This is a genomic window from Curtobacterium sp. NPDC088465 (assembly GCF_044753165.1).
In the GTDB taxonomy this organism is placed as follows: Bacteria; Actinomycetota; Actinomycetes; order Actinomycetales; family Microbacteriaceae; genus Curtobacterium.
Genome location: NZ_JBIVMR010000006.1, coordinates 1 through 57,671, shown reverse-complemented (window position 1 = coordinate 57,671; position 57,671 = coordinate 1). Strand labels below are relative to the sequence as shown.

Here is a 57,671-nt window from a genome sequence, read left to right as displayed (position 1 = left end):
GATCGTCGCCCGGGCCGACTCGGACTCGATCTGGTCGCGGCGCTGCGCGTAGACGTTGTTCGAGATGCTGATCATGACCGCGGTGCCGATGACGGCGACCGCGAGGCCGGTCGTCGCGACGGTGATCGCGACGCTGCGCACCATGAGCGACCGGCGCCACAGCCAGGCGACCGCGTACCACCCGCGACGGAGCCAGCGGCGGAGCCGACGCCGCACACGGGCGGCGCGACCGGGGAACCCGCGGCCGGCCCGCGGTGCGCCCCCGCCCGCCGCGGTACCGGACGACGCCGACGGCACGGTGCTCAGGCTCCTCCGGCCCGGTAGCCGACACCGCGGACGGTGGTGACGATCTTCGGGTTGTCCGGGTCGTGCTCGATCTTCGCGCGGAGCCGCTGCACGTGGACGTTCACGAGCCGGGTGTCCGCCTTGTAGTGGTAGCCCCAGACCTGGTCGAGGAGCATCTCGCGGGTGAAGACCTGGTTCGGCTTCTCGGCGAGCGCGCGGAGCAGGTCGAACTCGAGCGGGGTGAGCGCGATCACCGTGTCGCCGCGACGGACCTCGTGCGCGGCGACGTCGACGGTCAGGTCGCCCGCGTGCAGCACCGACGCGTCCCCCGCCGTCGGCCGCAGCCGCGTCTTGATGCGCGCGACGAGCTCCTTCGGGTTGAACGGCTTGACGACGTAGTCGTCGGCACCGTTCTCGAGGCCGGCGACGACGTCGGCGGTGTCGCCCTTCGCCGTCAGCATGATGATCGGGGTGCCGCTGTCCGCGCGGATCCGCTTGCAGACCTCGATGCCGTCGATCCCCGGCAGCATGACGTCGAGCAGCACGAGGTCGGGCTTCGTGCTGTGGAACGTCTCGACGGCGTCGTTGCCGTCGGCGCTGAACTCCGGGTCGTACCCCTCGGAACGGAGGACGATGCCGATCATCTCGGCGAGGGCCTGGTCGTCGTCGACGACGAGGATGCGCGGTGTCATGTGCATGGACTCCGTGGGACGGGCGGCGGTGCCGAGAGCCGGCACCCACAGTCACGATAGCCGAGCACCCGTCGCACCGGGATCTTGCGACAGTATGGGTGCACGGTCGTGCGTTCCGCTGCGCGACACGAGCACGACGAGGGGGCGGCGATGGCCGACTGGCAGGTTCCGGGATCCGGTGGGGGCGAGGACCGGACGGGAGGCCCGTCCCACCCCGCAGGGCAGCCGTCGTCCGCCGGGTGGTCGGGGCAGCAGCCGTGGCCGGCCCAGCAGGGCTGGCAGCAGCACGCCGGCCCCGGGCGTCCCGGTCCCGGTCCGCAGCGACCGCCGGCGCAGCGCCCGGTCGTCCCGCTCCGTCCGCTCGGCCTGGGCGACGTGCTCGCGGGGGCGTTCACGGTGTTCCGGCGGAACGCGCGCGTCCTGCTCCTCTGGAGCCTGCTGCTCAGCGGTGTGCTCGGGCTCCTCGCGACGCTGGCGAGCACCTTCGGGCAGCAGTCGCTGCAGGCGCGCATGTCGTCGGCGGTCGAGGCCGGCGGGAGCGGCGCGGGGGACGTCGTCGCCGGGTCCGTGACCCTCTTCCTCGTGCTCTCGGTCGGGCTGCCCTTCCTGGCCTACCTGGGCCGGGCCTTCCTCGTCGCGCCGGTCGCGGCGGACACCGGGCAGCGCGTGCTCGGGCGCCGCGCGAGCTTCCGCGGCCTCTGGGCGCTCCTCGCCGGTCGGCGGTGGCCGGTCCTCGCGTGGATCCTGCTGCAGCTCGCCGCGGGCCTGGTCCTCGGCGCGGTGTTCGGCGGACTCGTGGTCGGCATCGCGGCCGGTCTGGTCGCGGGTCGCTCCGGCATCGGCGGCTTCATCGGCGCGTTCTTCCTGCTCGCCCTCGGCGCACTCGTCGTGGTCGCCTGGCTGGCGACGAGGTTCGCGTTCACCGTCCCCACGATCGCCCTCGAGGGCCGGGGCGTCTTCTCGGCAGCGGCGCAGTCGTGGCGACTCACCCGCGGGGCGTTCTGGCGCACCTTCGGCATCGTCCTGCTCGTCCAGGTCGCATTCGGGATCGCGGGGTCGATCGCGTCGATCCCGCTCACGTTCGGCACGGTCCTGGCCATCGGCGCCTTCGACCCGCTCGGGCAGACGGGCGCGGCCGCCGGTGTGGGCGTCGGGGCCGTCGTGGCCATCGTGCTCGGTGCGCTGCTGTCCATCTCCGTGCAGTGCGTCACCGACGTGCTCAGCGCCTCGGTCCTGACCTTCCTCGCCCTCGACCGCCGCATCCGCACCGAGGCGCTCGACCAGCGGATCGCCGCGCACCTGGACACCGGGGAGCCGTCGGACCCGTTCGCACCGGCGCCCGCCGTCGCCCGCCCGCCGTGGCCCGGTCAGCAGGGCCCCGGACAGCCCTGGCCCGGACAGCAGGGCCCCGGACAGCCCTGGCCGGGTCAGCCGTCGACGCAGCAGTGGCCCGGCCCACAGCAGCCGTCGCAGCAGTGGCCGGGGCAACCGTGGCCGGGCGGCTCGTGACGCTCGGTCCGGACGAGGCACGTCGACTGCTCGAACGCGAGCTCGAGCGAGCCGACTACGACGGTGCGCGCGCGACCTGGTGGGACCGGGCCTCGCGCCACGTGCTCGAGTGGCTCGGGTCCTTCCGCCCGGGCGGCGGGCTGGACTCCCCCGTCCTCGGGCAGTCCGTGCTCTGGATCGCGGTCGTCGTGCTCGTGGCGGTCGTCGTGCTCGTGGTCGTCGCCCGCGGTCTCCCCCGTCGCCGGGCCCGCACCGCGCGGTCCGACGACGGGAGCGTCTTCGACGCCGACGACGTCCGGTCCGCCCGCGAGCTCGGCGACGCCGCCCGCTCCGCCCTGCGCGCGGGCGACTGGTCCGCCGCGGTCCTCGACGGGTACCGCGCCGTCGCGCGCGGACTCGCCGAACGCGACCTCGTGCGCGAGGTCCCCGGCGCCACGGCACGGGCCGTCGCCGGCCGCGCGGCACCGTGGTTCCCCGACCACGCGGACCGGATCGACCGGGCAGCGCGCGCCTTCGACGACGTCCGGTACCTCGGCACCGAGGCCGACGAGGCCACGGCACGCTCGGTCATCGACACCGAGGCGACGGTCCGCGGTGCCCGACCCGCGGTCGCACCGGCGGTGTCGACGTGAGCGCCGCCGCGACCGCGACCCGCGTCGTCCGCGCCCCGGGCAGGCTCGGTCGCGTCGCCTTCTGGGTCGTCATCGTGCTCGTCGGCCTGCTGCTCGCCGGGCTCACCGCGGCGGTGCAGTCCTCCACCGACCCGTCCCGCGAGCCGCTCGACCCGACCTCGACGACGGCGAGCGGTGCGCGGGCGCTCGTCCGGGTGCTCGAACAGCAGGGCACCCGGGTCGACGTGGTCGACCGCGTGGACGGCCTCGACGGCGACGCACTCCGCGATGCGACGGTCCTGGTCGACGACTCCGCCGGCGCCCTCGACGCCGGGGTCGCCCGCCGACTCGGTCGCTCGGCCGAGCACGTCGTCCTGGTCACCACGGACCAGGCCGCACTCGACGCCCTGGGCCTCGACGTGGTCGCCGCCGGCCCCGTGCTCGGGGACGACACCGTCGCGACCACCGGGTGCGCCGTCCCGGCCGTCGCCGCCGCCGAGCGCATCACCACGAGCGGCCAGGGCTACCGCCCGCCGTCGGACGGCCCCGTCCCGTCCGGCACCGACCTCTGCGCCACGACCGGCAGCGGGGACGACCGCGTCGCCGGCATCGTCCGGACCGCCACGCCCGGCGGCGACGTCACCCTGGTCGGCACGACGGGGGCGCTGCGGAACGACACGATCACGACCGCGGGCAACGCCGCCTTCGCACTCGACCTGCTCGGTTCCGGTGACCGGCTCGTCTGGTACACGCCGACCCGGACGTCGGCCGACGCCGCGCCGACGATCGGCTCGCTCGCGCCGCCGTGGGTGCCCGGCGCCCTGCTGCTGCTCGGCCTCGTCGCGGTCGCGGCCGGCGTCTGGCGCGGTCGCCGGCTCGGGCCCCTCGTCGTGGAACGGATGCCCGTGGTCGTCCGCGCCTCCGAGACCACCGAGGGGCGCGCACGCCTCTACGCCAGGACCCGGGACCGCACGCACGCGCTGGACACCCTGCGGCTCGCAGCGCTCCGACGGGTCGGGCACCGCCTCGGGCTCCCCCGCGGTGCGCACGTCGACGAGGTCGTCCGTGCCGCGGCCCGCGCGACCGGTCGTCCCGACCCCGCCGTCGGTGCCGTCCTGGTGGGCGGCCGGACGACCGACGACCGTGCGCTCCGCGACGGCGCAGCGGCCCTCGACGAGCTCGAGCGTGCCGTCCGCGCGGCGACCGGCGCCCCCGTCCCGCAGACCTCCACCCCCCGAACGCCCCACCGCAACCGACGAGGAGCACGACCGTGACCGATCCGTCACCCGCCCAGGAACCGAACGGCACGACCCGGACCGACGCTGCGCCCACCACCAGGACGCCGCCCGCCACGGAACCGGACGCCACGGCACGCCCGACCGGCGGCACCGACGCGCTCCGGGACGCCTTCGGCCGGCTCCGCGCCGAGGTGGGCAAGGCCGTCGTCGGCCAGGAGGGCGCCGTGTCCGGGATGATCGTCGGCATCCTCGCGCAGGGCCACGTCCTGCTCGAGGGCGTCCCCGGCGTCGCGAAGACGCTGCTGGTGCGCAGCCTCGCAGCGGCCATGTCGCTCGACACGAAGCGCATCCAGTTCACCCCGGACCTGATGCCCGGGGACGTCACGGGCTCGCTCGTGTTCGACGCGTCGACCGGCACCTTCCCGTTCCGCGAGGGCCCGGTCTTCACGAACGTGCTGCTCGCCGACGAGGTGAACCGCACGCCGCCGAAGACGCAGTCCGCACTGCTCGAGGCGATGGAGGAACGCCAGGTCAGCGTGGACGGCGCCGCGCGGCCGCTGCCCGACCCGTTCTTCGTCGCCGCGACGATGAACCCCATCGAGTTCGAGGGGACCTACACGCTGCCGGAGGCGCAGCTCGACCGCTTCCTGATGAAGCTCACGCTCGACGTGCCGCCCCGGGACGTCGAGTGGCAGGTGCTCCGTCGGCACGCGGACGGCTTCGTCCCGCGGGACGTCCGGTCCGCCGGGGTCCGGCCGGTGCTCGGCGTCGACGAGGTCCTCGCGGCGCAGCGGGCCGTCCGCGCGGTGGGGGCGCGCGACGACGTCCTGGCGTACGTGGTCGACCTCGCCCGCGCCACCCGGCAGGCGCCGTCCGTCCGCATCGGCGTGAGCCCCCGCGGTGCGACGGCGCTCCTCGCCGCCGCGAAGGCGTGGGCGTGGCTCACCGGCTACGACGCGATCACGCCGGACCACGTGCAGGCGATGCTCCTGCCGGTCTGGCGGCACCGTCTGCGCGTGGCCGCGGACGCCGAGCTCGAGGGCGTCGGGGCGGACGGGGTGCTGCAGCAGGTCGTCGAGCAGGTCCGGGTGCCCTTCTAGTGGCCGTCTCCGGTCGCTTCGTCGCGCTCCTGGCGGTCGCGATCGTCCCCACGGTGCTGCTCGGCAGCGCCTGGGGCGGCGTGGCGTGGGCGGCCGTCGTGGTGCTCGCCGCCGGGCTCGACGTCCTGCTCGCCGCCGATCCGGGCTCGGTCCGCGTCGAGCGACGGATGCCGCAGCTGGTCCGACGCGGCAGCACCGCCGACGGCACGCTCGTCCTGGCGAACGACGGACGTCGGCCGCTGCGCGCGGTCGTCCGGGACATGTGGGAGCCCTCCGCCGGCCACGGGCCGCACCGGATCCGCTCGACGGTGCCCGCCGGGGAACGCCGGACCGCCCGGGTGCGCTTCACGCCCTTCCGTCGCGGCCGTCGCACCAGCGCCGGGGTCGCCGTCCGGTCCTTCGGCCCGCTCGGCCTCGCCGCCCGGCAGGCCGTCCTGGACGCGCCCGGTTCGCTGGTGGTCACGCCGCCCTTCCGGTCGCGTCGGCACCTGCCCTCCCGGCTCGCCCGGCTCCGCGAACTCGACGGTGAGACCACCCTGCAACTGCGGGGTCACGGGACGGAGTTCGACTCCCTGCGCGACTACGTGCGCGGCGACGACGTGCGGTCGATCGACTGGCGCGCGACCGCCCGGCGGCAGGACCTGGTCGTCCGGACGTGGCGACCGGAGCGTGACCGCCGCGTCGTCATCGTCGTCGATGCCGGTCGTGCCGGCGCCGGACGCGTCGACGACGAGCCGCGGCTCGACACGTTCATCGAGTCCGCGCTGCTGCTCGGCGCGCTCGCGACGGCTGCCGGCGACCGGGTCGAGCTGGTCGTGCTCGACGACACCGTCCGCGACCGGGTGCACGGTGCGACGCGGACCGACGTGGTGCGACGCTTCGGCGAACGGCTCGCACTCGCCGAGCCGGGCCTCGCGGCGACGGCCTGGTCGGCGGTCCCGGCAGCCGTCGACGCCGTGACGACCTCACGTTCGTTCGTCGTGCTCCTGTCGAGCCTGGACTCCGTCGGCGCCTCGGCCGACCTGCTCGCGGTGCTCCCCCGGCTCGCGCGACGGCACGCCGTCGTCGTCACGAGCATCGCGGACCCGGCCGTCGAGCGGATGGCGAGCGGGGTCGCCGAAGCCGGTCACGGGACGCCGGAGCAGCGGGACGGACGGGTGTCGCGCCTCCTGGCCGGGTCCGGTGCCGAGCGCGACGTCTACCGACGAGCGGCCGCGGAACGGACCCTGCTCGACGCGGACGGCGTCGGGGACGTCGCACGCCGGGCCGGCGCCGAGGTCGTGCGCGGTGGGCCCGGGGCCGTGCCACCGGCCGTCGCCGACGCGTACATCCGCGCGAAGGCGGCCGGCCGGCTCTGAGCCGCGGGCGGCGGGCGCACGACCCACGGCGCAGCCCTCGGCTCAGCCCGCGGTGAGCGCCGTCGCGCCGCGCTCGAACTCCTCGACGTCACCGCGCTCACCCGCGCGGAACGCACGGCCGCCGACCACCCACTGGTACCAGAGCACCGCGGCCAGTGCGACCGTGCCGATCCCGATCTTCACCGGCCACGGCCAGTCCTGGCGGGTCACCACGCCCTCGACCAGCCCGGAGAGGAGCAGGGTGAGCGCGAGACCGACCGCGACCGTGAGGAGGGCTCGACCGTCCTCCGCCAGGGCCTGCGCCCGCGTGCGCGCACCGGGGGCGATCCACGACCAGCAGATCATCAGGCCGGCGGCACCGGCGAGGAAGACCGAGTACAGCTCGAGCTGACCGTGCGGAGCGATCCAGAGGAAGAAGTCGCCGAGCCGCCCCTGCGAGTGCATGATCGCCGCGGAGACGCCGAGGCTCACCGCGTTCTGCACGATCGACACCGGGACGTAGAGCCCCGTGATGCCGAAGGCCACCATGCGTGCCGCGATGAAGGCGTTGTTCGACCACACCTGCGCGGTGAACGCCCCCAGGCCGTGGTCGGAGTAGTACGCCTGGAAGTCCTCCGTCGCGTACTGCCGCAGGGCCTCCGGCGTGCCGAACGTCGTGACCGCTCCCGGGGTCGACGCGATCCACACGGCCACGATCGCCGTGATCGCGACCGTTGCCGCCGCGACCCAGACCGTGACCCAGCGGATGCGGTACAGCGCCGCCGGGAGGTGCCGCGCGAAGAACGTCGTGACGGCGGTCAGGGGGTCGACCGGCGTGCCCGTGAAGCGCAGTCGTGCGCGGAACACGGTGCGGGACAGGCGGTCCCCCACCGCGGAGCCGGGCGCGACGCCGCGGACCCGCGCGAGGTCGGTCGCGACCTCCTGGTAGCCGCTGACCAGCCGGTCCGCGTCCGCGCCCGACCCGTGTCGGGCGCGGGCGAGCCGGTCGACCTCGTCCCAGCGGTCGCCGTGCACCGCGCTGTAGGCCTCCAGGTCCACGTGCCTCCCCCGATCGCGCACACCGGGCCCCCGAGGGGACCCGCTCACGACAGAATGATCCCATGGGGAAGACGCGCGTGCCACGCGACCTGTCCGACGCCCGCTTCGGCGGGACGCTCGACGAGACCGCCGACGAGCTCGTCGTCGGCGAGGCCGTCGCGCTCGACGTGCAGCCGGCCGGCATCGTGCTGCGACTCGCGGCGGCGCTGCTCGACGGGGTCTGCCTCGTGGCGCTGCTCGCCATGCTGCTGTTCGGGCTCGCGAGGGTGTGGCCGCCCGGCGCCGACACCGTGTGGCTGTTCCCCCTCGGCATCGGGGCCGCGGTGACGGTGCTCGTGCTCGTCCCGGCCGGGGTCGAGACCGTCACGCGGGGCAAGAGCGTCGGACGGTACGCCGCCGGGACCCGGGTGGTGCGGGTCGACGGAGGCGCGATCGGGTTCCGGCACGCCTTCACCCGCGCACTGGTCGGGCTGCTCGAGCTCTGGTCCACCCTGGGCTCCGTCGCGTTCGTCGTGGCGCTGTTCGGCTCGCGCCCCAGACGCCTCGGCGACCTGCTCGCCGGCACCTTCGTGCAGCACGAACGCGGCGCACGTCGGCGCGACGTGGAGGTCCTGCTGCCGGTCGAACTCGTGCCGTGGGCAGCGGTGGCGGACGTGTCGGCGCTGCCGCAGCGGCTCGAGGACCGCCTCGGGGCCTTCTTCCGGTCGGCGGCCGACCTGCGGCCGGAAGCGCGCGAGACCGCCGCGCGGATGCTCGCGGCGGCGGTCGCGGAGCACGCCTCCCCGGTGCCGGACGTCCACCCCGAGGTGTTCCTCGCGGGCGTCGTCGCGGTGCGGCGGGAGCGCGACGTGCGGGCGCTGCGGGCGCGGGCAGCACTGCTCGACGGTGCGGCGGCCGTCGCCGGGGCGCGGCCGCCGGGCTTCCCGCGCTGAGGCGCTGGCGCCGCCCCGCGCGGCGACGGGAGCCGCGCAGCAGCGCGGCGCCGGCGCGGTCAGTACCGGTAGTGGTCCGGCTTGTAGGGGCCCTCGACGGGCACACCGATGTAGGCGGCCTGCTCCGGCCGGAGCTCGGTGAGCCGGACCCCGAGGGCGTCGAGGTGCAGGCGCGCGACCTTCTCGTCCAGGTGCTTCGGCAGCACGGAGACCCCCGTCGGGTACTCCTCGCGCCTCGTGTGCAGTTCGATCTGCGCCAGGACCTGGTTCGTGAACGAGTTGCTCATCACGAACGAGGGGTGCCCCGTCGCGTTGCCGAGGTTCATCAGCCGTCCCTCGCTCAGCACCAGGACCGAGCGGCCGTTCGGCAGCCGCCACTCGTGCACCTGCGGCTTGATCTCGACCTTCTCGACCCCCGGCAGCGCCTCGAGCCCCGCCATGTCGATCTCGTTGTCGAAGTGTCCGACGTTCGCGACGACCGCCAGGTGCTTCAGCGCGAGCACCTCGTCGACCCCGACGACGCCGAGGTTGCCGGTGCAGGTCACCACGATGTCGACCTCGCCGGCGACGTCCGCCAGCCGGGCGACCTGGTAGCCGTCCATCGCCGCCTGCAGTGCGCAGATCGGGTCGACCTCGGACACGACGACCCGGGCGCCCTGGCCGCGGAGCGCCTCGGCGGCGCCCTTGCCGACGTCTCCGTAGCCCACGACGAAGGCGACCTTGCCGCCGATGAGCACGTCGGTGGCCCGGTTGAGCCCGTCGGGCAGCGAGTGCCGGATGCCGTACTTGTTGTCGAACTTGGACTTCGTCACCGAGTCGTTGACGTTGATCGCCGGGAAGCGCAGCTCGCCCTTCCGAGCGAGCTCGTACAACCGGTGCACGCCCGTGGTGGTCTCCTCGGTGACGCCCTGCACCTCGGCCGCGATGCGGGTCCAGCGGTCGGTGGAGCGCTCGAGCGACGCGGCGACGGTCGCGAGCACGATCCGCCACTCGGCGCTCGCGTCGGCCCCCGGCTCCGGAGCACGTCCGGCGGCCTCGGCGTCCGCACCGGTGTGCAGGAGCATCGTCGCGTCCCCGCCGTCGTCGAGGATGAGGTTCGGCCCCGTCCACGACTCCCCCGCGGCAGCGGCCTCGACGCTCCAGTCGAAGATGCGGTCGGTGCACCACCAGTACTCGTCGAGCGTCTCGCCCTTCCACGCGAACACCGGGACGCCCGCGGGTGACGCCGGGGTCCCCGTCGGCCCCACAGCGACCGCCGCGGCGGCCTCGTCCTGCGTGGAGAAGATGTTGCAGCTCGCCCAACGGACCTGCGCGCCGAGGGCCACGAGGGTCTCGATGAGGACCGCGGTCTGCACGGTCATGTGCAGGGACCCGGCGATCCGCGCACCGGCGAGCGGCTGCGACGGCCCGAACTCCTGACGCAGGGCCATCAGGCCCGGCATCTCGTTCTCGGCCAGGCGGATCTGGTGGCGACCCGCCTCGGCGAGGGCGAGGTCGGCGACGCGGAACGGGGCGGCGGTGCGGGTCTCGGTCGACATGGCGTCAGTCTGGCACGCCGGGAGGCGCGGACCGTCAGACGACGTCACGGACGTCGGGCGGGCCTCCAGGCCGCACCGGGAGACGCTGGACGGACCGGCTCACCTCCGGTGGGCGGGCCACCGGAACCGACGCACGCGGCGGCCGTCGGTCGGCGGCGTGGGCCACCGGGACCGCGGTGCGCGGCCTCAGTCGGCGGGCGCTGCGTCCCGCCGGATCGGTTCGCGCCGCACGACGTCCCAGCCGCGGGGCACGCGCAGGCGGGCCGCGTGGCGGGCGCAGAGGTCGTACCCGTGCGGCTCGACACGGGTGGAGAGGGGCCCGACGACGACCATGGAGTCGCCGTAGTCGTACGTCAGGGTCGCCGAGGCGCTCGCGCCACAGGCGACCTTGCTGCAGATCCGTACGTCCATACCGGCACCGACCCTACCGGGCGGACCACCGCGACGGCCTGCCGAGGGCCGTCGCCGGGGTCGGCCACGCCCTCGCCGCGTACGATGGCGGGATGCGTCGGAAGCACCCCACCGTCACCCCCGTCGACCGCGCCCGTGGTCGGTCACGGCACGGACGCGGTGGCCGGTCGAGTGTCACCGGACCGGAGCTCGCGCCCGTCATCACGCGCGCCGAGACGTTCGACCGCATCGTCGGCGACACCGCCCACTACCTGGTGGGGCTCTGGCCGGACGAGCTCGCCGGGGTGGTGTTCCAGGTGGCCGACATGCCGACCGACCAGACGCTGCCGGACCGCCTCCCCCGCTGGCGGGTCGACCGCGGCGACCGGCGCGTGACGCTGTTCCGGATCCCCGTCGAGCGGGTCACCCGGAGTCCGGAGAAGGACGACACGGACCGCCGCGTGATCATCGAGACCGCGGTGTTCCGTGCGGTCGGCGAGCTCATCGACAAGGACCCGTGGGACCTGGCGCCCGACCGGTACCGCCACTGGTGACCGACAGGGAACAGCACCCACGGCCGGACCCGGCACCCGACCGGTACCGCCACCGGTGACCGACACGGACCAGCACCCACGGCCGGACCCGGCACCCGACCGGTACCGCCACCGGTGACCGACACGGACCAGCACCCACGGCCGGACCCGGCACTCGACCGGTACCGCCACCGGTGACCGACACGGACGACGCGCCGGACGGGCACCGCCACCGCTGACCGACGGGCCCCGGCGTCAGGGGTAGACGCGCACCGGGGTCGAGACCTCCGTCGCCGGCCGAACCGGGAAGCCGGCGATGCCGTCGTCCGCGTCGTAGCTGACGCCCGCGACGAGCCCCTCGGCGCCGGTGAGCTCGAGCTGCGTCGACACGGGGACCTGCACGGTGGCCGTGCTGCCCGAGGCGACGTCCACCTCCTGCTCACGGTCCCCCGAGGTGATCGTCACCGTCGCGTCCGACCGCGTCGGGTTGACGAGGTTCATCCGCGACCCGCCGCCGGGCGCGACCGCGGTCACGACACGGTCGCCGAGGGGCTCCGCGGACGCGAACCAGCCGAGGTCGGTCCGACCGTCGTCGGTCGGCTTCGTGGTGCGGGCCCCCGCGACGAGCGGCTCCGTCGACGTCACCGTGAGCGAGTACCGCCCGTCCGGGAAGTCGTCGAGGGCGACGTCGGTGACGACCCCGGGCTCAGCGGTCGCGTTCACCGTCGAACCGCCGCCGTCCGCCGTCGTGATGCCGACGGTCACGCGTGCAGCGCGGTCGCCGGGGACGAACAGGCGGAGCACCGGGGTGGCGTCCTCGGTGTCGTCCCCGCGCTGCGCCTCCTCGGCGCCGCTCAGCACGACCGCGGGGATCACCTGCGTCCGCGCCGGTGCGGCGCCGCCGGAGACGACGTCGTAGCCGCCCGGGGTCAGCGTCCGCACGATGCTCTCCTGCATGTGCGCGACGATCTGCCCGCCGGACGAGGTCACGTGCACGACCGTCGACCCCTGGTCGGCGACGAAACCGGACAGCGGCACGACCTTCTGCGTGTTCGGTGCGACCACGATGCCGGTGGTCCCGGGCGCCTGCACGGTACCGGAGGCGTCGAACACGTCGAGGTCCACGGTGGCGTTGACGTCCGTCGGGTTCGACAGCGTGATGAGGCTGGTCCGGCCGGTCTCGGTGGAGCCGCCGACCAGCCAGGTCGACTGGCCGGGGTCGTCGCAGGACGCCGCGCCGAAGCCGACGAGGTCCCCCGACGACACGCTCTGCGAGGTGCTGCCGGCGACCTGCGGCGTGCTGTCACCGGCGGGCGCGGTGAGGAGCTGGGGGTCGCTGCCGCCGGTGGTCGACGAGCCGAGGGTCGACCGGTCGACGGTGCTGCCGGTGGTGCCGGTCGCGACCTCCGACGACCCGACGGTGCTGGCCGTCGTCGCGTCGTTCCCGGACTCGTCCGAGAGCCGCAGCGCGCTGCCGGCGCACACACGCTCGGCGTCGGCGGGCACCGGTGTGACGAGTCGACCGGCCGGGCGGAGCGCGGTGCTCTCGGTGCCGATCGCGTGCGCGGCCGTCACGGCGCCGGCGGCGACGACCACGGCGACCGCGGTCGCGGTGCCGCGGACGACCCACCGTCGGACGGACCGGTGCTCGGTGCTCATTCGTCGCGCTCCTCGTCGAAGGTGGTGGCTGGTTCCTCGGCCTCGATGACGTTCGAGGTGGCACGGCGGCGACGCGGTGCGGTCGGGACGGCGAGCAGGGCCGCTGCGCCGAAGACCACGCCGAGCACGATCAGGTACAGCACGTGCGTCGCCTGGGTCGCGGCCGAACCGGTGGACACCCGGTCGACGTCGCCCTCGTAGTGGAAGAGCCGGCCGGAGGTGGTCTCGCCGATGCTCGTGAACCGGGCGTCCTGGCCGATCGCTCCGGCCGCACGGTCGTGCACCTGCTGCGCCGCGTCGGCGTCCGGTGCGTCGTCGAGCAGCACGAACGAGATGCCGAGCTCGCGGAGCGCGGGTTCGGGGTCGTACCCGCTGCGGCTGGCGAGGTTCCCGGCGAGTGTGGCCAGCTGCGCGCCCGACCTGCTGAGGCGGAGCGCGGTGGAGTCGAGCGTCGTCTGGTCGTCGAGCGTCGAGCCCTGGCCGCGTTCGAGCGACACCGCGAGGGAGCCGTCGGTCTGCGGGTCGACCACGAGCGTGCCGACGTCCGGGTTGGCCTGGGCCTCGGCGTTCACGTAGGCGCTCAGGACCCGTCCGGTGGTCGGCTGCAGGAGCGTGTCACCGAGGGTGGACGCGGCGAAGGCGGGGGTGACCGCGACCCCGGCGAACACCGCCGCGACGAGTGCGGTGACCGGAGCGGTCCGCGGCAGCACGTCGATGCCGATCGACGCCGCGAGCACGATGCCGAGCGCCGTCACGGAAAGGGCGCTGCCGGGCCACACGATCGTCGTGGTCGAACCGACCCCGGTGACGGTGAGGTGGGTCGCACCGAAGGCCGTCGCGTAGCCGAGGAGCGCCAGGACGAGCGCTGCGCCGGCGACGGCCCAGCGGTGTCCGAGGAGCGCCCCGACCGCGAGCATGACGACCGGCAGCGCGAGGACGGCCATCGCGACGGGCAGGACCGCCGCCGCGAGCCCGAGGGGCGTCGTCGCGGGGAGCCACCCGCTCCAGTCCGGCAGCGGCTGCCCGACCGCGAGCTGGAGCGCCGAGGGGGCGCGCGTGGCGGAGGGGACGCCCGGGTCCGCGAACACGGCGAGCGGGTTGCCGCGGGCGACCTGCGCCAGGACGAGCGGCAGGAAGAGCACGGCGGCGGGGACCGGGATGAAGACCCGACGGTGCGCACGCCGCCAGCCGACGACGAGGGACACGACCCACCCGACCAGCAGGACCGGCAGCAGCGACGGCGCCGAGGCCGCGACGACCGCGAAGAGCAGCGACGCGCCGGACGCCCATGCCCACGAGCGGTGCGCCTCGAGCACCGCCAGCAGCAGCCACGGGAGCAGCACGTGCGCGATGAGGGCCCCGAGGTGTCCGGTCGTGACGGCGCCGACGAGCGTCGGGGTGATCGTGTACAGCGCGGCACCGACGACGGGCACCCAGGTGCGGGTGGTGACCTTGCGGACCACGAACCAGGCGCCGAGCGCGGCGAGCGGGAACGAGAGCAGGAGCACGACCACGACCGAGGTCGACGGCGACCAGGCGGTGATCGAGCCGAGCACGGCGAGCACGGCGGCGAACGGGTCGCTCGGGCCGGTGGAGCCGGTCCCGACCGAGTGCCAGCCGTAGCCGACGTTCTGCCACAGCCGCCCGACCGAGGTGCTGAGCGGCAGGAGTCCGCCGCCCGTGACCGCGGGGGTGCCGAGCAGCGGGTACAGCGTCACCACGCTGAGCGCGGCCGCCGCGAGCACGACCCACACGCCGCCGTCGCCGAGGAACGATGCCCGCGCGATCGGGGCGTCCTCGACCCGGGCGAGTTCGACGTCACGCGAGGTGGTCCGTCGCTCGTGCACCCGGCGCCAGCTGACACGGAGGGGCTCGATGGCAGCCCACCCGACCCGACGGGTCCGCGCGGCGTTCGCCCGCGCCCGTCGGACGCCGCCACCGAAGGCCACGGCGAGGGCGGCGGCGAGTTCGCCGGAGACCGCGGCGGGGTGCTTCGCGACGAGGTGGCCGACGGCCCGGACGAGCGCGGTCGGCACGAGCAGCAGCCAGTGCAACCAGAGCAGCCCGGCGGGGGCGTACGTCAGTCGGCGGTGCAGTTGCGCCTGGCGGTGCAGGCGCACGCGCCGCCCCTCGGAGACGCGCTTGCGGCCGAACTCCTCGATCGGTCCGGCACTCGTCACGCGGGCCTCGGGCACCACGGCGACGCGGTGTCCGGCGAGGCGCGCACGGATGCAGAGGTCGAGCGCGGCGTCGACGTCCGGCAGCGCCGGGTCGAAGCCGCGGAGTTCGCGCCAGACCGAGCGGCGCACGAGCATGCCGGCGGCGGACACGCCCATCACGTCGGTGTGCCGGTCGTGCTGGCCCTGGTCGAGCTCGTCCTGCACGAGGGCCAGCGATCGGCCGGCGCGCGTCGTGCTCTCCCCGAACGCACGGATCCGTGCGGGGTCGTCCGTGTCGACGAGCTTCGGCCCGGCGACCACGACGGACGGCGCGATCTCGACCGCGGAGAGCATCTCGGCGAGTGCGGTCGGTGCCGGCGCGTTGTCGTGTCCGAGCAGCCACAGCCACTCGTCGGGCGCTGCGTCGGTCCCGTCGTCGCCGTCGGCGGTCGGCGCTTCGCGCTCCCCCGCCGCGACGGCCTCGCCGAAGGGGCGACCGGCGGGCAGGCGCACGAGCCCGGCGGACCCGCCCAGCGCGAGCTCGGCCGTCGACCCGTCGGTGGAACCGACGTCGACGACGACCAGGTTGTCGGGGTGCCGGGTCTGGGCGACGAGGGCGTCCAGGGTCCGGTCGAGGTGCTCGCCGCCGTTCGCGGTCACGAGGACCGCGGTGACGCGGGGCTGGGCGGACCGGGGCTGCGCGGGACTGGGCTGCATGACGCGCGTCACTCTACGGTCTGGAGGCGCGGGACCGGTCTGCGAGAGCGGCGCGCCGTCAACCTGTGCGCACCATCAACGGACGGTGGGTGGCGGAGGCGGGAGGCGCCTCCAGGCCGACCGACGCCCGTCGCGCTGCGCGCGGTGGGTGCGTCAGGCGCGGCGGCGGAGCTTCCGGCGCTCGCGTTCGGAGAGGCCGCCCCAGATGCCGAAGCGCTCGTCGTTCTCGAGCGCGTACTCGAGGCACTGCGACCGGACCTCGCACGACCCGCAGATCTTCTTCGCCTCGCGGGTGGAGCCGCCCTTCTCGGGGAAGAACGCCTCGGGGTCGGTCTGGGCGCAGAGCGAGTCGACCTGCCACGACAGCGGGTTCTCCTCGTCGCCCTCGGCACGGCGGACACCGGGGACACCGAGCGACACCGGGTCGACGTGCCAGTCCTCCGGCACGCCGGCGTGGAAGTCGGAACCGTTCACCCTGATCACCCCTGACATGTCGACGACGGCCTGCAACGACCGAAGCCGCTGCCTGTAATTACAGCGGTGTGATTCCGTTCCGTCAAGTCGCGGATCATAGAAGGTGCTGACCGCTGCGGCGTGTCATGTCCCCCGTACGGGCGTGTCGCAGGCCGTCTGTCCGGCGATCGGGGGACACGCTGCGCACTCCGACCGCCGTGCCCGGGCCTCAGCCGACGCGGCGACGGGCCTCCCAGGCGCTGGACACCATCTCGTCGAGCGAGTGCCGCATCGCCCAGTCGAGGTCGCGCGCGGCGGCCTCGCCGGTCGCGACGATCCGGGCGGGGTCGCCCGGACGCCGGGGCGCGACCTCGGGCTCGAACGCGATCCCGGTGCCCGACGCCATGGCGTCCATGATCTGCCGGACGCTCACGCCGTCCCCGCTGCCGAGGTTGTAGGCGCGCTCGAGCTGCTCGCCCGCCTCGAGCTTCTGCGCCGCGACGGCGTGCGAGTGCGCGAGGTCGGCGACGTGGATGTAGTCGCGGACGCAGGTGCCGTCCGGGGTGTCGTAGTCGTCGCCGTTGATGCGCGGCACCCGGCCGGCGAGCAGCGCCTCGAACACGAGCGGGAACAGGTTGTGGGGGCTGGCGTCGTACAGGTCCGGCTCCCCCGACCCGACGACGTTGAAGTAGCGGAGCGAGGTGGTGGCGAACCCGGCGGCGACCTCCATGTCCCGGAGCAGCCACTCGCCGATGAGCTTGGACTCGCCGTACGGCGACTCCGGTGCCCTCGGGGTGTCCTCGACGACGACGTCGACGTCGGGTGTGCCGTAGACCGCGGCGCTCGACGAGAACACGGCCTTGGTGACGCCGTTCTCCGCCATCGCCCGGAGCAGGGTCGCGGTACCGGTGACGTTCTGCTCGTAGGTGTGCAGCGGCCGCTCGACCGAGACGCCGGCGTACTTGAAGCCGGCGACGTGCACGACGCCGGTCACCGCGTGCGCACGGAGGGTGCTGGCCAGCAGGTCGCCGTCGAGGATCGTCCCCTCGACGAACGGCACGTCCTCCGGCACGAAGGCACGGAACCCGCTCGACAGGTCGTCGAACGCGACGGTGTCGATCCCTGCGGCGCGCAGCGCGCGGACGACGTGGGACCCGATGTACCCGGCACCGCCGGTGACCAGCCAACTCATGCTCGTCACGCTAGCGGACGGCACCGTCCCCTCGGGCCGCAGGCCGCTGCGTGTTCACGCACCGGTCGCGATGAAGACCGTGGACGTCAGACCGGTCGCGGCGTCGGCCTCGACCGTCACGTCGCCCTCGTCCGGCGTGACGTAGCAGGACTCCCCCTGGCGGAGCAGGGTCGCGGACCGCGCGCCGACGAGGGTCACGGCGCCCGTGGTGCAGACCGCGATGCTCGGGCCGGAGAGCGGTGCCACACCGCCGGTGCCGAGGCCGACCGGACGACCGTCGCCGGTGACGCGGACCAGCGCGAACCCGACCCCGTCCGGAGCGAACCGGTCGACGCCCTGGTCGAGGCGTTCCGGGGTCAGCACCGGTGCCGGGTACGCGGTGAAGTCGAGCACCCGCAGGAGTTCCGGGACGTCGACGTGCTTCGCCGTCAGGCCACCACGGAGCACGTTGTCCGACGGCGCCATGAGCTCGATGCCGAGCCCGTCGAGGTAGGCGTGCACGTTGCCCGCGGGCAGGTACATCGCCTCGCCGGTCCGGAGCGTGACGCGGTGCATGAGCATCGACACGACCACGCCGGGATCGCCCGGGTACGCGGCGGCCAGGTCGACCACCGTCTGCACGTTCGGGGTGCGGTCGTCCTCCGGCAGGGCGGTGGCGAGGTCGGACGCCGCCTGCACCACGGCGAGCGCCGACGCATCGGCGGTCTCGAGCCAGCGCACGGTGTCCTCGAGCCCCTGCGCGAGGTGCGCGAGCAGCGGTCCGAGCCGTCCGCTCCCGCCGTCGAGCGACTCGACCTCGGCCACGGAGTCACCGACCGGGCGGAAGCCGCTGAGCGCCTCGAACCGGTTACTGAGGGCGACGACGAGCTCGGGCTTGGGGAACGGGTCCTTGTAGTTGCGCGCCGGGTCGTCCAGCGGGATCCCCGCCGCCTCCTCGCGCGCGAAGCCCTCGCGGGCCTGCTCGGGCGTGGGGTGCGCCTGGAGCGACAGGGGTGCCGCCGCCGCGAGGAGCTTCAGCAGGAACGGCAGGCCGCTGCGGTCCGGGCCGAGCGCGGCCTCGGGCTCGGCGTCGATCCAGTCGCGCAGGGTGTCGGCACCGCCCACCATCGCCGGGTTCACGACGACGCTGGGGCTCCCCGCGTGCGCGCCGAGCCAGAGCTCCGCCTGCGGTGCACCGGTGACGGTGCGGCCGAGGAGTTCGGGGATCGCGCTGGTGGAACCCCAGGCGTAGTCGCGTGGCGTGTTGGTGATGCCGAGGAACATGCCGCGAGCGTACCGGGCGGGGACCGGCGTCCGCTCGGCGCCGCCCGTGGTGCCGGAGCCGACCGGGGCATCGACGATCCGCTCTCGCATAGACTCCCCGCGATGTCCGAGCCGCGCCGCCCCGAGTCGACCCGATGGGACGTGCAGGCCCTGCGCGCCTTCGCCGTGCTGGCCGTCGTGCTGTACCACCTGTGGCCGAACCGGCTGCCCGGCGGCTTCGTCGGGGTCGACGTCTTCTTCGTCGTCTCCGGCTTCCTCATCACCGGCCACCTCGTGCGCGAACAGGCCGCGACGGGGCGCATCCGCCTCGGCGCCTTCTGGGCGCGACGTGCCGGGCGGTTGCTGCCCGGCGCGTTCCTGACGCTCCTGGCCACGGGCGCCGCGGTGCTGCTGCTCGTCCCGAGCTCGCTGTGGGGGCAGTACGGGCGCGAGCTGATCGCGTCGACGGTGTACCTGCAGAACTGGCAGCTCGCCTCCGACGCGGTCGACTACCTGGCGAGCGACAACCGGCCGTCGCCGTTCCAGCACTTCTGGTCGCTCTCGGTCGAGGAGCAGTTCTACATCGCACTCCCGGTGCTCCTCGTGCTGCTCGGCGCCGTGCTCGCCCGCGCGCGGCGTCGGGACCCCGTCCTCACGGCACGCCTCCTGCTCGGCACGGTCGCGGTCCTCTCCCTCGCGTGGTCGATCGTGCAGACGCAGACCGCGCCCGGCATCGCCTACTTCTCGACCGCCACGCGCGCGTGGGAGTTCGCGCTCGGCGGGTTGGTCGCGACGGTCCCGCTCGCCGTCGCCCGTTCGCGTCGGTCGCGTGCGGTCCGGACGGGAGGCACGTGGCTGGGCGTCGCGGGCCTGGTCGCGTCGGTCCTCGTGATCACGCCGACGACCCCCTACCCCGGCACCGCGGCGCTCCTGCCCGTCGTGTCGGCCGCGCTCGTGGTCGCCCTCGGTGCCCGCAGCGGCCTCGACGTCGTCGGCCGGACCCCGCCGGTCGCGTTCGTCGGCCGGACGTCGTACGCGGTCTACCTGTGGCACTGGCCCGCCGTCGTCCTGCTGCCGATCGTGCTCGGCCACCCGCTCGGCACCACGAGCAAGGTGGCGGTCCTGGTCGGGGCACTCGTCCTCGCCGCGGCGTCCACGCTGCTCGTCGAGGAGCCGCTGCGCGCTCGGGTCCGTTCCGCACGTGTCCGTCCGCGACGCGTCGCCGTGCTCGGCGTGGTCGCGTCGGTGGCGGTCGTCGCGCTCGGCGTCGGCACGCTGGCCGCGGTGCAGGTCCAGCAGGTGCAGGCGGCCGCGTTCGCCGAGCGCCTGACGCGCGGGGACGTCGACTGCTTCGGCGCGGCCGCGCGCATCGGCTCGGACGACCCGTGCGTCAACCCGCGCCTCGCCGACGTCCGGGTGCCCGCCCCGGCCGCCGCCCAGCACGACGACGCGAACTCGGGCGACTGCTGGTCGAACACGACGGCCGACTTCAACGTCTGCGCGCTGGGACCGAGGACCGGGTACCGGAAGCACCTGCTCGCCGTCGGTGACTCGCACAACAACGCCCTGATGACGGCCTACCGCGCGATCGCCGAGCGGGAACACTGGCGCATCGACGTCGCCGGGCACATCGGCTGCTACTTCACGACGGCCGTGCAGCAGGCCCCCACGCAGGGCTACACCGACAGCTGCCAGGGCTGGAAGCAGAACGCCGTGGACTGGGTCCGGCAGCACGACGACGAGCTCGACGCCGTCGTGGTGACGCACGCGGCGACCAAGAGCCCGGTCATCGTCCCCGACGGCAGCAGCAACGACGCGACCGTGGTCGACGGTCTCGTCGGCGCGTGGCGGGCGGCGACGGACGCGGGCGTCCCGGTGATCGCGATCCGCGACAACCCGACCGCGCGCGACGACGTCATCGCGTGCCTCGCGCAGATGCAGGGCCCGACCACCGGGGCCTGCGACCTCCCGCGCGACCAGGCCCTGGCGGCCTTCGACGGCAGCGAGCAGGCCGTTGCGGCGATCGGGGACCGTGCCCGGTACGTCGACATGACGGACTGGTACTGCGACCGGACCACGTGCCCCGCGGTGATCGGCGGGGTCGTGACGCACCGCGACCCGACGCACCTGACGGCGACGTTCGCGACGACGCTCGCCCCGGCACTCGGCGACCGGCTCAGCTCGACGCTCGCGTCGCTCGAGCGCTGAACCGGGGGCGCTAGCCTGTCTCCCGTGACGAACACCTGGCCGATCGCCCGCGGGACCGTGTCCGAGCGTGAGGCGTTCGCCCTCGCCGTGACCGTCCTGTTGACGATGTTCGCCGGTGACGCGGTCCCGAACACGACGACGTGGTACGGCGCCGCGACGATCTGGGCGATCGAGGCCGCCTGGGGCATCAGCGTCGTGGTGCGTGCGCGACCGCCGCTGACCCGGACGCCCCGCGCGCTCTGGTTCTTCCTCGCCTGGTGCCTGGTGTCGGTCGCGTGGTCGCACTGGCGACCGGCGACGCTCGCGAGCATCGTGGCGCAGGTGGTCTGCGCGCTGGTCGCCTTCGCGATCGCGTCGACGCTCTCCTGGCGCCGGATCCTCGACGCCGCGAGCACCGCGTTCCGCTGGGTCGTCGGCCTCTCCCTGGTCTTCGAGGCCGTGGTGGCCGTCGTCGTGCGGCACCCCATCGCGCCGATCTGGACCGACTACGGCGACCGGGACATCCCGGACGCCTTCTACTTCTCGCGCGCCGAGCTGTTCACCGGCGGACGCATCCAGGGTCTGCCGGGCAACGCCAACCTGCTGGCGATGGTCGCCCTGCTCGCGGCGATCGCCGTCGCGGTGCAGCTCGTCGACGGCCGGATGCGCCGGGGCCGGGCGGTCGCGTGGCTGGTCGTGGCGGCCGCCACCCTGCTGCTCACCCGGTCCTCGACGGTGTTCCTGGCCGTGGTCGCGGTGGTCGTTGCCCTCCTGGTCGCCCTGTGGATCCGACGCGTCCCGAGCGGGCGCCGGGGACCGCGTGTGCTCGCGGTGGTCGCCGGCCTGGTCGTCCTGGTCGTCGCCGCCGTCGCCGCGCGCGTTCCGTTGCTGGCGCTGCTCGGCCGTTCGTCCGACCTGACGGGCCGGGGCACGATCTGGACCGCGGTCGTGGGTCTGGCGGAGCAGCACCCGGTGCTCGGCTGGGGGTGGATCGGCTACTGGTGGCCGAACATCCCGATGCTCGCCGAACTCGCGCCGCGGAACGGCGTCCAGTACCTCCAGGCGCACGATGCGGCGCTCGACGTGTGGATGCAGACCGGCCTGGTCGGTCTGGCGCTCTTCCTCGTGTACGTCCTGACCACCTTCGGCAGGTCGTGCTCGGGGGCCGTGCGGGAGTCCTACGGTCCCGGGCTCGTGCAGCGGCCGTTCGATCCGGTCTCGCTCTTCCCGCTGCTCGTCGTGGTCGCACTGCTCGTGCAGGCGCTCGCGGAGTCGCGCCTGCTCTACCAGGGGAACTGGGTGCTGTTCGCCCTCGTCGCGATCAAGACGCGGATCGTGCTCGTGAACGAGGAACCGCCGTCGACCGGGGACGGGCCGCGCACTCCCCTCGCGCAACGCGCCTTCCGCGCCACGTCGGGCTGAGGGGCGGCGTCACCGCCCGGTGGCACCGGTGCCGAGCACCAGCACGCAGGGCACCCGTGCCTCCCACGGCAGCGCCCCGATCATCACCGTCCCGGCAGGGTCCTGTCGGCACCGTGCCTCGGCGGCGACCACCTGCGGGTACCACTCCGGCCCCGTCGCGCGCTGCGCCGTACCGGGGAAGGCGGCGACCCAGGTGGCCACGAGGACCGCGACGACCGTCCACCCGAGGACGCGGCGGACCACCCGGACCGACCGGTGCCCACCGACGACGGTCGCGTCCGTGCCCGTGCTCGCGTCCGTGCCCGCGTCCGTGCCCGTGGTGTGCACGGCGCCCGACCGCAGCACGTGTCCGACGAGCACCGACGCCGACACCACCAGCGCTGCGCTCAGCAGCATGCCGGCCGCGGCCGCGTAGCGCGAGGGAGTCGCGTCGAGCAGCGCGCCGGGGTCGGACCGGGACCAGCGTCCGTTCGCCGAGGCGTTGGCCAGCAGGGCGGCCGACCACACCACGACCGACCCCACGGCGAGGGCAGACGCCAGCAGCGCCGCACGACGGCGTCGCTCCCGCAGCCCGACGACGACCGCCGTGACGACGATCGCGACGAGCACCGCAGCGGGCACACCGACCACCCACCACCCCGAGGCCACGACCGCGCGTCCGACCGCGGCCAGGTCCGCTCGCCACAGGCCGCCGACCGTCTGCAGCAGGTACCCCGAGGCCACGTCACGGACCGAGGGGTCGCCCCGCGGCGAGTCCCGGTCGGTGGTCAGGGCCGTCACGACCTGCGCGGCCCCCGCGCCGAGGGCCGCGACGGTGACGGGCAGCGCGCGGATGGCGCTCGCACGGCGGGAGGGCAGCGCGGACGGCGCCGGCGGCACCGCAGCGGACGCCGCGTCGGCGCGTCCGCCGGTCGCTCCGGTCGCCCGGGCACGGTCGCGTCCCGGCGCCCAGGCGAGCAGGAGCAGCGGCAGGAAGAGCAGCGCCTGGACCTCGGTGGTGAGGACGAGCACGGCGACCAGGGCGAGCGTCACCGCCCCGGTCCGGGTCCGGGCACGGTGGGCGAACACCCACGGCGCGAGCAGGAGGGCGGTGGTGTGCAGGTTCGCAGCGTTGCCCAGCACCTCCCACGGTGCCGTGGGCAGCAGGACCGGCACCGCGGCCAGCACGACGCGGAGCACCGGCGACGGCACGGCGTCCGCGGCGAGGACGAAGACGCCCGCGCACGCAGCTCCGGTCAGGACGCAGCAGAGCGTCGTCACCGTGAGGGCGTACCAGGCGATCGGCAGCGCGAACCCGACGTCGACGACGAGTCGCGGGACGACGTGCAGGTACCCCGCGTACGGCTCGACGACGCTCGCGGCTGCTCCGAGGGCGAGGTGCTCGCGGAAGAAGAGCCCGGCGTCCTCGGCCCAGGCAGTACCGCGCGCGACGGGTCCGAGTCGAACCCACGCCGCGAGCGCCGCCAGCAGCCCCACCCCGACGGCCGCGCCCGAGCGTCGGAGCCGGTCCCTCGTCGATGTCATCGGGGTCCGACGCTAGCGAGCGATCGACGATCCGCGATATCGACGCTCCGGTACGGCGCAGGTCCCGTGCGGCCGAGTACGTCAGACTGGACGGATGACGGACGGCAGGACGACGCGACGCATCCGCGCGCGCCGGTACTTGTCCGCCTGGATCGGATTCTCCGCCGGCGGTCGGTTCAGCCAGGCACTCGCGACGACCATCGTGCTCTTCGCGTTCGGCGAGCCGACCGTCCGCGTCCTGGTGGGTCCTGCCGGCACCTGGTCGGTGCTCGTGACCCTCGCCGTGCTCGCCGGGCTCAGCCTGCTCGGGCAGCGCTACCGGATCGAGTGGCACGGCGTCCTGCCGCTGTCACTGCTCGTCTTCGTCGGGTACTGCGCGCTGAGCGTGCTGTGGAGCGAGTACTCCTGGGTCGCCCTGCGCGGGCTCACCGCCACCGTCGGGTTCGTCGGACTCGGACTGTACCTCGCGCTCGGTCGCGACCTCGTCCAGGTCATCCGGGCGTGCGGCGACGCCTTCCGCATCCTGCTGGTCGTGTCGCTCGGGCTCGAGGTGCTGTCGGGGCTCGTGCTCGACCTGCCGATCCCGGCGTTGGGCATCCGCGGTGACATCGCCTTCGGGGGTCCGATCCAGGGCATCGGCGGGACGCGCAACTTCATGGGCTTCATCGCGGTGACCGCCCTGGTGACGTTCGTGGTCGAGTTCCTCACCCGCTCGGTGGCCCGGTGGCGTGCCGTCGCGTCCATGGGCGGCGCGGTCGTGACGCTCATGCTCGTGCAGTCGCCGATCACCGGGCTCGCGACGATCGCCCTCGCCGGGACCGCGCTCGCCCTCTGGACCCTGCGGCACGCACGGCCCTCGGTCCGGCCGCTGCTCGACGGCGTCCTCGCCACCCTGGTCGTGGCGGCGGGAGTGGTGCTCGTCGTGACCCGCGCACGGGTGCTCCCCCGGATCGGAGCTGCCGGTGGGACGACGACACGGCTCGAGCTCTGGGAGCAGATCCGCACGTTCATCGAGCAGAAGCCGATCCAGGGCTGGGGCTGGGTGGGGACCTGGCCGAGCGAGCCCGTCGTCCCGTTCGTCACGTTCATCGATCCGTCCGGCGCCCGGTTCACGTCCGGGTTGGACGCGGCCGTCGACGCCTGGCTGCAGGTCGGCCTCGCGGGCATGCTGCTGCTCCTCGGAGCGGGACTCCTCGCCTTCGCCCGGTCGTGGGTGACGGCGACGACCTTCCCCGGCGTGGCCTACGTCTGGCCCGCGGCGGTCCTCGTGCTCCTGGGCGTGACGAGCCTGGCCGAGAGCTACCTGCTGCACGGCGCGGGCCTGATGCTCTTCGTCACGGTGCTCGTGGTGACGGCGCGACGCCGGTCCTGGCGCCACCGGCTCCAGGCACCGTAGGCTGTCCGCGGCCCGACAGGGCCGAGGTACGTCAGGGGGCGTGCCGTGGGAACCGAGGGGGCCGCCTTGCCGCGACTGCACCACCTGTCCGTCATGCTGCTGGCCGCCGTGCTGGTGGCGACCGGGGCGGCCGTCGCCGGCCTCACCCCCGCGGAGGCCGCGCCCGCCGCGACCGCGGTCCAGGCCGGACGGTACTCCCCCGTCCCGGCAGCCCGCATCTTCGGCGGGACGGTCGGGACCACGCCGCGCGTCGTCCCGGTCGCCGGGGTCGCCGGTGTGCCCGCCGACGCCACGGCGGTCGTGCTGAACGTCCAGGTCTCCGGCGCGACAGCGGACGGCTACGTGCGCGTGACACCGGCCGGGTCCGACCCGCAGGTCGCGACGCAGATCGTCCGTGCGGGCGAGCCGGTGTCCAACCTCGCGACGGTCCGCCTCGCCGCCGGCGGCGTGCAGGTGAAGCTGTCGAAGGGCTCGGGCACCGTCTTCTTCGACGTGTCCGGGTACTACGGCCCCAGCGGGGGCTCCACGTACACGCCGCTCGATGCCGCGCGTGCCTTCGGGGCCACGGTCGGCACGACGCCGGTGCAGGTACCGCTCGCCGGGACCGCCGGTGTCCCGCAGGACGCCACCGCCGTCGCCGTGAACGTCGAGACGAAGGCACAGACCGCGGACGGCTACGTGCGCGTCACCGCAGCCGGCCAGGACCCGCAGGTGGCCACGCAGGTGTTCCGCCGGGGCGGAGCGATCTCGAACCTCGTTGTGACCGGGCTCACCGGCGGTGCGGCGCAGGTGAAGGTCTCGCGGGGCACCGCGACGGTCTACATGGACGTGGTGGGGTACTACTCACGATCCGCCAGCGGCTCGGTGTTCGTGCCGATCACGACGACCAGGGTCGCGACGACGGCTCTGGGCACGACGCCGCGGACCATCAGGGTCGCGGGCACCGGCGGCGTGCCCGGCACGGCGACCGCGGTCGTCGCGAACGCCCAGGTCTCGGCGCCCACGGCGGCCGGGTACCTCCGGCTGACCCCGGCCGGACAGGACCCGCAGGTGGCCACGCAGGACCTCGCCGCCGGCGTCGCCCGCTCCGCGCTGACCATGCCGAAGGTCACCGGCAGCACGGTCGACCGGCGGGTACAGGCGAAGGTGAGCAGCGGGACGGCGACGCTGTTCCTCGACGTCGCCGGCTACTTCCTCGACGGCCGCTCCGGGTCCGGCGTGGGCGCGGACGTGTCGTGGCCCCAGTGCGGGAAGGCGTCCTCGTGGCCGACCGACCAGGCGTTCGGCATCATCGGCGTGAACGCCGGGCTGGCGAACACCACCAACCCCTGCTCCGCGCAGCAACTCGCGTGGGCACGGGCCTCGGCGGACGGGACGAGCCAGCCGGTGGCACAGCTCTACGTGAACACCGCCAACCCCGGCGCGGAGGCCTCGGTCTGGCCGACGAGCAACACCCTGCCCGGCGGCCCCACGGTCACCAACCCCTACGGCGTCTGCCGCGGTGGGTACGACCGACCGTGCTCGTACGTGTACGGCTGGACGCGGGCGTACGAGGACGTGAACGTCCGCGGGATCCCCTCCGGTCCGTGGCGGTGGTGGCTCGACGCGGAGACCGACGGGACCTGGCAGAAGGACCAGTCGCTGAACCGCGCCACGCTCGAGGGCATGACCGACATGTTCCGCACCACCGGCGGTTCGGTCGGCCTCTACTCGTCCCCGAGCGAGTGGAGCCAGCTGTTCGGCACGGTGCCGTCGACCAGCCAGCTCTACCGGCTCCCGACCTGGCGCGCGGAGGGACCGGCGACGCTCGCGGCCGCTCAGGCCGCCTGCACTGCGGCTCCCTTCACCGCCGGGGGCCGCACCGAGATCGTGCAGTACGTGGTCGGGCAGCAGGACTTCGACGTCAGCTGCGTGTGACCCGCCTCGCGCGGCGCCCGTCCGCCGGAGCTACCGGCGGGCGGTGCGCGGCCGGAACCGGCGCTGGAGCCCCCACTGCGTGGTCCGCACCATCGCCTCGACGATGATGTCCTTGCTCATCTTGGACACGCCGTGGATGCGGTCGCGGAACCGGATCGGCACCTCGACGATGCGCCCACCGAGGTCGTGCGTCCGGATGGTCATGTCGATCTGGAAGCAGTAGCCCTTCGAGTCGATCGACCCGAGGTCCATGCGCGCGATCGCGTCCGCCCGGTAGACGCGGAAGCCGGCGGTGATGTCGTGCACGTCGATGCCGAGCATGATGCGCGCGTAGGTGTTGGCCCCACGGCTCAGGAACTCGCGGCGCTTGGGCCAGTCCACGACCGAGCCACCGCGCATCCAGCGCGAACCGATGGCGAGCAGGACGTCGTCCGACGGGTCCGCGTCGGCGACCGCGGCGATGAGCGCCGGCAGGCGGTCGGCCGGGTGCGAGCCGTCGGCGTCCATCTCGACGAGCAGGTCGTAGCCGTGCTCGAGGCCCCAGCGGAACCCGGCGACGTAGGCCGTCCCGAGGCCGAGCTTGCCGTAGCGACGGAGCAGGTGGACCCGCTCGTCGGTCCGGGCCATCGCCTCGACGAGGTCGCCGGTGCCGTCCGGGCTGCCGTCGTCCACCACGAGGAGCCCTGCCGAGGGCACGGTCTCGAGGATCCGTGCCGCGATGTCCTTGATGTTCTCGGCCTCGTTGTAGGTCGGCACGATCACGAGGGGCTTGGCTTCGGTGTTGCGGGTCATGTCCTGCTCACGGTCGGGGTGGTCCGGCGCGGTCAGCGCTCGGCGTCCTGGTCGATGACGGCGCACGGCACCGTCACGGCCCACTGCGGGCCGGGGGCGATCTGCAGTGCGGCGTCGCGGTCCGGGTCGAGCTCGCACTCGGTTTCCGAGGTCTGGACCTGCTGGTCCCAGAACGGGCCGCCCTGCCGGCTCGACGCGTGCATCTCGAAGTTCGCGACGAAGGAGCTGACGACGGCCAGCACGAGGAGCGCACCAGCGGTCGTCGCGACCCACGCGAGGGCGCGCCGGGGCGCATCCTGCGGGTGCGGGTGCACGACGCCGGGCACGCGGACGCCACGGCTCAGCGCCACGTCCGCGATGACGGCGAACGCAGCGATGACGTACATGGATCCGGCCGCCGAGTACCGGAAGGTCCAGTTGCCCAGCCACTGCGCCGTGTCGAAGTGCGCGAAGGCGAGCATCGCGTTCGGGTTCAGCGCGACGGCACCGAACCAGACGGCGGCCGAGCCCCAGAGCATCGAACCGAGCACCCAGCGCTGCGCCGATCCCCCGGCCCAGAACGCGAGCGCGGCGAGGAGCGCGGCGAACACGAGCGGGGCGACGACGATCCAGGTGCCGTGGTGCGCGATGACCTCACCGACCCGCGACATGCTCCACGTCGCAGAGCCCGCGAAGGGCTGCACCGCGTACCCGAGCAGCATGTCCCCGACGGAGTTGTGCTCGACGTTCGGGGCTGCGCGCGGGTGGGCGAGGGTGGTCACGACCTGCGCGAGACCGCCGACGAGCGTGCCGGCGATCACCGGCCAGCGACGGCGGTTGCGGATGCCCAGGAAGAAGAGCGGGAAGAAGACGACGACCTGGATCTCGGTGAGCCCGGCGAGCAGCGTCGCCACGCCGAGGACGATGCCCCGCGTCCACGAGCGCACCGGGGCGAGCAGGGCGAAGGGCACGAGGTACATGAGGAACCAGTGCAGGTTCGCGGCGTTCGCCTGGATCTCGACCGGCCCGAGCGGCACGAGCACCGGGACGAGGGCGAGCAGGAGCCGGGCGACGACCGAACGGAGCACCCCGGCGGTCAGGACCCAGACCGCCGCGCCGACCGCCGCCGTGACGAGGACGCACAGCGCCGAGACGGTGACGGCGAACCGGTCGATCGGGAACTCGCTCGCGATCGCCACCACGGCCCGCGGGACGACGTGCAGGTAGCCCGCGTAGTCGTGGAAGAGCGCCCCGGCGAACCCGAGTCGGTACTGCTCGGCGAGGAACACCTTGCCGTCCTCGGCCCAGACGGTGTTCCGCGCCTCGGGCGTGAGTCGCAGCCAACCGAGGGCCGCGATGACGAGGAAGAGGACGAGCGGCACGACCACCCTGATCGTTCGAGTCCGGAGTGTCCGCGGCTCATCGGAACGGCCGTCAGTGGTGCCACCGGCGGGCAGACTGGTCTCGAGCACCGAAGGATCCTCTCACACCTCGGCTGACGACCATCCGCGCCGCTCCGGAGTCGGCCTCCGTCGCGGCGCGGGTGGGCTCAGCCGACGGTGACGGTCCGGCAGCCGTACGATGTCGGGACCCCGCCGGCGGAGTCGATGCCCTGGACGCACACCTGGCGCGCGCCGGGCTTCGCCGCGATCGTGGCCTCGTACCCGTGAGCGGGACCGGACGCGGGGTACGCCCGCGCGACGTCAGAACGATCGCGGTTCGCGGTCACGCGTTGCGTGGCGCCGTCCACCGACACCGCGACGGCGATCGGAGCCGACGTGTCCGGGTCGATCGCCCAGCCCGCGACCTGCACGCCACCCTTCACGGGCTGCACGACGTCGAGACTGCCGATCGGTGCGGCGTTGACCACCGTGATCGACTTGCACCCGAGCGACCGGTTGCTGCCGGCGCCGACGTTGTTCGCCGTGACGCAGACCTCGTGTCGTCCCGCCCCGACGGTCCACGTTCCGTCGAAACCGCGCAGCGTGCCGTAGGCCGGGTAGATCCGGGCGACGTCGCTGCGGGTGGACTTCGTGGTGAAGGACCGAGCCTTGCCGTCGATCGACACGGTGACCTTGATCCGGTCCACTGAGTCGCCGTCGAGCGCCCAGCCCCAGACCGAGACGGACGAGGGGGTCGCCGTCAGGCCGTCGAAGGATCCGATCGGCGTGCTCCCGGGGACGTTCACGGTCTTGCAGGTCCCGACGTTGCGCGTAGCACCGTTCTGCACGTTGATGCCGAGCACGCACACCTGGTGGACCCCGGCCGTCGCCGGCACCGTCGCGCTGTATCCGTGGTTCGGTCCCGCCGAGGGGTAGGCACGGCCGACGTCCGGACGGGACTGGCTCGCCCACATCTTCTTGACGATCGTGCCGTCCACCGTGATGTGCGCACCGATGCGTCCCGAGGTCTCCGGGTCGATCGCCCAGCCACCGACCGAGATCCCGCCGGGGACGGCGACCGCGGAGTCGAGCGAGCCGAACGGGGAACCGTCGGCGACGGTCACCGTCTTGCACCCGAGCGAGGCACGAGCCCGGGTGTCGGCGTTGACCGCCCAGACGCAGACCTGCTGCGAACCCGGGGGCGCCGCGGTCGTGTGCTTGAACCCGTGGTTCGGCCCCTGCTTCGGGTACGCGGCACCGACGTCGTTGCGGACGCGGTTCGCGGTGGTCGACGTCTCGGTGCCGCCCACGGTGACGTCGACCCGGGTGCTCGCGCTGGTGTTCCGGTCGAGCGCCCAGCCCTCGACGGTCACCGAGTTGTAGCCGGCCGTGAGGACGTCGAAGCTGCCGAGCGCGGTGACCGGGGGCGCCGTGTTGCCGGTCGGGCTGCCGAACCAGTCGCTGTACATGCGCCAGAAGTTGCGGTTGCCGTAGGCCGAGCAGCCGTCGCCGGTGCCGTACAGGTTGTTCAGCGCGGCCGTGTTCGGCGTGTACGGCGTGTAGTAGTACAGCGCGGCCGTGGCCTTGTTCTGCACGTTCACGGGCTTGGTGCCGCAGGAGACCGGCACGTTGTACTGGATGTTGCGGGTGGCGCCCGGGTTGAACCACGTGAAGTAGTTGCTCGTCCCCGGCGGGTTGCTGTACCGCTTCCACTGCCAGGCGGACCAGTACATCTGGTTGCCGACACCGGCGTACGCGGGATCGCATCGGCCGCCGACGTTGTCGGGGCAGGCGTAGCCCATGGCCCGCTCGAGGACCGCGGCGGAGGGACCGCGGTTCGTGACCAGGCTCTGCTCCTTCTGCAGCGTGACGAGGAGCACCTTCGGGCTGATCCCGCACGCCGCGCTGACGCGGGTGACGATCTGCGCGGTGGAGAGGGACGAACCGCCGGTGACGGCCGAGCACATGGCGTCCCCACCGCGGCTGTTCATCGAGAACCGGCCGTTGCGCAGGCAGTTGCTGTTCGTGCAGGACGACACCTGGCTGTTCAGGAAGGCCTGCACCTGGTCGGCGGTCATCGCCGTGCCGTCGTAGAAGTTGGCGTCGGAGATGATGTTGCCGGCCTGGAACGACGACCCGCTGAGCGCCGAGGCGGGCTCCTGCGATGCGGTCGGACCGGAGACCTGCAGACCGACGAGCACGCTGGCGACCGCCAGCACGCTCGCAGCCATGGCGAGGAGCTTCTTCACGTCGGGGGCCTTCCTGAGGGGCGGACGACGGGTGCGAGCGAGCACGTGCTCCGGGAGCGGTCCGGAACGACCCTGTCCACGGTCCAGACCACACGTGTCACGAAACTGTACCTCCGTCACAGTGATCACACAGCCCCCGCGTCGGCCCCCGTCCGGGAGGCGCGCCACACCGCCGCCGGTCGCCCGCCGCTCCGGCGGGTGACCGGCTCCACCCCGGCCGGTCCCGTTCCTGGGACGACCCTCAGGTGCCGGTGTCGAGCAGCGACTCGACGGCACGACGTGCCGCAGCGCCCGTGCCGTCCGCGCGGCGGGCGCGACGGGCGTGCGCGACGAGACCCGGTGCCTCCCGGCCGAGTCGCGCCCACTGCGCCGGCGTGAGCTGCCCACCCGCGGGGCGGAGGAGGTCCCGGGCGGCGCGCGCGAGCGTCCGCAGCACGACCCGGCGCACCATCGGCGGCGAGCCGTTCCGCAGGACGACCGCCAGGCGGTTCCGCATGCTCTGGTACCGGACCAGGGGCGAGTCGCTGCCGGAGCTCGCCGCGTGCCGGTGCGTGACGACCGCGTCCGGAGCGTGGCGGACCTCGTACCCGGCGAGCCGGAGCCGCCACGACACGTCGAGGTCCTCGTAGTACATGAAGAGGGACTCGTCGAAGCCCCCGACGTCGGCGAGGGCGTCCCTGCGGAGGAACACCGCCCCGCCGGAGAAGCCGAAGAGCGGTGCGGTCTCCGGTGCGTCCTGCAGCGGCCGCAGCCAGTCACGGTCGCGGCCGTTGCCGGAGCGGTCGAGCACGACCCCCGTCCCGTTGACGAGCGTGCGGCCGTCGGCGTCGCGACGCCACCGTCGGCCGTCCACACCCACCAGGTCGTCCGGCCCCGGGGCGGCGCCGACGGGGACGGGGACGAACCCGCCCTCGAGCACGACCGTCGCGGCGACCGCGGCCACGCGGTCCCCACCGGCGGCCAGGGCCGCGAGACCGCGGGCGAGGAAGCCGTGGTCCGCGACGGCGTCGTTGTTGAGGAGCGCGACGACGGGCGCCGAGGCGGCCGCGATCCCCCGCGCGACCCCGCCGGCGAAGCCCGCGTTCGTCGGCTCGGCGACGAGGACGACCGCGGGCAGGTCGGCGCGGTAGTCGGCGACGGTGCGGTCGTCGGCCTCGTTGACGACGAGCACCACCTCGACCTCGGCGTCGACCCGCTGCGACCGCACGGAGTCGATCGCGCGCCGGGTGAGCTCGGGCTGGTGCCAGTCGACGATGACCACGGAGACGTCCACGTGTCCAGTCTCGCAGCCCGTGCGGCCCCGGTCCGCCGACGGTGCCCGGGTATAGTGGTGCCGCTTTCCGGGCACCGCCCGCGAGCCACCACTGCAAGCCGACGTACGGAGCCCTCCCATGTCCACCTTCGCGCCCCGCGTGTCCGTCGTCGTCATCAACTTCCGCGGGACGGACGACACGCTCGAGTGCATCGCGCGGCTCAGCGAGGTGGACTGGCCGGCCGACCGGCTCGAGATCGTCGTGGTCGAGAACGGCTCCGGCGATGACAGCGAGGCCCGCCTCCGCGCCGAGCTCGGCGACCGGGCGAACGTCCGCATCATCGTCTCCCCCGAGAACCTCGGCTTCACCGGCGGCAGCAACCTCGGCGCGCGCGAGGCGACCGGCGACGTGGTCGCGTTCCTCAACAACGACGCGAAGCCGCACCCGGCCTGGGTGAAGGAGGGCATCGCCGGCTTCGCCCCGAGCCCGCGCGTCGCCGCCGTGGCGAGCAAGGTCCTCGACTGGGAGGGCCGCACCATCGACTTCGTCGAGTCCGGCCTCAGCTGGTTCGGGATGGGCTACAAGGCGCACATCGCCGAGCTCGACGACGGCCGCTTCGACGAGCCGCGTGACCTGCTCTTCGGCACCGGGTCGGCGCTGTTCGTCCGTCGCGACGTCTTCCTCGAGGTCGGCGGCTTCGACGACGGCCTCTTCATGTTCTACGACGACGTGGACCTGGGATGGCGGCTCAACCTGCTCGGCTACCGGGTCCGGTTCGCGCCGCGGTCGGTCGTCTACCACAAGCACCACGGCTCGATGAAGTCGTTCGGCGACCACCGCGAGATGTACCTGCTCGAGCGGAACGCCCTGCACCTGCTCTACAAGAACCTGTCCGAGGAGAACCTCGGTGTGTTCCTGCCCGCGGCCCTGGCGCTGCTGGCGCGCCGTGCCGTCGCCAAGAGCGGTCGCGACTCGCAGGAGTTCGACATCCGCCGGTTCGTGGGCGCCCCGGACGAGTTCGACCCCCTGACGCCGATCTCGAAGGAGACCGTCGCCGGGTTCTTCGCACTCGACCAGTTCGTCGCCGACCTGCCGCGCCTGTCCGAGGAGCGTCGACGCATCCAGTCGCAGCGCGTGCGGAGCGACAAGGACGTGTTCCGGCTGTTCGGCGATGCGTTCAAGCCGCTGTTCGAGGACGGCTACTTCCTCGAGGGCTACCGCGCGATCCTCGAGTCCTTCGACGTCGAGGCACCGATGCACCGCACGAAGGTCCTCGTCATCACGGGCGACGCACTGGGCGAGAAGATGGCCGGTCCGGGGATGCGCGCGTGGAAGATCGCCGAGGCCCTCGCCCCGGACAACGACGTGCGCCTGGTCACCTGGAACGTCGCGAACCGCAAGTCCGACACCTTCGAGGTCGCCCGCGTCCCGCTCCAGCACGAGCGCTCCATGCGCGAGCACGAGGAGTGGGCGGACGTCATCTTCTTCCAGGGCTACGCCCTGCACCACTTCACCACCCTGCAGCAGTCGAACAAGATCATGGTCGTCGACCTGTACGACCCGATGCACCTCGAGCAGCTCGAGCAGGCCCGCGACAACGGCGACGTCGGGTGGCGCAACCAGGTCACGAGCACGACCGAGGTCATCAACGCGCAGCTCGAGCGCGGGGACTTCTTCCTGTGCGCCTCCGAGCGTCAGCGCCTGTTCTGGCTCGGCCAGCTCGCGGCGGTCGGCCGCGTCAACCCGGACAACTACCTGGCGGACGACAACCTGCAGAAGCTGATCGCCATCGCGCCGTTCGGCATGGACTCGAAGCCCCCGCAGCACGAGCGCAAGGCCATCCGTGGTGTCACCCCCGGCATCGGCGAGGACGACAAGGTCGTCATCTGGGGCGGCGGCATCTACAACTGGTTCGACACCCCGTCGCTCGTCCGCGCGATCGCGCAGGTCGCCGAACGCCACGACGACATCCGCCTGTTCTTCCTCGGTGTCGCGCACCCGAACCCGGACGTGCCCGAGATGGCCATCGTCTCGGAGACCCGCCGGATCAGCGACGAGCTCGGCCTGACGGGCAAGCACGTGTTCTTCAACGAGCAGTGGGTCGCGCTCGACGACCGACAGAACTACCTGCTCGAGGCCGACGCCGGCGTGAGCACGCACTTCGCGCACATCGAGACGACCTTCTCGTTCCGCACCCGCATCCTCGACTACATGTGGGCGAACCTGCCGATCGTCACGACCGACGGCGACAGCTTCGGCGACCTCGTCGCAGCCGAGGGCATGGGCGTCGCGGTCCAGGAGCGCGACGTGGACGCACTCGCCGCGGCCCTCGAGTCGATGCTGTACGACCCGGAGGCCGCCCAGGCGGCTCGGGACGCGGTCCGTCGCGTCCGCGACGACTTCACGTGGGAGCGCGCGCTCGCCCCGCTCGTCGAGTTCTGCAAGGACCCGCAGCCGGCGGCGGACCGCGCCCACGACGCCGCGGTGCCGGCCGGCTCCGTCACGGCCGGCAGCCGTCCGCGCGTCGCGCTGAGCCCGGCACGTCAGCGGGAGATGGAGTTCCACGAGATCGCCAACAGCCGCCACGGCGTCGTCCGCGACGTCCGGCTGGCCACCTGGTACCTGCGGCAGAACGGCGTCTCCGGCCTGCGGGCGAAGGTCCAGGACCGCGTGCGGCTGATGCGCGAGAGCAAGAACGGGCGTTGACGTCCACACCGAGGGCGCGGACGGCTGCGAGGTACAGTTGTCCGTCGCCACAGTGCACGCCCACCCCCAGTGCACGAACACAGAGGAACGCATGAGCAACATCGTCACCGACCGGTTCGAACGCCTCCGGCACGAACGGATGGTCCCCGCCGGCCGCCCGGCGTCCGCCGTCGTGGGTTCGGTGCGCGAGGTCCTCGCGCACCGGCAGCTGCTCGACCTGCTGATCCGCCGTGACCTGAAGTCCCGCTACAAGGACAGCGTCCTCGGGTTCGCCTGGACCCTCATCCGGCCGCTGGTCCAGCTCGCGATCTACTACTTCGTGCTCGGTCAGATCCTCGGTGCGTCCCGGAACATCCCGGAGTTCGCGATCTACGTCTTCTCCGGGCTGACGCTGTACGGCCTGTTCAGCGAGATCGTGGCGTCCGGCACGGCGTCGATCGTCAGCAACGCGGGGCTGATCAAGAAGGTCTACCTGCCCCGCGAGATCTACCCGCTCGCCAGCGTCGGCTCGGCGCTGTTCAACTTCGGCGTGCAGATGATCGTCCTGCTCGTCGCCGCGGTGCTGCAGAGCGGGTTCGCCTGGTGGCGCCCGGACCTGCTGTTCTTCTTCCCCGCGACGCTCGTCATCCTGATCTGGGCCACCGCGCTGGCCCTGCTGCTCGCCGCGCTCAACGTGTACCTGCGCGACATGCAGTACCTGGTCGAGGTGCTCGTGCTCCTGCTCATGTGGGGCTCCCCCATCGTCTACAGCTGGCAGATGGTGGCGACGCGCGCTCCGGAGTGGCTGCTCACGCTGTACACGTCCAACCCGATCACGCTCGCCGTGCTCGGCATCCACCGGGCATTCTGGTCCGCCGGTGCCGACTCGGAGTACCCGGAGCACCTGCTGCTCCGCCTCGGCATCGCCGCGCTCGTGGGACTCGTCGCACTCCTCGCGTGCCAGCGCGTGTTCGCCAAGCTGCAGGGCAACTTCGCCCAGGAGATCTGATCGATGAGCATCGACAACGACACGACCACCGACGCCGGTTCGCCCGCGTCGCCCTTCGCCGGCGCCCCCGACGTCGTCACGGTCCGGAACGTCTCGAAGAAGTTCACGATCCGCAAGGACAACTCGCTCAAGGAACGTGTCGTCACGCTCGGCCGCGCCGGTCGGCGGCACAGCGAGGACTTCTGGGCGCTCCGCGACGTCAGCCTCGACATCCCCGCGGGCACGACCATCGGGCTGCTCGGACCGAACGGGTCCGGCAAGTCGACCCTGCTCAAGACGATCGGCGGCATCCTCGAGCCGAGCTCCGGCACGGTCGAGCGCCGCGGTCGACTGGCCGCGCTCATCGAGCTCGGCGCCGGCTTCCACCCGGACCTGACCGGTCGCGAGAACGTGTACCTCAACGCCGCGATCCTCGGCCAGACGCAGGAGGAGACCGAGGCCCGCTTCGACGACATCCTGCAGTTCTCCGGCATCGGTGACTTCATCGACACCCAGGTGAAGTTCTACTCGTCGGGCATGTACGTCCGACTCGCCTTCGCCGTCGCGATCAACACCGACCCCGACGTCCTGCTCGTGGACGAGGTGCTGGCCGTCGGCGACGAGCAGTTCCAGAAGAAGTGCCTCGACAAGATCCGCGAGTTCCAGGAGCAGGGCCGCACGATCATCCTCGTGTCGCACTCCCTCGGGCAGGTCCAGGAGCTCTGCGACTCCGCGGTCGTCCTGCACCACGGCGAGGTCAAGTTCCAGGGGTCCGCCCGACTCGCGGTGAAGAACTTCCGCGAGATCCTCGAGGACCGCCGCGTGGCCGAGGTCGAGGCGAACCACCCGGAGGAGGAGGCCAACCCGGGCAAGGTCGAGCACGTCGAGCTCGAGATCCCCGGCCGTGAGCCGGGCGCCGAGCACCGGCACGGCGACGACCTGGTCGTCCGGGCGACCTTCTCGCACGCCACCGTGCTGCCGGAGTGGCGCGCCGGCATCAAGATCGAGACGCACCTCGGTCACCCCGCGTTCGGCGTCGACAGCCGGCAGCTGCAGACGCACCACGCCCCGCTGGACGGCACCGCGACGGTCGAGTGGCGTCTCGAGGACCTCCGGCTCGGCGGTGGGCAGTACTTCGTCCACGTGTTCCTCGCCAAGCCGAACGGCGAGCACATCGTGATCCAGCGCGAGGCGGCCCGCTTCGTCGTCACCGACGAGGACACGCAGTCCGGCATCGCCTGGACGAAGACCACCGAGCGCCAGGTCCGCTGACGTGCGGGCACTCCCCGTGCTCGTCGACGCGACCTCGGTCCCCCCGAACCGCGGCGGCGTCGCTCGCTACATCGCCGGTCTGCTGCAGGGCCTCGGCGACCTGGACGTCCGCGTCGACGTCGTCGCGAAGCCCACTGACCTCGCGTGGCTGCGCGGACTCGCACCGGCGCACCGGTACCACGCCGCCCCCGGTTGGACCGCGTCGCGGCCCCTCCGGCTGCTGTGGGAGCAGGTCGGCCTGCCGGGGCTGCTCCGACGGAGCGGGGCGACCGTCCTGCACAGTCCGCACTACACGTTCCCGGTGACCCGCGCCTCCCGGACGGTCGTCACCCTGCACGACGCGACGTTCTTCTCGGACCCGGCCGCGCACTCACGCCTGAAGGTGGCGTTCTTCCGCGGGTGGACCCGGGTGGCGCGCCGGTGGGCCCGCGCGACGGTGGCGCCGAGCGCCGCGACGGTCGCGGAGCTCGACCGTCTGGCGGGCCGGGCCCGCCGAGCCACGGTCGTCGCACACCTCGGCGTCGACGCGACCGTCTTCCGCGTGCCGTCGGCGACCGAGACCGCCGCCTTCCGCGACGCCCACGACCTCGACCCGGACACCGACTGGATCGCGTTCCTCGGGACCGTCGAACCCCGCAAGCAGGTGCCGGCGCTCCTCGCCGCGCACCGAGCCCTGCGCACCCGCGGCACCACCGTCCCACCGCTGCTCGTCGCGGGCGGACTCGGCTGGGACGAGCCTGCCCGTGCCGAGCTCACCACCGCCGGCGACGTGCCCGGCGCGCCCGTCCGGTACCTCGGGTACCTGCCGGTGGAGGAGCTCCACGTCCTGCTCGGAGCCGCGCGCGTCACGGCCTACCCGAGCACCGGCGAGGGCTTCGGGCTGCCGGTGCTCGAGGCGATGGCGTCCGGCGGCGACGTCCTGACGACCCGCCGGCTCGCGATCCCCGAGGTCGGTGGTGACGCGGTCACCTACACCGAACCGGACACCGACGCCATCCGCGACGCGCTCGCGGCGATGCTCGACGAGCCCGCCGACGCCCGCGCCGACCGCGTGCGTCGGGCCCGCGCGCGAGCTGCCGGGTTCACCTGGGCCGCCTGCGCCGAGCGCCACGTGGAGGTCTACGCGTGAGCGACCGGACGCCGCACGGTGGTGCGCCCGCCGGCAGGGCGGCGATCGTCACGGTGTCGTACGAGTCCGGCGACGTGCTGCCCGCGTTCCTGGCGTCCACCGCCGCAGCGAGCACCCGGGACGTCGAGGTCGTGGTCGCCGACAACGACTCGTCGACCGCCGACGCGCTCCGCCGCGTGACCGAGTCGGCCGGGGCGCGCTTCGTCGCGGTCGGCGCGAACCTCGGGTACGGGGCGGCCGTCAACCGTGCCGTGGCCTCGCTCGACCCCGACGTGCGGTGGGTCCTCGTGTCCAACCCCGACGTCGTGCTGGCCCCCGGAGCGCTCGACCGCCTGGTCGCCACCGCCGAGACGGACCGGACGATCGGGGCCGTCGGTCCGCGCCTGCTCGAGCCCGACGGCGTGGTCTACCCGTCGGCGCGGCTCGTCCCCTCGCTCCGCACCGGGCTCGGTCACGCGGTCTTCGCGAACGTCTGGCAGGGCAACCCGTGGACGAAGCGCTACCGGCAGGACGGTGACCACACGGTGCGTCGCGACGCCGGCTGGCTGTCCGGCGCGTGCGTGCTGGTGCGCCGCGACGTGTTCGACCGCCTGGGCGGCTTCGACGAGGCCTACTTCATGTACTTCGAGGACGTCGACCTCGGCTGGCGCATCGGCCGCCTCGGACTGCGGAACGTGTACGAGCCGGAGGCGATCGCCACCCACGTCGGCGGCACCGCGACGCGCGGGTCCTCGGACCGGATGCGCCGTGCCCACCACGAGAGCGCCTACCGCTTCCTGGCCGGCAAGTACGCCGCGTGGTGGCTCTGGCCGTTGCGAGCGGTGCTCCGCCTGGCGCTGGCCGTGCGTGCGCGAGCCACGCGGACCCGCTGAACCCCGGTAACCTCTCAGGGAAGCACGCCCACCCGCCCTCCCCCGACCCGGATTGCAGCACATGATCCTCGCCGTCACCCTGATGGTCCGCGACGAAGCGGACGTCATCCCCGCCTGGCTCGACCACCACGTCGCCCAGGGCTTCGACGTCTTCGTCATCACCGACAACGGTTCGACGGACGGGACGACCGCCCTGCTCGAAGCGTTCGCCGAACGTGACGACGTCACCGTCGACCTGCGCCACGACCCCGTCCACCGCAAGCAGCAGGGCACCGTCGTGACCGGCATGGCCCGCGACGCCGCGGCGGTGCACGGGGCCGACTGGGTGGTGAACGCGGACGCCGACGAGTTCGTCCTGCCCGTCGACCGGTCGCTCACCGTCCGCCGGGTCCTCGAACGCCTCGACCCGGTCGTCGGCGCCTTCACCGTCCCCGTCGTGAACCTCGTCGGCGCACTCGCCGAGTCGGGTGCCGGAGTCGAACGCCTGCACTGGCGCGACGAGCGCTCCGTCGACGAGCTCACCGCCATCGGCCTGCTCGCCCCGCCCACCGCGAACGCCGTCCACGTCGGTGACCCGGACGTCACGGTCGTGCAGGGCAACCACCAGGTCAGCGTGGCGAACGGCGCCCCGGTGCCCGAGGAGCTCGCACTCGAGGTCCTGCACCTGCCGTGGCGGTCCTGGGCGCAGTACGCCCACCGGGTCGAGGTCACCGGCCGCGCCTACGACGCCAACCCCGACCTGACGCCGAGCCCGCGCCACCACGGGATGCGCGACTGGCGCCGCCTGCAGGAGGGGGTCCTCCAGCCCGTCTTCGCCCTGCGCTTCGTCACCGAGGACGAGGCCGAGGCGGGTCCGTTCACGCGCGACGACGGCGTCGCCGACGTCCTGCGACGCGCGGGATCGGCCGCCCTCGGCGACGCCGAGCCGGTCGTCCCGACCGACCGCCTCGAGGAGCTCCGCGCACTCGGCCGCGCGGTCGTCGACCGTGACCACCGGATCGCCGACCTCGAGGACGAGGCCCGCCAGGCGACGGAGCTCGCGGACTCGCTGCGCCGGACGGTGCAGTTCGAACGCGATGCCCATCGTGCGACGGAGGCCGAGCTCGCCGCGGTGCGCGCACGACGGGTGGTCCGGCTCGCCGACCGCGCCGGCGCCGTCGCACGGCGGATCCGCGCGCGCTGACGAGCACCCGGCCGGTGCGCCGCCGCGCGCCGGCCGGGTGGGACGCGCTGACGAGCACCGGCCGGTGCGCCACCATGCGCCGGCCGGGTGGGCCGCGCTGACCGTCGCGTCCGCGCCGATCCCGTCGACCGCGTCAGCCGCATCGGCCCTGCGGGCCGGGGCACCGCGCGGGCGCGCTGCCCGTCAGCCCTGCGCGCGGACGCGACGCACGGCGTCGAGCAGCGTCTCGGCCCGGTTCCGGAACGAGTGCTCGGCGCCGATCCGCTCCCCCCGCGCCACACGGTCCTCGAGCGTCGCCGACTCCCCCGCGCGGACGGTCTCGCGGAGCTGCTCGACCGAGGTGTACGTCCGCACCGCGCCGTGGAAGAGGTCGTCGACCCCCGGCACCGGATCGGTCACGACCAGCGCCCCCGAGGCAGCGGCGTCGAACAGCCGGTTCGACAGGAAGCCGTCCCGCGCCATGTCGTCCCAGTGGTCGTTGAGCACCACCCGGGCGGTCCGGTAGAGCGCCGGCAGGTCGTCGTTCGCCACGAAGACACCACGGTGCACGCCCTCGGGCAGGAGCCCCTCCCAGCCCTCGCCCCACACCGCGAGGTCCACCCCGGCCTCGACGGCGTCGCGGACCACGGGCCGGAACACCCGTCGGGTCTTCCCGACGAACGCGGTGTCGAGCGCGCCGAACGCGGCGTCCGGAGCACCCGGGTGGAAGCGGGCAGGGTCGGTCGCCTGCAGCAGCGGCGCGACCGGCAGCCCCGTCTCCCCGGCGACCCGGGTGGCCCACACCGGCCCGGCGGCGAACCGCAGGTCGTAGCGTGCCAGCTCCGCCGGCGTCACGAGGTCCGGGTGCGAGATCACCCAGAGCACGTTCGTCGCCGAGGGGTGCACCGGGGTGTCGTCGAGTCCGCGCAGGGTCAGCGCGACGTCGTCGAGGTGCTCGGACAAGGGCCGGACGTGCGACTCGCGGTGGTCGACGACGACCTCCTGCCCGAGACCCCGCAGCGCCCGCGCGAGGTCGCGCGCGAAGAACGTGTCCCCCCAGTCGTCCCCCCGTGCCCCCGGGTGCGCCGCGATCCGCAGCGACCAGCGCAGCCGTTCCCCGCGGTCGCGCAGGGACAGCCGCTCGGTGCCCCGCTCGGCCCGGACGACGGGTTCGCGGAGCGCCACGGGCGCACCGACCGGGTCCGCGGTACCCCGGATCGGGAGGAATCCCAGGCGCTCCAGTGCCGGCGCGGTGCACTCGTCGCGACGTCCTCGCCAGACCGCGAGCGCATCCGCCGCGTCCGCGTCGTAGCGCCGTTCGCGGACGGCCGGGTCGCCGTAGGCCCGCCCGAGCGGCACGAGGACGCAGTCGCCGTGCAGGTCGTCGGCGGTGTCGCGGGTCAGCCGGGCGACCGCGGTGCGGGTGTCGACGGTGCGGACGGGGTCCGCGAGCGCGGCGACGGGCGCGGCGAAGCAGGGCAGGTCCGCCGCGAAGACGGCCGTGCCGTCGAGTCCGTCGGCGTCCTCGGCGGGGTGGCCGCGCAGCAGCGACGCGACCGGGGCGGTCGGCTGGGGCAGGGCCGCGCCGGCGCTCAGCACCACGTCGTCGGCCGACCGGACGACGGCCACGGCGACCCGTGCCTCCCGGCCGACCGTCGCGACGAGCCGGGCGTGGGCGCCCTCGGGGAGGGTGATCGCGGCGTCCTGGACCACGACCGTGGCGGACCGGAGCTGCGCGCGTGCCGCGGCGACCGCGCCGCCCCAGGTCGCGGCGACCGTGCGCCGCGCGACCACGTGGTCGGCCGCTGGCTCGACCGGCGCGTAGGTGCTCGTCGGGGCGGCGTGCACGTCGTACGCACTGACGACGACCGTACGTGCACCGGCGGCGACCGCGGCGGCGACCGCCGGTCGGTGCGCTCCGTCCCGGAACGACCGCTCCTGCACGGTCACGACGACGTCGAACCCGTCCGGTGCGGCCGTCGGCCGGTCCGTCACGAGGGACGTGTCGACCGGGAGGCGCGGCTCGGCCGCTCCGTCGACCGCACCACCGCGGGTGGTGGCGTCGGGACCCGTCCGCTCGGCTCCCGCCGCAGCGGTCCGCCCGAACAGCCGGCCGAGCCGGGACGCCATCAGCCCTGCAGCAGGGCGTTCAGGTAGACGCCGTAGCCGCCCTTGACGAGGGGTGCCGCGAGGTCGGCGAGCTGTGCGTCGTCGATCCACCCGTTGCGCCAGGCGATCTCCTCGATGCAGCCGATCTTGAAGCCCTGGCGGTCCTCGATGACCTTGACGTACTCGGACGCCTGCATCATCGACTCGAACGTGCCGGTGTCGAGCCAGGCGGTCCCGCGGTCGAGGACCTGCACACCGAGCTTGCCCGCCTCGAGGTACCGCTCGTTGACGGTGGAGATCTCGAGCTCACCGCGTGCGCTGGGCTCGATGGTCTTCGCGATCTCGATGACCGAGTTGTCGTAGAAGTACAGCCCCGGGACGGCGTAGTTCGACTTCGGCTGCGCGGGCTTCTCCTCGATGGAGACCGCGGTGAACGCATCGTCGAACTCGACGACGCCGTACGCCGTGGGGTCGGCCACGTGGTAGGCGAAGATGGTCGCACCGTCGACGCCGGTGTTCTTCCGCAGGTTCGTGCCGAGGCCGGTGCCGTGGAAGATGTTGTCGCCGAGGACCAGCGCGACGCTGTCGTCGCCGATGAACTCCTCGCCGATGACGAACGCCTGCGCCAGGCCGTCCGGGCTCGGCTGCACGGCGTACTGGATGTCCATGCCGAGCGACGAACCGTCGCCGAGCAGGGCCTTGAACTGCTCGTTGTACTCCGGCGTCGTGATGACCAGGACCTCGCGGATGCCGGCCATCATGAGCGTCGACAGCGGGTAGTAGACCATCGGCTTGTCGTAGATCGGCATGAGCTGCTTGCTGATGCCCTTGGTGATGGGCCAGAGGCGCGTGCCGGAACCACCGGCGAGGATGATGCCCTTCATCGGACCGTCCTTACTTCTTCGTGCGGAGGGACTCGGTGTAGGCCACCGCTTCCTCGTAGGTCGGCAGCAGGCCCTGCTCGGCGGCCTGCTCGAGCGTCGGGGCCGAGGTGTCCTTCTCGGAGAGCACCGGCTCGCCGATCCCCTCGGGCAGCTCCAGGCCGACCGTCGGGTCGAGGATGCTGATGCCCTTCTCGCGCTGCGGGTCGTAGTGGGCGCTCACGAGGTAGTTCACCGTCGAGCGGTCCTCGAGCGCGACGATGGCGTGGCCGAGTCCCTCGGACAGGTACACGGCCCTGCGGTCGACGTCGTCGATGCGGACCGCGTCCCACTGGCCGAACGTCGGCGACCCGACACGGATGTCGACGATGTAGTCGATGAAGGCTCCGCGGACGGCGGTGACGTACTTGGCCTGGCTGGGGGCGACGAGGGCGTAGTGGATCCCGCGGGCGACGCCGGCGGACGAGATCGACATGTTCACCTGGCGGAGGTCGAGCGGGTGACCGACCGTGTCCTCGAGGACGTCGGCACGGTACGCCTCGAGGAACGCTCCTCGTGCGTCGCCGTGCTGGACGGGCGTGAACTCCCACGCGCCGGGGATCTTCAGTTCGCGGATCTGCACCGGGGCAGCCTAGCAAGGAGCGCGTCAGGACAGCCCGAGGGCCCGGCGCCATGCCGCCTCGCCGGGTCGGTCGTCCCCGACGGTGCGCTCCGCCAGGACGTACCGGCGCGCCCGCCGGACACGGGCGTCGGACTCGCGCAGGGCAGCACGGACCGCCCGCTGCCACGCCTCCGGCTGGTCACCGACGAGGAGACCACCGTGCGAGTCGGCGCCCCGGTACGACGGCCGGTCCGACCCGACGAAGGGCAGGCCGAGCATCGTGTACTCGAGGAACTTGAGGTCGCTCTTCGCGTCGTTGAACCGGTCGCCGGTCAACGGCGCGACCCCGGCGGACCACCGGTCGGCCTGCGCCCGGAGGAACGCGACGAAGGCCGGGTAGTGCTGCGCCCCCTCGGGGAGCGCGAGCCGTTCGTACCAGGTGTCGTCGTCGCCGGTGACCCCGACGACCTCCAGCCGGACCGGCCGGCCGTCGTCGTCGGTCAGGTCGGCGAAGACCGGACGGAGCAGGTCGAGGTCGCCGCCGTGCGTCGCGCTGCCCATGTAGAGGACGCGTCGCGGGCTGCGGTCGTCCGGGCCGGCGGCGGCAGGGCCGACGGGGTCCGCGTCCCACAGCCCGGGTTGGACGCCGTTCGGCACCACGACGGCGTCGACGCCCTGGGCCGCGAGCACGTCGCGGAGCGTCGGGGTGGACACCACCACCGCGTCGGCGCCCCGGACGAGCCGATCGACGGAGGCGAGCCGGTCGGGGTCGTACTCCGCCTGCGCGAGGCGTGTGCGCGCCTCCGGGGTGAAGAAGTCGTCGTCGACCTCCGCGACGATCCGCGTGCCCTCGCGGGCGGCCCTGGCGAACGCGGCGTCGAGCGCGGCGACCGGGAAGGCGTCCCGCTGCACCAGGATCGCGTCGAGGTGCGCGGTGTCCGACCCGTCCGCCCAGCGCACCGGGTCCACCTGTGCGACCCGTGCCCTCCCGGACGCGGCGAGCGCCGTCATCCGTCCCGTCACCCGGACGTGTGCCGACGCGGGGTGCACGCCACCGGCACCGTGCACGACGAAGCCGACCAGGGGCGGCGGAGCGGTCGGGGTGGACGGCGCGCGCCGACGGAGGAGACGGGCGACGGACGACCGGAGGGGAGCCATGACCCCCATCGTGACACGGCCCGCGGGACCAGCTGCGTAGACTGACAGCTCGCCCGCCCGTCGTGACGGGGCGTCGTCACCATCGCTGCGACCCGTCGCGGCGGCCCGCAGCAGCGATCCGCCGTGCCGTGTGTCGACCGCCCATGCAGGCAGACCCCAGGAGACCCGCCAGCTCGTGAAACTGTTCGTCCAGATCCCCTGCCTCAACGAGGCCGAGACGCTCCCCGCGGTCCTCGAGACCATCCCGACGTCGATCCCCGGCGTCGACGAGATCGAGGTCCTCGTCATCGACGACGGTTCGACGGACCGCACGGTCGAGGTCGCGCGGGCCCACGGGGTCCGACACTTCGTCAGGCACACCACGAACATGGGGCTCGCGCGCTCGTTCCGAGACGGTGTCGACTACGCCCTCCTGCACGGCGCCGACATCGTCGTGAACACCGACGGCGACAACCAGTACCCGCAGGCGCACATCACGGAGCTCGTGCAGCCGATCCTGCAGGGCCGGGCCGACATCGTCATCGGTGATCGCCAGACGCGCACGATCGAGCACTTCTCCGGGTTCAAGAAGGCGATGCAGACCTTCGGGTCGTGGGTCGCCAGTCGTGCCGCCGGGCTGGACCTGCCCGATGCCGCGAGCGGGTTCCGCGCGTACTCGAAGTACTCGCTGATCCGGCTGAACATCGTCACGCGCTTCAGCTACTGCATGGAGACGATCGTGCAGGCCGGGTACAAGCGCCTCGCGATCGCGAGCATCCCGATCACCACGAACGCGAAGACCCGCGAGTCACGGCTGTTCAAGAACATCTGGCAGCACATGTTCCAGTCCGGGTCGGCGATCGCCCGCGTCTACCTGATGTACCGGCCGATGGCGCTCTTCGCATCGGTGAGCGCCGTGTTCGGGGTCGCCGGGTTGATCCCGTTCGTGCGGTACCTCGTGCTGCTGTGGACCGACAGCGGCGGCAACCACCTGCAGTCGCTGATCCTCGGCGTGACCCTGGTGATCGCCGCGCTGCTCGCGATGACGATCGGAGTCGTCGCCGACCTGACCCGCATGAACCGCACGCTCGCCGAGGAACAGCTCGACCTCCAGAAGCTCGCGCGGTACGGCGACTGACCACATGACCTCCCCCACGAGCCGGCAGGAGGCACGTCCGTCGGTCGGCCGCGCGGAGGGGATCGCGCTCGGGTGCGTCGTCGCGGTGTTCGCCATCGTGCTCGGCCTCTGGGCCGTCCTCGTGCCGCCGTTCCAGGCACCCGACGAGCAGGCCCACTTCGACACCGCGCTGCACCTGGCGACCGGGGACCCTTGGGTCGGACCGGGCGACCAGCGGTACCTGCGGGCCGTGCAGGCCGCCGCGGGTGAAGCGGCTGCCGACCAGACGGCGTTCCCGCCCGCGTCCCGGTCCACGGTGGAGGAGCTCCGCACCGCGAACCCGGGGATCGACGTCGGCGCCGTCGACCAGATGACCCAGCACCCGCCGACCGCGTACGTCCTGCAGGCCGTCCTGCTCCGCCTGGTCGGGTTCGAGCACCTCCGGTGGGACCACGCCCTGCTGACGCTGCGAATCGCCGACGCCTCGCTCGTGCTCCCCCTCCCGCTGCTCGCCTGGGCGGCGGTCCGTCGGATCACGCGCTCCCCACGCGCTGCCGTCGTGGGGGCGGCGGCCGTCCTTGCAGCGCCGGAGCTCGCCTCGATCGCCGCGTCCGTGACGAACGACGCGCTCGTGTACCTGCTCGGCGGTGTGGTCACGGCGGTGCTCGTGCGGGTGCTCACCGGCGACCGTCGACGCCGGGTGCTGGTGGTGCTCGGACTGGCGCTCGGCGCGCTGGTGCTCACCAAGGGCACGGGGCTGCCCGCGGTCCCCGTGGTCGCGCTCGCCCTGGTCGTCGGACCCGGCGCTCCCAGGTGGGGCCGACGGACCGTCGAGACCCTCGGCACGCTGATGCTCGCCGGCGCCTTCGGGGGCTGGTGGTGGGTCCGGAACGTCGTCGTGCACCACACCCTCCAGCCGGACGGCTACGCGGCGATCCGGCCACCGCAGTCCTTCCCGCCGGGCGAGGGCCCCGACCTCGCGACCTTCGTCGACGTCAGCTGGGGCACGGTCATCCGCACGTTCTGGGGCAGTTTCGGGTCGAACGCCAGCGCCGCGCTCTCCCCGTGGCTCGTCGTCCCGGTCACACTCGTCACGGTGGGCGTCGTCGCCGTGCTGGCGTTCCGTCGGGCGCCCGAACGTCGCGCCGCGGTCGTCCTCGCGGTCTTCCCGGTCCTGCTCCTCGCCGGGCAGACGATCACGAGCGCACGGGCGTACCTCGTGACGGCATCGGTCGTCGGGACCCAGGGCCGGTACCTGTTCCCGTCGCTCGTGGCCCTCGTCGTGCTCAGCGCCGTCGCCTGGCGGCGGCTCCCCACGGGTCGTCGCCGGTCCGGCGCGCTCCCGGTCGCGCTCACCGCGGCCGCGGTGGCGATGGCGTGCACGGGTCTGGTGACCGCCGCCACCCGGCTCGTCCCCGACTCCGGATACGCCGTCTGGTCCGAGGGTGCCCCCGGCTCGACGGCCATCGCGGCGCTGGGCGTCGCGGCGCTGGCGGTCACCGCCGTCGCGCTGTCCGCGGTGGCGCGCACGCCCCCATCGCTCCCCCGGGGTGGCCTCGACGGCCACGCGCCGGAGCCCCGCTAGACTGCTCGCCGACCGCAAACGGCCAGGAGAAGGAAGAACAGCGTGAAGATCCTCGTCACCGGAGGAGCCGGCTTCATCGGCTCCAACTTCGTCCGTCGGACGCTCGAAGACGCCTACCCCGGCCTCGAGGGCGCCGAGGTCGTCGTCTACGACGCCCTGACCTACTCGGGCAACCTGGAGAACCTGGCATCCGTGTCCGGCTCTCCGCGCTACTCCTTCGTGCAGGGTGACATCCGCGACGCCGCGAAGCTGGACGAGGTCGTCCCGGGCATCGACGCGATCGTGCACTTCGCCGCCGAGTCGCACGTCGACCGATCGGTCCGCGACTCCGGCATCTTCGTCGAGACCAACGTCGTCGGCACGCAGCGCCTCCTCGACGCCGCGCTCCGCCACGGCACCGAACGCTTCGTGCACGTGTCGACGGACGAGGTCTACGGCTCGATCAGCGAGGGCTCGTGGGATGAGGAGCGTCCGCTCGAGCCGAACTCGCCGTACTCGGCATCGAAGGCCGGCAGCGACCTGCTCGCCCGCAGCTACCACCGCACCCACGGGCTGAACCTCTCGATCACGCGCTGCTCGAACAACTACGGGCCGTACCACTTCCCCGAGAAGGTCATCCCGCTCTTCGTCACCAACCTGATCGACGACCGGCACGTCCCGCTCTACGGCGAGGGCAACAACATCCGTGACTGGCTGCACGTCGACGACCACACACGCGGCATCGCGATGGTGCTCGTCAAGGGCCGTGCCGGCGAGACCTACAACATCGGCGGCGGCACCGAGCTGACCAACAAGGAGCTCACGCAGCTGCTCCTCGACGCAACCGGCAAGGACTGGTCGTACGTCGACCGCGTCGAGGACCGCCTCGGCCACGACCTCCGCTACTCGGTGGACATCTCGAAGATCCAGGCCGAGCTCGGTTACGAGCCACAAGTGCCGTTCGAGCAAGGCCTCGCCGACATCGTGCAGTGGTACCGCGACAACCGCTCGTGGTGGGAGCCCTTGAAGGAGCGCGCCGCGCTCGCCTGAGCCGGACCGACACCATGACCCGGTTCCTCATCACCGGTGCCTCCGGCATGCTCGGCCAGGACCTCCAGCAGGTCCTGGCCGGACGCCCGGTCACGGCGCTCTCCCGAGCCGACCTCGACATCACCGACCAGGCCGCTGTCGACGAGGCTGTCGCCGGCCACGACGTCGTGCTGAACGCAGCGGCGTACACGAAGGTCGACGACGCCGAGACGCACGAGGCCGACGCGTACGCGGTCAACGCCACGGGTCCCGGGGTCCTGGCGACCGCCGCTACCGCAGCCGGTGCGCGCCTCGTCCAGATCTCCACGGACTACGTCTTCCCCGGCACGGGGACGACGCCCTACTCCGAGGACGAACCGACCGATCCGCTCGGCGCCTACGGGCGCACGAAGGCCGCCGGTGAGCATGCTGTGCGCACGATCGCGCCGGACTCGTCCCTCGTCGTCCGCACCGCATGGCTCTACGGCGCCGGCGGCCCCAACTTCGCCAGGACGATGGTCCGCCTCGCGGCCACGCACGACACGGTCAGCGTCGTGACCGACCAGGTCGGGCAGCCGACGTGGACCGGGGACCTGGCCCGCCAGGTCGTCGCGCTCGTCGACGCCGAGGCCCCGGCTGGGGTGTACCACGGCACGAACGGCGGCGAGGGCTCCTGGTACGACTTCACCCGTGCGATCTTCACCGAGGTCGGACTCGATCCGGAACGGGTCCTGCCGACCGACAGCTCCGCGTTCGTACGGCCCGCACCGCGTCCGGCGTACAGCGTCCTCGGCCACGACGGCTGGGCCCGCGCCGGCCTCACGCCCATGCGCGACTGGCGGGACGCCCTGCACGCAGCCGTCGGAGCCGGCGTGCTCTCCGCGTGAGCGACAGGACCGCCCTCGTCGTCGGTGGCGGCGGGTTCCTCGGCCACGCGGTCGCCCGCGCCCTCGAGCGCGCCGGCGACCGGGTGGTCGTCCCGCGTGTCCCGTGGGACGACCCGGACGCTGCCGCTGCTGCACTGCGCGAAGCGGTGACGGCAGTCCTCGAGCGCGATCGCCCCTGGCGCATGGTCTGGAGTGCCGGGACCGGGATCGTCGCCTCCGGCGAGCAGGCCTTCTCGAGCGAGCGAGCGATGCTCGACCGGGTCCTCGCTCCCGCCGGGATCGTCACGTCCACACCGGGCGAGGTGTTCTTCGCGTCCTCCGCGGGCGGTGTCTACGCCGGCGCGACGGGTGTGCCGTTCGACGAGCACACCGAGCCTGCACCGCTCGCCCCGTACGGACGGAGTCGGCTGACCGCCGAGCAGCACTTCCGGGAGTTCGCTTCCCACACCGGCGCACGACTGCTCGTGGGACGCATCGCGAACCTGTACGGGCCCGGCTCGAACCTGCGCAAGCCGCAGGGGCTGGTGTCGCAGCTCGCGCTCGCCCACGTCGAGCGGCGTCCGTCGTCCATCTACGTCCCCATGGACACCACCCGGGACTACCTGTACATCGACGACGCGGCGGCGATGGTGGTCGAGGGCCTCGACGCGGTCGCGGCGGGTCCCTCTGGTGCGACGACCACCAAGATCCTCGCCTCGCAGCAGGGACGGACCATCACCGAGGTCGTCGAGGCGGTCTCCGCTGCCTTCGGCGAGCCCCTCGACGTCCGCGAGGGCCACGACTCCTCGGCACCGTTCCACGGCCGGGACCTGCGGTTCCGGTCGTCGGTGCTCACCGAGCTCGACGACCGCGAGCACGTCCCCTTCGCGGAAGGCGTCCGTCGCACGGTCGCAGCCGTGCGCGCGTCGCGCTGATCGCACCGCGTGAGCCCGCCGCGGTGGAACCGCGGCGAGCTTCCCGACGGATTCAGCCTTGCAAGGCTGCCGCGAGGAGCGTCCGGTAACGCTCACCGACCGCGCCGACCGTGTGTGCCGCTGCGGTCGCACGGGCGGCCGCACCGAGCCGCTCAGCGAGTTCCGGTGCGGCCAGCAGCCGGTCGAGCGCGGCGGCGAGCGCGTCGGCGTCACCGGGCGACACGAGCAGGCCGTTCACGCCGTCCTCGACCACGTCGACGATGCCGGGGACCGCCGAGGCGATGATCGCGCAACCGGCCGCCATCGCCTCCAGCAGGGCGACGGGGAGCCCGTCGCGGTCGCCGTTCGCTGCCGGGACCGACGGGTAGACCGCGATGCCCGCCTGCGCGTACCGGGCGGCGAGGGCTTCCTTGCCCTGCGCGCCGATGAAGTCGACCTCGGCGCCGGCGCGGGCCTCGAGCGAGGTCCTGAGCGGACCGTCGCCGACGACGACGACCTCGCTCGGACGCCGCTCCAGGCGGTCGAGCGCCTCGAGGAGCACCGTGGCGCCCTTCTTCTCGACGAGGCGGCCGACGAACAGGACCCGGTCGGGCACACGGCGCTCCCGCGCGGTGGCCGAGGCGATGGGCGCGAGGTCGACCCCCATCGGGACGACGTGGACCTGTTCGTCCCGGGCGCCGAGCGCCCGGAGTTCCCGCGCCATGTCGGTGCTCATGCACGTGACCGCCGAGGCACTCGCGACGACGGACCGCTTGACGCGCTGCAGCAGCGGGTGCCGCAGTGCGTAGAGGTCGCCGCCCAGCGTGGTGACGACCCGGGGCAGACCGCCCAGGACGACCTTGCCGACGACGCCCTGGGGGATGATCCAGTGCAGCAACGCGACGTCCGGGCGCGACCGCCGTGCCTCGCGTCGGAGTGCCCACGCCATCGCACCGAAGAAGAACGGCACCTGGAGCCAGCGGACCGGAGCGGCCCGGAGGTTGTCGACGATCGCGCCGTCGGCGAGGTCACGCCACCGGGCGGGGAAGTAGGAGTACCGCCGTACCTCGACCTCGCCGATGCGCTGGTGCTTCCGCGCACCCCGGGTCATCGGCGCGACGACCACGACACGGTGGTCGGAGGACAGTGCGGTGGCGAGGTCGAGCACGAAGCCCGGGGTACCGTCTCCCGCTTCGGCCGGGAACGTCGACGCGGCGACGAGCAGGGTCGGACGGCCGGCGGGATCGGGGTGCATGCAGCGCTCTCGCTTAGAGTGGTCGATCGATGGACGCACGCCAGCCTACGGGGTCCGCCGCCGACGGAGCACCCGCCGACGGGGGTGCAGCACCCGAGCCCACGACCGAGTCGACGACGCCTGCCAGCGCGCCGACGACGCCCCCCACGGCGTCCGCCACCCCGCCGACGACGCCCCCCACGGCGTCCGCCACCCCGCCGACGACACGCGCGTCGGCGTCCCCCGCCGCGCCACGGAGCCGCCGCGCGCGCGTCCTCGACGTCGTCAAGTGGGCCGCCGCCGTGGTCGCGGTGGTGCTGCTGGTGGTGGGGGTCGCACGGCAGTGGGACGAGATCGTCGCGGACTTCGCACGCCTCGACGCACTGACGGTCACGCTCGGCATCGTTCTCACCCTCGCTGCCCTGGTCGCGAACATGCTGTCGTGGCGGGCGATGATGGCGGCAACGGGGTCCCGGCTCGGGCTGGCCGCGGCGTCGTCGATCTTCTTCGTCGGCCAGCTCGGCAAGTACATCCCGGGCGGGGTGTGGTCGATCGCCGCCCAGGCGGAGCTCGGACGGGCGCACGGCCTCGCCAGGACGGGCAGCGCGGTCGCCTCGCTTGCGTCGATGCTCGTCAGCATGGTCACCGCTGCCCTGGTCGGCATCCTCGCGCTGCTCGTGGGATCCGCCGACGGCCTCGTCACGTTCTGGTGGCTCGCGATCGTCGTCGTCCTCGGTCTCGCCGCCCTCACGCCGCCGGTGCTGGGCCGGCTCATCGCCGTCGCGATGCGGCTGCTGAGACGACCACGTCAGGACATCTCCCTGACCTGGGGCGCCACCACCGCGTCGATCGTGTGGTCGGTCGTCATGTGGGCGGCCTACGGCGTGCAGGCGACCCTCGTGCTGCGCGCGTTCGGAGCCGACTCGCCCGTCCTGCTGCCCGTGGCGACGGGTGCCTACGCCGTCGCCTGGCTCGTCGGCTTCCTCGTGGTCATCGCTCCGGCCGGCCTCGGACCGCGCGAGGGGGTCCTGCTGTTGCTGCTCGGGTCGGTGACGGACAGCACCGGCGCGCTCGCGCTCGCAGTCGTCAGTCGGGCGTTCATGACCCTCGGTGACGTCCTGCTCGCGGGGGGCGGTGCCGCTCTTGCGGTCCGGCACCGACGGCGGAGCGCAGCAGCGGCGGTCATCGACCGGGCACCGTGAAGACCCGGCCTCCCCTGGTAGTGTCCGGATCTGGCGAGCAGCCGCGCCGTCGGACCACAACGAGGAGCACCATCGCATGACCACTCTCCGCGTGATCGTGGACCAGGTGATCGCTCCGGTCCCGGGCGGCATCGGGCGCTACGCGGAGGAACTCACCCGGAAGCTCGTCGAGACCGCTCCGGCCGGCTGCGAGGTCGAGGCCGTGGTCTCCGCGACCTCCCCCGTGGAACTCGAGCGACTCCGCACCCTGCTGCCGGGGATCGCCGACGTCGAACGGTTGGTCCTGCCCCGGCGCGAGCTCGCGCTCGCCTGGCAGGCGGGCCTGGCGCACGGGGCGTCGCACGGCATGGTGCACGCGCCGAGTGTGCTGGCTCCCCTGGTGAAGCACGACCGGTTCCGCGAGGTCGGTCGACAGACCGTGGTGACCGTCCACGACACCGTGCCGTGGACGCACCCCGAGACACTCACACCCCGCGGTGTGCACTTCCACAAGGCGATGGTGAAGCGCGCGTGGCGCCACGCGGACGCCGTCGTCGTGCCGACGCACGCCGTGGCCGCGGCGCTCAACGAGATCCACCGCTTCGACGACCGGCTCCGCGTCATCGGCGGTGCGCCGAGCGCCCGGCTCCGGCTGCCGGTGGACGCCGACCTGCGGGCCGAGCGACTCGGACTCCCCGACCGCTACGTCCTCGCCGTCGGCACGCTCGAACCCCGCAAGGGCCTGCGTCCGCTGATCGAGGCGATGGCGCACGCGGAGGCCCCGGTCGACGTCCCCCTGGTGATCGCCGGCCCGGACGGCTGGGGTGACGTGGACGTCACGGCGACCGCGGAGCAGGCCGGACTCACGCCGGGCCGGGTCAGGGTGCTCGGACGCATCGACGACGCGGACCTCGCGGTCGCGTACGACCGGGCCTCGGTCTTCGTGTTCCCCAGCCTGGCCGAAGGCTTCGGCCTGCCGGTGATCGAGGCAATGAGCCTCGGGACACCCGTGGTCCACTCGGACGACCCCGCACTGCGCGAGGTCGCTGCGGACGCCGGGGTGACGGTCGCCCGGGAACCCGCCGCCTCGTACCCGGAACGGCTCGCCCAGGCCGTGTACCAGGTGGTGCACGACCCGCACCTCGCCGAGCGCCTCGCGATCGCCGGACCCGACCGTGCGCGCATGTTCGACTGGACGGACTCGGCGCTCGAGACCTGGCAGCTGCACGCCGACATCTAGGTCCGCTCGCTGGCGTCACCCGCCGCATCGCGGATGCGCATCGATGCACCGGGCGACGTGTGTCGCCTCCGGCCGGGGCGTGGAGCGCCTGAGATCATCGGGACATGCAGCGACGCCGTTCCCTCCCCGTCCTCACCGCCTCGACCGCGATCGGCCTCGGGCTCGCCCTCACGCTGTCCGCGTGCTCCGGCGCCGAGGACCCGGCACCCAGCGGGTCGGCGACCGCCACGCGCTCCGCCTCGGCGACGCCCACCCCGTCGGGGACGGCAACGGCACCGTCCGGTGACGCGACGCCGACGACCCCGTCCGACGACCAGACCGGACCGATCGACGACGGGACCGGACCCGGCACCGGGAACGGCAGCGGCGTCGACCAGCCCGAGTCGGTCGACTTCGGCGTGGTGACGGAACAGGGCATCGCCGCGGCCGGGGGCGGGACGGTCGTCTCGCTCGTCGGCACCGGCGACAACTGGACCGTGGTCGTCGCCGGGCCCGACGGGTCGCAGACGCAGTCGGTCGTGTCGGCGACGCTCGGACGCGTGACGTCCGGGCCCTTCCCGAAGGACGCCGACGAGGCCACGAAGGCGGCGAACGTCGCCCGGGCGGCGGCGGTGCGGATCGACGCCGTCGCAGCAGCGGACCGCGCGCTCGGCGCGGTCGCAGGCAGCTCCCTGACGTCGCTGGTGCTCGGAGGGTCCGGTCAGCCACCCGTGTGGACTGCGACGGTGACCGCGGGCGGGACCACCTCGACGGTCACGGTGGACGCCGTGACGGGGACGACCTCGGCCTCCTGACCGGGGTCGGCCCGCCGTCGCGCAGCGCGCGTCGGGGACCGATCAGAGCTGGTCGCGGAGCGCGCGGGCCTTCTGCTCGACGACCTGCTCGAGCCCGGACGCGTACTCGGCGAGTCGGTCCGCCACGACGGCGTCCCCCGAGCCGATGATCCTGGCCGCGAGGAGTCCGGCGTTCGCGGCGCCGTTGATGGCCATCGTCGCGACCGGGATCCCGGCCGGCATCTGCACGATGGACAGCAGCGAGTCGAGGCCGTCCAGACGTGCCAGCTGCACCGGGACGCCGATGACGGGCAGCGTCGTCAGCGACGCGACCATCCCCGGGAGGTGCGCCGCCCCTCCGGCGCCCGCGATGACGACGCGCACGCCCCGCCCGGCGACCGCGCGCCCGTACCGCACCATCTTGTCCGGTGTGCGGTGGGCCGACACCACGTCCGCCTCGAACGGGATGGTGAGCTCGTCGAGGATCTCCGCGGCCGCACGCATGGTGGGCCAGTCCGAGTCCGATCCCATGATGATCGATACGAGCGGCTCTGGCGCAGTGTGTTCCATCACCCGACGAGCCTAGCCGTCGTGCAGCGCAGGCCGTCTGCCGGTCGGGAGGCGCGTGGCGGCCGGTCCCCGTGCCTCCCGTCCGGCGGGCACGGCGCAGGCCGCGTGCTCACCCGACCGTCGGACGATCAGTCCGCGAAGTGCTCCGCGGCGCTCCGCGCCCGCCACACGACGTCGTCGACGTCGTCGCCGATCACGGTCACGTGGCCGACCTTGCGACCCGGCCGCGGGGACTTGCCGTAGAAGTGGTACTTCGCCTCCGGGAACGCCTCGAGCGCAGCGGGGTACCGAGCGGCGAGGTCGCCGTCCGCCGGACCGCCGAGCACGTTCACCATGACGGCTGTGGGCGCGTGCATGCCGGTGGCCCCGAGCGGCAGGTCCAGCACCGCACGCAGGTGCTGCTCGAACTGGCTCGTCGTCGACCCGTCGATGGACCAGTGGCCGGTGTTGTGCGGGCGCATCGCGAGCTCGTTGACGAGGATGCGCTCGTCGTCCGTCTGGAACAGCTCGACCGCGAGCACCCCGGTGACCCTGAGCTCCTCGGCCAGCCGTACCGCGATCGACTCGGCCACGTCGGCGATCCGGCCCGCGCTCGCGGGGGCCGGAGCGATGACCTCTGCGCAGACGCCGTCACGCTGCACGGTCTCGACGAGGGGCCAGGCGACCACCTCGCCGGACGGGCGACGTGCCACCGACTGCGCGAGCTCACGGGTGAACGGCACGAGCTCCTCGACCAGGAGCGCCTGGTCGCCGCCGGCCTCGGACACGGCGAGGAACCAGTCGTCGACGTCGGAGGGGTCGGTGACGACGCGGACGCCCTTGCCGTCGTAGCCGCCGCGCGCCGTCTTCACCACGGCCCGGCCGCCGTGCTCGTCGAGGAAGGCGCCGAGCTCGGTCTGGTCGTGCACGGCCGCCCAGTCGGGCACCGGGACGCCGAGCTCGGTCAGCCGGGTCCGCATCGTGATCTTGTCCTGGGCCACCGCCAGCGCCTCGGGGCCCGGCCGGACAGCCACGCCGGCGTCGACGAGCCCGCGCAGGACGTCCTGCGGGACGTGCTCGTGGTCGAAAGTGACGACGTCCACGTCGCGCGCGAAGGCCAGCACCGTGTCGAGGTCGCGGTGGTCGCCCTCCGCCGTGACCGCGATGGCCGCGGACATGCCCTGCCCCTCGGCGAGGACACGGACATCGAGCCCGAGCTCGATCGCCGCGGGGACCATCATCCGAGCGAGCTGGCCGCCACCGATGACTCCGACGCGCAACGCCATGCTGTGAGTTCCTTCCGCGGTTCTCACCGTCCGGAGAGCACCGCTCGTCTATAGTTTCCTGTCGGTCGATCTTCGATCCACCGCGGCGGTCCCTCGGACCCACCGACAGTCACTCTACGGATCCAGGAGGCCCCGTGCGGCGTCTCATCGCCCAGCTCGCCCGCTTCGGCATCGTCGGGGCCGTCGGCTTCGTCGTCGACCTCGGGGTGTTCAACCTGCTGCGGGCGACGGTCCTGTCGACGGACGAGATCCACTCGGGTCCGTTCTGGGCGAAGGTCGTGTCGACGATCGTCGCGATCTTCGTGAACTGGATGGGCAACCGCTACTGGACCTTC

48 protein-coding genes (1 of these 48 running past the window's edge) are annotated in these 57,671 nt (G+C 73.3%); 26 read left to right on the top strand and 22 right to left on the bottom strand.

Annotation, left to right across the window (positions count from 1 at the left end; all coding sequences use genetic code 11):
* Both mtrB and mtrA read right to left on the bottom strand, forming a co-directional pair.
* On the bottom strand, positions 1-297 hold the beginning of the coding sequence (mtrB, locus tag ACIP6W_RS15780) for an MtrAB system histidine kinase MtrB (RefSeq protein WP_235426343.1). Its footprint begins 1,413 nt before the window's first position; 297 of the gene's 1,710 nt are visible here — the first part of the coding sequence; the start codon lies at positions 295-297; its stop codon lies beyond the left edge, outside the window.
* A 5-nt stretch (positions 298-302) separates the two neighbouring features.
* Positions 303-977 carry an MtrAB system response regulator MtrA gene (gene mtrA, locus ACIP6W_RS15775; protein ID WP_066658387.1) on the bottom strand — a complete coding sequence of 225 codons (675 nt, stop codon included), beginning with the start codon at positions 975-977 and terminating at the stop codon, positions 303-305.
* A 150-nt stretch (positions 978-1,127) separates the two neighbouring features.
* Here mtrA and ACIP6W_RS15770 point away from each other — a divergent pair, with 150 nt between their 5' ends.
* The 5 genes from ACIP6W_RS15770 to ACIP6W_RS15750 are packed head-to-tail and all read left to right on the top strand — an operon-like array spanning position 1,128 to position 6,793.
* The gene (locus ACIP6W_RS15770; protein ID WP_400430401.1) at positions 1,128-2,486 is read left to right on the top strand and encodes a glycerophosphoryl diester phosphodiesterase membrane domain-containing protein; all 1,359 of its coding nucleotides are present in this window, start codon (positions 1,128-1,130) and stop codon (positions 2,484-2,486) included.
* Positions 2,483-3,118 (top strand): DUF4129 domain-containing protein, encoded by a 636-nt coding sequence (locus tag ACIP6W_RS15765; protein ID WP_144411323.1) that lies wholly within the window; start codon positions 2,483-2,485, stop codon positions 3,116-3,118. Before ACIP6W_RS15770 ends, ACIP6W_RS15765 begins: the two co-directional genes overlap by 4 nt.
* On the top strand, positions 3,115-4,371 hold the full coding sequence (locus tag ACIP6W_RS15760; RefSeq protein WP_400430399.1) for a DUF4350 domain-containing protein: 1,257 nt from the start codon (positions 3,115-3,117) through the stop codon (positions 4,369-4,371). Before ACIP6W_RS15765 ends, ACIP6W_RS15760 begins: the two co-directional genes overlap by 4 nt.
* Complete coding sequence (locus ACIP6W_RS15755) at positions 4,368-5,435, top strand: AAA family ATPase (protein WP_400430397.1); 1,068 nt, start codon at positions 4,368-4,370, stop codon at positions 5,433-5,435. The genes ACIP6W_RS15760 and ACIP6W_RS15755 overlap by 4 nt, the downstream gene beginning before the upstream one ends.
* The gene (locus tag ACIP6W_RS15750) at positions 5,435-6,793 is read left to right on the top strand and encodes a DUF58 domain-containing protein (protein ID WP_271826883.1); all 1,359 of its coding nucleotides are present in this window, start codon (positions 5,435-5,437) and stop codon (positions 6,791-6,793) included. The genes ACIP6W_RS15755 and ACIP6W_RS15750 overlap by 1 nt, the downstream gene beginning before the upstream one ends.
* A 42-nt stretch (positions 6,794-6,835) precedes the next feature.
* Here ACIP6W_RS15750 and ACIP6W_RS15745 read toward each other — a convergent pair whose 3' ends face one another.
* Positions 6,836-7,831, bottom strand: coding sequence for a stage II sporulation protein M (locus ACIP6W_RS15745; protein WP_311206435.1), 996 nt, complete (start codon positions 7,829-7,831; stop codon positions 6,836-6,838).
* 62 nt (positions 7,832-7,893) lie between these two features.
* Here ACIP6W_RS15745 and ACIP6W_RS15740 point away from each other — a divergent pair, with 62 nt between their 5' ends.
* Positions 7,894-8,763, top strand: coding sequence for an RDD family protein (locus ACIP6W_RS15740; protein ID WP_400430395.1), 870 nt, complete (start codon positions 7,894-7,896; stop codon positions 8,761-8,763).
* Positions 8,764-8,822: 59 nt separating this feature from the next.
* Here the strand turns inward: ACIP6W_RS15740 and ahcY are convergent, their stop codons facing one another.
* Positions 8,823-10,301, bottom strand: coding sequence for an adenosylhomocysteinase (ahcY, locus tag ACIP6W_RS15735; protein WP_209685210.1), 1,479 nt, complete (start codon positions 10,299-10,301; stop codon positions 8,823-8,825).
* Between the two features lie 186 nt (positions 10,302-10,487).
* Entirely contained in the window at positions 10,488-10,712 is a 225-nt protein-coding gene (locus ACIP6W_RS15730; protein WP_066654995.1) for a DUF3499 family protein, read from the bottom strand.
* A 92-nt stretch (positions 10,713-10,804) separates the two neighbouring features.
* Between ACIP6W_RS15730 and ACIP6W_RS15725 the strand changes: the two genes are divergently transcribed.
* Entirely contained in the window at positions 10,805-11,245 is a 441-nt protein-coding gene (locus ACIP6W_RS15725; protein WP_066654996.1) for a metallopeptidase family protein, read from the top strand.
* 234 nt (positions 11,246-11,479) lie between these two features.
* Here the strand turns inward: ACIP6W_RS15725 and ACIP6W_RS15720 are convergent, their stop codons facing one another.
* The 5 genes from ACIP6W_RS15720 to manA all read right to left on the bottom strand — a co-directional run bounded on the left by ACIP6W_RS15720 (position 11,480) and on the right by manA (position 18,667).
* Entirely contained in the window at positions 11,480-12,883 is a 1,404-nt protein-coding gene (locus ACIP6W_RS15720; RefSeq protein ID WP_066654999.1) for a DUF5719 family protein, read from the bottom strand.
* Positions 12,880-15,759: a glycosyltransferase gene (locus tag ACIP6W_RS15715; protein ID WP_400430393.1), complete on the bottom strand. Its 2,880-nt coding sequence runs from the start codon at positions 15,757-15,759 to the stop codon at positions 12,880-12,882. The genes ACIP6W_RS15720 and ACIP6W_RS15715 overlap by 4 nt, the downstream gene beginning before the upstream one ends.
* 153 nt (positions 15,760-15,912) lie before the next feature.
* Positions 15,913-16,251 carry a WhiB family transcriptional regulator gene (locus ACIP6W_RS15710; RefSeq protein WP_081985311.1) on the bottom strand — a complete coding sequence of 113 codons (339 nt, stop codon included), beginning with the start codon at positions 16,249-16,251 and terminating at the stop codon, positions 15,913-15,915.
* A gap of 190 nt (positions 16,252-16,441) precedes the next feature.
* Positions 16,442-17,404 (bottom strand): UDP-glucose 4-epimerase GalE, encoded by a 963-nt coding sequence (gene galE, locus ACIP6W_RS15705; RefSeq protein WP_400430391.1) that lies wholly within the window; start codon positions 17,402-17,404, stop codon positions 16,442-16,444.
* A gap of 54 nt (positions 17,405-17,458) precedes the next feature.
* On the bottom strand, positions 17,459-18,667 hold the full coding sequence (gene manA, locus ACIP6W_RS15700; protein ID WP_400430389.1) for a mannose-6-phosphate isomerase, class I: 1,209 nt from the start codon (positions 18,665-18,667) through the stop codon (positions 17,459-17,461).
* 102 nt (positions 18,668-18,769) lie between these two features.
* On the opposite strand from manA, the gene ACIP6W_RS15695 reads away from it, so the two are divergent.
* Positions 18,770-20,854 carry an acyltransferase family protein gene (locus ACIP6W_RS15695; RefSeq protein ID WP_209685202.1) on the top strand — a complete coding sequence of 695 codons (2,085 nt, stop codon included), beginning with the start codon at positions 18,770-18,772 and terminating at the stop codon, positions 20,852-20,854.
* A gap of 24 nt (positions 20,855-20,878) precedes the next feature.
* Positions 20,879-22,255, top strand: a complete 1,377-nt coding sequence (locus ACIP6W_RS15690) for an O-antigen ligase family protein (protein ID WP_251159501.1) — start codon at positions 20,879-20,881, stop codon at positions 22,253-22,255.
* A 9-nt stretch (positions 22,256-22,264) separates the two neighbouring features.
* Here the strand turns inward: ACIP6W_RS15690 and ACIP6W_RS15685 are convergent, their stop codons facing one another.
* The gene (locus tag ACIP6W_RS15685; protein WP_251159502.1) at positions 22,265-23,779 is read right to left on the bottom strand and encodes a hypothetical protein; all 1,515 of its coding nucleotides are present in this window, start codon (positions 23,777-23,779) and stop codon (positions 22,265-22,267) included.
* Positions 23,780-23,873: 94 nt separating this feature from the next.
* Between ACIP6W_RS15685 and ACIP6W_RS15680 the strand changes: the two genes are divergently transcribed.
* On the top strand, positions 23,874-25,175 hold the full coding sequence (locus ACIP6W_RS15680) for an exopolysaccharide production protein (protein ID WP_251159503.1): 1,302 nt from the start codon (positions 23,874-23,876) through the stop codon (positions 25,173-25,175).
* Positions 25,176-25,241: 66 nt separating this feature from the next.
* Positions 25,242-27,092, top strand: coding sequence for a hypothetical protein (locus tag ACIP6W_RS15675; RefSeq protein WP_251159504.1), 1,851 nt, complete (start codon positions 25,242-25,244; stop codon positions 27,090-27,092).
* Between the two features lie 30 nt (positions 27,093-27,122).
* Here ACIP6W_RS15675 and ACIP6W_RS15670 read toward each other — a convergent pair whose 3' ends face one another.
* The 4 genes from ACIP6W_RS15670 to ACIP6W_RS15655 form a co-directional block, all read right to left on the bottom strand.
* Positions 27,123-27,884: a polyprenol monophosphomannose synthase gene (locus ACIP6W_RS15670; protein ID WP_400430386.1), complete on the bottom strand. Its 762-nt coding sequence runs from the start codon at positions 27,882-27,884 to the stop codon at positions 27,123-27,125.
* Positions 27,885-27,916: 32 nt separating this feature from the next.
* The gene (locus ACIP6W_RS15665) at positions 27,917-29,245 is read right to left on the bottom strand and encodes a hypothetical protein (protein WP_251159506.1); all 1,329 of its coding nucleotides are present in this window, start codon (positions 29,243-29,245) and stop codon (positions 27,917-27,919) included.
* 167 nt (positions 29,246-29,412) lie between these two features.
* Positions 29,413-31,494 (bottom strand): hypothetical protein, encoded by a 2,082-nt coding sequence (locus ACIP6W_RS15660; protein ID WP_400430383.1) that lies wholly within the window; start codon positions 31,492-31,494, stop codon positions 29,413-29,415.
* 241 nt (positions 31,495-31,735) lie between these two features.
* Positions 31,736-32,767 (bottom strand): glycosyltransferase family 2 protein, encoded by a 1,032-nt coding sequence (locus ACIP6W_RS15655; RefSeq protein WP_209685193.1) that lies wholly within the window; start codon positions 32,765-32,767, stop codon positions 31,736-31,738.
* Positions 32,768-32,885: 118 nt separating this feature from the next.
* Here ACIP6W_RS15655 and ACIP6W_RS15650 point away from each other — a divergent pair, with 118 nt between their 5' ends.
* The 6 genes from ACIP6W_RS15650 to ACIP6W_RS15625 all read left to right on the top strand — a co-directional run bounded on the left by ACIP6W_RS15650 (position 32,886) and on the right by ACIP6W_RS15625 (position 40,876).
* Positions 32,886-35,453, top strand: coding sequence for a glycosyltransferase (locus tag ACIP6W_RS15650; protein WP_400430381.1), 2,568 nt, complete (start codon positions 32,886-32,888; stop codon positions 35,451-35,453).
* 91 nt (positions 35,454-35,544) lie between these two features.
* Positions 35,545-36,441 carry an ABC transporter permease gene (locus ACIP6W_RS15645; protein ID WP_400430379.1) on the top strand — a complete coding sequence of 299 codons (897 nt, stop codon included), beginning with the start codon at positions 35,545-35,547 and terminating at the stop codon, positions 36,439-36,441.
* Between the two features lie 3 nt (positions 36,442-36,444).
* Positions 36,445-37,692: an ABC transporter ATP-binding protein gene (locus ACIP6W_RS15640; protein WP_209685188.1), complete on the top strand. Its 1,248-nt coding sequence runs from the start codon at positions 36,445-36,447 to the stop codon at positions 37,690-37,692.
* Position 37,693: 1 nt separating this feature from the next.
* Entirely contained in the window at positions 37,694-38,821 is a 1,128-nt protein-coding gene (locus ACIP6W_RS15635; protein WP_209685187.1) for a glycosyltransferase family 1 protein, read from the top strand.
* Positions 38,818-39,693 (top strand): glycosyltransferase family 2 protein, encoded by an 876-nt coding sequence (locus ACIP6W_RS15630; protein ID WP_209685185.1) that lies wholly within the window; start codon positions 38,818-38,820, stop codon positions 39,691-39,693. Before ACIP6W_RS15635 ends, ACIP6W_RS15630 begins: the two co-directional genes overlap by 4 nt.
* A gap of 61 nt (positions 39,694-39,754) precedes the next feature.
* The gene (locus ACIP6W_RS15625) at positions 39,755-40,876 is read left to right on the top strand and encodes a glycosyltransferase family 2 protein (protein ID WP_209685184.1); all 1,122 of its coding nucleotides are present in this window, start codon (positions 39,755-39,757) and stop codon (positions 40,874-40,876) included.
* A 183-nt stretch (positions 40,877-41,059) separates the two neighbouring features.
* Here the strand turns inward: ACIP6W_RS15625 and ACIP6W_RS15620 are convergent, their stop codons facing one another.
* Genes ACIP6W_RS15620 through ACIP6W_RS15605 form a run of 4 tightly spaced genes read right to left on the bottom strand, consistent with a single transcriptional unit; the run spans position 41,060 to position 45,604 of the window.
* On the bottom strand, positions 41,060-42,985 hold the full coding sequence (locus ACIP6W_RS15620) for a glycosyltransferase (protein ID WP_400430376.1): 1,926 nt from the start codon (positions 42,983-42,985) through the stop codon (positions 41,060-41,062).
* Positions 42,985-43,848: a glucose-1-phosphate thymidylyltransferase RfbA gene (rfbA, locus tag ACIP6W_RS15615; protein WP_066655026.1), complete on the bottom strand. Its 864-nt coding sequence runs from the start codon at positions 43,846-43,848 to the stop codon at positions 42,985-42,987. The genes ACIP6W_RS15620 and rfbA overlap by 1 nt, the downstream gene beginning before the upstream one ends.
* Before the next feature lie 10 nt (positions 43,849-43,858).
* Positions 43,859-44,467 carry a dTDP-4-dehydrorhamnose 3,5-epimerase family protein gene (locus tag ACIP6W_RS15610; protein WP_066655027.1) on the bottom strand — a complete coding sequence of 203 codons (609 nt, stop codon included), beginning with the start codon at positions 44,465-44,467 and terminating at the stop codon, positions 43,859-43,861.
* A gap of 24 nt (positions 44,468-44,491) precedes the next feature.
* The gene (locus ACIP6W_RS15605) at positions 44,492-45,604 is read right to left on the bottom strand and encodes a glycosyltransferase (protein ID WP_400430374.1); all 1,113 of its coding nucleotides are present in this window, start codon (positions 45,602-45,604) and stop codon (positions 44,492-44,494) included.
* 175 nt (positions 45,605-45,779) lie between these two features.
* Here ACIP6W_RS15605 and ACIP6W_RS15600 point away from each other — a divergent pair, with 175 nt between their 5' ends.
* Genes ACIP6W_RS15600 through ACIP6W_RS15580 form a run of 5 tightly spaced genes read left to right on the top strand, consistent with a single transcriptional unit; the run spans position 45,780 to position 51,094 of the window.
* Entirely contained in the window at positions 45,780-46,721 is a 942-nt protein-coding gene (locus tag ACIP6W_RS15600) for a glycosyltransferase family 2 protein (protein ID WP_251159514.1), read from the top strand.
* Between the two features lie 4 nt (positions 46,722-46,725).
* Complete coding sequence (locus ACIP6W_RS15595) at positions 46,726-48,285, top strand: DUF2142 domain-containing protein (RefSeq protein WP_400430372.1); 1,560 nt, start codon at positions 46,726-46,728, stop codon at positions 48,283-48,285.
* Positions 48,286-48,327: 42 nt separating this feature from the next.
* A complete protein-coding gene (rfbB, locus tag ACIP6W_RS15590) occupies positions 48,328-49,314 on the top strand; it encodes a dTDP-glucose 4,6-dehydratase (protein WP_400430370.1) in 987 nt (328 codons plus the stop codon).
* A 14-nt stretch (positions 49,315-49,328) separates the two neighbouring features.
* A complete protein-coding gene (rfbD, locus tag ACIP6W_RS15585; protein ID WP_400430368.1) occupies positions 49,329-50,180 on the top strand; it encodes a dTDP-4-dehydrorhamnose reductase in 852 nt (283 codons plus the stop codon).
* A complete protein-coding gene (locus ACIP6W_RS15580; RefSeq protein ID WP_400430366.1) occupies positions 50,177-51,094 on the top strand; it encodes an NAD-dependent epimerase/dehydratase family protein in 918 nt (305 codons plus the stop codon). Before rfbD ends, ACIP6W_RS15580 begins: the two co-directional genes overlap by 4 nt.
* 52 nt (positions 51,095-51,146) lie before the next feature.
* Here ACIP6W_RS15580 and ACIP6W_RS15575 read toward each other — a convergent pair whose 3' ends face one another.
* Positions 51,147-52,328 carry a glycosyltransferase gene (locus ACIP6W_RS15575; protein WP_400430364.1) on the bottom strand — a complete coding sequence of 394 codons (1,182 nt, stop codon included), beginning with the start codon at positions 52,326-52,328 and terminating at the stop codon, positions 51,147-51,149.
* A gap of 29 nt (positions 52,329-52,357) precedes the next feature.
* On the opposite strand from ACIP6W_RS15575, the gene ACIP6W_RS15570 reads away from it, so the two are divergent.
* The 3 genes from ACIP6W_RS15570 to ACIP6W_RS15560 all read left to right on the top strand — a co-directional run bounded on the left by ACIP6W_RS15570 (position 52,358) and on the right by ACIP6W_RS15560 (position 55,522).
* The gene (locus tag ACIP6W_RS15570; protein WP_400430362.1) at positions 52,358-53,509 is read left to right on the top strand and encodes a YbhN family protein; all 1,152 of its coding nucleotides are present in this window, start codon (positions 52,358-52,360) and stop codon (positions 53,507-53,509) included.
* A 76-nt stretch (positions 53,510-53,585) separates the two neighbouring features.
* Complete coding sequence (locus ACIP6W_RS15565) at positions 53,586-54,728, top strand: glycosyltransferase family 4 protein (protein WP_400430360.1); 1,143 nt, start codon at positions 53,586-53,588, stop codon at positions 54,726-54,728.
* Between the two features lie 104 nt (positions 54,729-54,832).
* Positions 54,833-55,522, top strand: coding sequence for a hypothetical protein (locus ACIP6W_RS15560; RefSeq protein ID WP_400430358.1), 690 nt, complete (start codon positions 54,833-54,835; stop codon positions 55,520-55,522).
* Positions 55,523-55,564: 42 nt separating this feature from the next.
* Here the strand turns inward: ACIP6W_RS15560 and purE are convergent, their stop codons facing one another.
* Positions 55,565-56,071, bottom strand: coding sequence for a 5-(carboxyamino)imidazole ribonucleotide mutase (gene purE / locus ACIP6W_RS15555; protein ID WP_400430416.1), 507 nt, complete (start codon positions 56,069-56,071; stop codon positions 55,565-55,567).
* Between the two features lie 128 nt (positions 56,072-56,199).
* Positions 56,200-57,336, bottom strand: coding sequence for a 5-(carboxyamino)imidazole ribonucleotide synthase (locus tag ACIP6W_RS15550; RefSeq protein ID WP_251159523.1), 1,137 nt, complete (start codon positions 57,334-57,336; stop codon positions 56,200-56,202).
* A gap of 134 nt (positions 57,337-57,470) precedes the next feature.
* Here ACIP6W_RS15550 and ACIP6W_RS15545 point away from each other — a divergent pair.
* The coding region (locus ACIP6W_RS15545; protein WP_400430356.1) for a GtrA family protein at positions 57,471-57,671 on the top strand (201 nt) is incomplete at its 3' end.

Bases quoted from the DNA above. Each gene is read 5' to 3' on its own strand.
- mtrA (WP_066658387.1), bottom strand. From the start codon at position 977: ATGACACCGCGCATCCTCGTCGTCGACGACGACCAGGCCCTCGCCGAG.
- ACIP6W_RS15770 (WP_400430401.1), top strand. From the start codon at position 1,128: ATGGCCGACTGGCAGGTTCCGGGATCCGGTGGGGGCGAGGACCGGACG.
- ACIP6W_RS15740 (WP_400430395.1), top strand. From the start codon at position 7,894: ATGGGGAAGACGCGCGTGCCACGCGACCTGTCCGACGCCCGCTTCGGC.
- ahcY (WP_209685210.1), bottom strand. From the start codon at position 10,301: ATGTCGACCGAGACCCGCACCGCCGCCCCGTTCCGCGTCGCCGACCTC.
- ACIP6W_RS15730 (WP_066654995.1), bottom strand. From the start codon at position 10,712: ATGGACGTACGGATCTGCAGCAAGGTCGCCTGTGGCGCGAGCGCCTCG.
- ACIP6W_RS15725 (WP_066654996.1), top strand. From the start codon at position 10,805: ATGCGTCGGAAGCACCCCACCGTCACCCCCGTCGACCGCGCCCGTGGT.
- ACIP6W_RS15720 (WP_066654999.1), bottom strand. From the start codon at position 12,883: ATGAGCACCGAGCACCGGTCCGTCCGACGGTGGGTCGTCCGCGGCACC.
- ACIP6W_RS15715 (WP_400430393.1), bottom strand. From the start codon at position 15,759: ATGCAGCCCAGTCCCGCGCAGCCCCGGTCCGCCCAGCCCCGCGTCACC.
- ACIP6W_RS15710 (WP_081985311.1), bottom strand. From the start codon at position 16,251: ATGTCAGGGGTGATCAGGGTGAACGGTTCCGACTTCCACGCCGGCGTG.
- galE (WP_400430391.1), bottom strand. From the start codon at position 17,404: ATGAGTTGGCTGGTCACCGGCGGTGCCGGGTACATCGGGTCCCACGTC.
- manA (WP_400430389.1), bottom strand. From the start codon at position 18,667: ATGTTCCTCGGCATCACCAACACGCCACGCGACTACGCCTGGGGTTCC.
- ACIP6W_RS15695 (WP_209685202.1), top strand. From the start codon at position 18,770: ATGTCCGAGCCGCGCCGCCCCGAGTCGACCCGATGGGACGTGCAGGCC.
- ACIP6W_RS15685 (WP_251159502.1), bottom strand. From the start codon at position 23,779: ATGACATCGACGAGGGACCGGCTCCGACGCTCGGGCGCGGCCGTCGGG.
- ACIP6W_RS15680 (WP_251159503.1), top strand. From the start codon at position 23,874: ATGACGGACGGCAGGACGACGCGACGCATCCGCGCGCGCCGGTACTTG.
- ACIP6W_RS15670 (WP_400430386.1), bottom strand. From the start codon at position 27,884: ATGACCCGCAACACCGAAGCCAAGCCCCTCGTGATCGTGCCGACCTAC.
- ACIP6W_RS15650 (WP_400430381.1), top strand. From the start codon at position 32,886: ATGTCCACCTTCGCGCCCCGCGTGTCCGTCGTCGTCATCAACTTCCGC.
- ACIP6W_RS15645 (WP_400430379.1), top strand. From the start codon at position 35,545: ATGAGCAACATCGTCACCGACCGGTTCGAACGCCTCCGGCACGAACGG.
- ACIP6W_RS15640 (WP_209685188.1), top strand. From the start codon at position 36,445: ATGAGCATCGACAACGACACGACCACCGACGCCGGTTCGCCCGCGTCG.
- ACIP6W_RS15625 (WP_209685184.1), top strand. From the start codon at position 39,755: ATGATCCTCGCCGTCACCCTGATGGTCCGCGACGAAGCGGACGTCATC.
- ACIP6W_RS15620 (WP_400430376.1), bottom strand. From the start codon at position 42,985: ATGGCGTCCCGGCTCGGCCGGCTGTTCGGGCGGACCGCTGCGGCGGGA.
- rfbA (WP_066655026.1), bottom strand. From the start codon at position 43,848: ATGAAGGGCATCATCCTCGCCGGTGGTTCCGGCACGCGCCTCTGGCCC.
- ACIP6W_RS15605 (WP_400430374.1), bottom strand. From the start codon at position 45,604: ATGGCTCCCCTCCGGTCGTCCGTCGCCCGTCTCCTCCGTCGGCGCGCG.
- ACIP6W_RS15595 (WP_400430372.1), top strand. From the start codon at position 46,726: ATGACCTCCCCCACGAGCCGGCAGGAGGCACGTCCGTCGGTCGGCCGC.
- rfbD (WP_400430368.1), top strand. From the start codon at position 49,329: ATGACCCGGTTCCTCATCACCGGTGCCTCCGGCATGCTCGGCCAGGAC.
- ACIP6W_RS15575 (WP_400430364.1), bottom strand. From the start codon at position 52,328: ATGCACCCCGATCCCGCCGGCCGTCCGACCCTGCTCGTCGCCGCGTCG.
- ACIP6W_RS15570 (WP_400430362.1), top strand. From the start codon at position 52,358: ATGGACGCACGCCAGCCTACGGGGTCCGCCGCCGACGGAGCACCCGCC.
- ACIP6W_RS15565 (WP_400430360.1), top strand. From the start codon at position 53,586: ATGACCACTCTCCGCGTGATCGTGGACCAGGTGATCGCTCCGGTCCCG.
- ACIP6W_RS15560 (WP_400430358.1), top strand. From the start codon at position 54,833: ATGCAGCGACGCCGTTCCCTCCCCGTCCTCACCGCCTCGACCGCGATC.
- purE (WP_400430416.1), bottom strand. From the start codon at position 56,071: ATGGAACACACTGCGCCAGAGCCGCTCGTATCGATCATCATGGGATCG.
- ACIP6W_RS15550 (WP_251159523.1), bottom strand. From the start codon at position 57,336: ATGGCGTTGCGCGTCGGAGTCATCGGTGGCGGCCAGCTCGCTCGGATG.